This is a genomic window from Aeromonas sp. ANP5, assembly GCF_963870295.1.
Taxonomy (GTDB): Bacteria; Pseudomonadota; Gammaproteobacteria; order Enterobacterales; family Aeromonadaceae; genus Aeromonas; species Aeromonas veronii.
On sequence record NZ_CAWMRY010000002.1, the window covers coordinates 1 to 56,877 of the forward strand.

A 56,877-nucleotide genomic window follows, 5' to 3' on the forward strand; every position below is an offset into this window, starting at 1 on the left:
TTTAGTTGACCACTACACACCGCATTCACTTGCCCATAGCCAACCCCGCCACGATTAAGGTGATAGGGAAGCACACTGGGTTTGATGGTGAGTGATGTCCCTTCGTGATCGGCCATCTCCAGTTGCAAGGCGCCACTTTGCAAGGCTGGCACCGAGACCAGATGGCGACCGGGTCCCAGAGTCTGTAGGCTGCCGTGATCATCGCTGACCTGGATACGTGCCGCCTCATCGTCGGCGTCGATATCGAGGATCATCGCAGCCTCATTGCCCATACCGCCCATCTCTCGAGAACCGAGCGCCAGCTCCCCCTCCCGCCCCAGTGCCACTAAGCTCTCCAGATTGATACCGCCAGTCACCTGTTCGTTATAGGAGGAGTGCTGGGCAAACAGGTCTCCCCCCAGCCAGGGCGATGCAAAACGGCCATAGCCTGACAGACCGGTGCCATAGCTGTCGTAGGTGCTGCCGACGCTGACCTGGCGAAGCGGCCCCCAGTCTACCTCCTGCTGATAATTGAGATAGGCGCTGCGCTGGGCACCGCCCGAGCGGGAGGTATTGCTGCCCAGCCCCAACGACAACTGGCGATCCTGTCCGCCCAGGTTGATGGTCAGACTGAGGGTGCTGCCGCGATCCCGCTGCTGCGCCGTGCTCTCACTGCCGGGACGATCGAACAGGGTCACCCCCCAGGTCACCCAGCGCCCCCACAGCCGATCGCTATAGTGCCACCCCACATCAGCGCCATTACCACGACCAGACTGGTGAGAAACATAGAGACCGAGGGAGCCCCACTTTTCCAGCGACTGCTGCAGTGACAGGCTGGACACCGCACTTGCTTCCCCCTGCTTGCGCAGATTGCGCGAATGGCTGGCCACCAGACTGCTGTTACCATGCCAGTAGATCCCCTGCAAATCGTAACCCCACCCGATGCCAACACTCTGGTTGAGGGAGGCAAAGCCGTGGAGCTGACTGGTCGCCTCCCAATCAAGCGAGAGGGCGTGCTGGGGCCGTCTGTCCACATATTGGCTACCTGCGCCCACTACCAACGAGGGAAGCAGCAGGTGGTTCACCGCTACGCCGCCACTGGCCCCTTCCAGCTCACTGTCTCCTTGCCGCACCAGCCAGCGGGTCTGGCGTCCGGCAAACAGGTTGAAGCGCCACGGCTCCTCCGGCGTCTGCCAGTTGGAGGGTTTGTAGATCATCTCGCGCCAACGGCGGGTCTCCTGACCATCCTCCAGCAACCGCAGCTCTACCTCGTAGATACCGCCGGGCAGCGATCGAGTATCAAGTGCCTGCAAACCGGATACGACCGGCTGGGACTGGATCAGGTTGCCATCACGATAGATCTCCACCATGCCCGGCCGGGCCGGTGCCACCTGGATCGGCGCCAGACTGGGCACCCCGCGCTCCCGGCGCAGCAGATCCGAACTGCCCCACATCATCCCGAGCACTGTGGGGGTAGCGCCACTGTAGTAGTTCGGCTGACGCACCAACCCCTGCGCCGAGGGAAAGAAGAAACCAAGGCGATAAAAATTGGCCTCATGGAGCCGCTCGCCATAAAGCTGAGCCAGGCCGACTTCACTCGATTGCCCCTCCTGCCAGGTGGCATCCCCCTCCATAAAGGGGGTCCACTGCCCCCAGCTGCCCTCCAGCTGCAGGTTGTAGTGACCGTTGCGCTGGGTGCCCTGCACCAGGTTCAGCTGGTTCTGGATCAGCAACCCCTTGCTCTCTTGAGGCAATGTCATAAAGCGCTGCTCCCGCGCCTCCTGCTCTACCTCACCGGTCAGTACCGAGAGCTGGGACTCCTCCAGACTATATTGCAATCCCACGATGCCTTCGGGACAGGCACGGCTGCACTCGCCGAGCGGCAGGTGCGATCCCAACCTGGTCAGCCAGCGTTCACGCGCCCCCTTGTCAAACTCGCTCTCCTGCACATCCACCAGTGAAAGCAGCTGTACCGAGTTATCCCGCCCGAGCAGCACTTCCCCATCCCCCAGCAGGCGATCGTCGACGGTCACCCGCACCATCAGGGGGACGCCAAAAAAGTGTTCTTCAAACCCTTCTGGCAACTGCCTTGCCTGTTGCAGCAGTTCCGGATCTGCTGCTGCCTGCGGTGCTGAGAGCAACAGCCCGAGCAATAGAAGAAGAGAGCGAACCATGGTGTGCAACCTACATAACAAGGGGCTTGATAGCCCCTTGCAATATTAAGAATCAGAGAGGAGATGGGGCTTCGGACTCAAACATCATGCTGACAATCCCCTGATAGTTACCAGGCTTGTAGCCATCTACTGGCGCCGCAGCGGCAGTAATCTCCAGGTCGACCTGTTTACCTGCATTAGCGTCAGCAAGATTCACTAACTCGGCAGATGTGGTTGTCAACTCGGTCCCGGCGACCTTGACATTTAGGTCAATATTATCCTTACCACTCACTAATTTGGGGGGATAGACCAGATAACCCCTGATGGGACCAATGGTGCTCTTCACCTCCAACTGCTTGACCAGTGGCTCCAACCTCTGGCTAAAAGAGTTGAATTCGAGCAGCTGCGGGGTATTCATCCAGAATCCCACAGGCTGCACATAGAAACGCTCGGTCGGGATCTGCGCCGTCACCGTCACCGTATGCTCGATGCGCTCGGCTGCCATCAGCGATCCGCTCGCCAGCAACAGGGCGGGAAAAAGCGATAACATCTTCATAGCCACTCCTTAAGGTGTGATTGTCGTTCTTGTGACATATCGGGATTCAGAGCTTGAACTCCCTGAATGCCGATTTTTTCCCTTCGATCAGTTCAAAACGAACCAATCGGGTTGCCTCTTGACTGACCCGCTTTTTAACGCCGGGCAGCAGATGCATCTTCTCCGGTTGACTGCATGACCTCTCTTTTTTGTCACACAGCTCCAGATAATCGAGAATAACGGTGGCATTGCCCCGGTTCTCCACATAGAGAACACCGTTTTCACGCTCAATCCGGGTGTCATAACGGGTCTCTTTAGGAGCCACAAACAGAATGGTGCCAAAACCGGTCATGATGTTGACCCCGGCGCTAATTTGCTGCTGTGGTGGCAATTCGGTTATTTCATCATCCTGTGGTTTGACCGGCACAAAACGCACCCGAAAATAACGCTCGCGCTCCCTCTCCCCCATATAAATAAAACGGGTTGCCTGGATGCCACCTGCTGGAATAATCAACCGTGATGGACTTGTCACCAGCTGGCGAACGCCCTCCTCCGGTAACTCCCGCTCCTTCGGCACGCCATCGGTACCATATATAATTTCAGCCAAGGTTATTTTGACAAATGCCGTCTCATCACCAAGATTTCTAACCCGCTTGAGCAGCGTAGTTTTTTCTGCCGACATATAATCATATAAGGTGCCAACGCTAATATCCGGCGACGCCAAGGCATTGCTGCTGAATATAATCAGCAACACAGCAAAAATCTTATCCATGAATAATAATCACGCTGTAAAAACGATAGAGAGTGGTGCCTTCATTGCAGGCTCCACAAAAATGTATGACTTCCATATATGTAAATCGCCCAGTGATAATATTTTCTCGGCGATTCGTCATTGAGGCCAGTCTAGATAATCCACACAGCGAACTTAATCGGAATAATCTGATACTGCCAAAGTATTTTTTCTGCAAACAATCAGACAATTCCTACAGCCAGCTTTCAACATCCCCCCCTATTATTCGAAATCATCTCAGTCAGCAGGGAAGTGACATGTTTGCGTTTAAAGAAGAGTTTCCGGTCGGTGACGTGGCATCCCTGACGACAGCGGACATTGCCGTGCCCTTTTATCAGCCAATCGTTGACCGGGATCGCCAGATCATCGGCTTTGAGGCGCTGGCCAGACGCTGGGAACCCCACCAGCAGCGCTATCAGGGAATAGACTTTCCCTCTCTCAGCGATGAGGAGTCCCTGCATGTGGATATCGTTATGCTCAGAGCCATTTGGCGTGATCTGACCGCGCTGGCACGCCATGCTCCTTGCTCCCTCTCGATAAACCTCAACCCCGCTTTTGAGAGCCCTACATATAAGAACCTGCTGTTGCTCACTCTCTTGCAGGCCCGCAAGCTGGATATCGCAATCTGGTTCGAGGTGGTGGAGTACGCCCCGCTAGAGCGCAAGGAGTTGGCCCTGATCGAGGTACTGCGCAGCCACGGTGCCCATATCGCCTGCGATGACTTTGGCACCCAGGAGTGCAATTTTCAGCGAGTGATGGCGCTCCCCTACGAGGTCATCAAGCTGGATCGCTCTCTGTTGCTGCAAGCGACCAGGAGTAGCCATGCCTTGCGCATGCTGACCGGACTGGTGGAGTACCTGCAGCGACTCGGCATGAAGGTGGTGTGCGAAGGGGTGGAAAACCAGACCCATATCGAGATTGCCGATCAGCTCGGCTGTGACTATCAACAGGGTTACGTCTACGCCATGCCCGCCCCCCTCTCCCGTTGGGCCTGAGCGGCGGTTTCATTTCGGCATCCTGTCGGCTCGCGCAGCCAACAATCTCCTGCCAAATTGCATGATGACGTGGGGGCGAGTACAATCTCGCACCCCGAATATCCGGCGCATCTTCTTTAGATAGCCCCGGATATGCCGTCATCGGGTCGCGCTGCATTGAGCCTCCTCTCGGAGGGCATCTTGCACCGCAGCTCAACCACTACGATGCCATCAGGTGGCATCGTCCTGATTTGCAATCAGATATAAAGAGTCCGCCATGTTTAAACCAGAATTGCTCTCCCCCGCAGGTTCCCTCAAGAACATGCGTTACGCCTATGCCTATGGCGCTGATGCCGTCTATGCCGGTCAGCCCCGCTACAGCCTGCGGGTGCGCAACAACGAATTCGATCACGAAAACCTGCAGCTGGGCATCAACGAAGCCCATGCGCTGGGCAAGCAGTTCTATGTGGTGGCCAACATCCAGCCCCACAACTCCAAGCTCAAGACCTTTATCCGCGACATGCGCCCCGTGGTGGAGATGAAGCCCGATGCGCTGATCATGTCCGACCCCGGTCTTATCATGATGATGCGTGAAGCCTTCCCGGATATGCCCATTCACCTCTCGGTGCAGGCCAACGCGGTCAACTGGGCCACGGTGAAGTTCTGGCATCAAATGGGCCTGACCCGCGCCATCCTCTCCCGCGAGCTGTCGCTGGACGAGATCGAAGAGATCCGCATGCAGGTACCGGAGATGGAGCTGGAAGTGTTCGTTCACGGCGCGCTGTGCATGGCCTACTCCGGCCGCTGCCTGCTCTCCGGCTATATCAACAAGCGTGACCCCAACCAGGGCACCTGCACCAACTCCTGCCGCTGGGAGTACAAGGTGCACGAAGGTAAAGAAGATGACGTGGGCCAGATCGTCCACCGTCAGGAGCCCATCGCAGTGCGTCCGGACAACACGCTAGGCCTTGGCAAACCGACCGATGCGCTGGTGCTGCTGGAAGAGTCCAACCGCCCGGGCGAGTACATGAGCGCGTTCGAAGACGAACACGGCACCTACATCATGAACTCCAAGGACTTGCGCGCGGTCGAGCACGTCGAGCGACTGACCAAGATGGGCGTTCACTCCCTGAAAATCGAAGGGCGCACCAAATCCTTCTACTACTGCGCCCGTACCGCTCAGGTTTACCGCAAGGCCATCGACGATGCGGTGGCGGGTCGTCCGTTCGATCGCAGTCTGATGGGCACCCTCGAAAATCTGGCCCACCGCGGCTACACCGAGGGCTTCCTGCGCCGTCACAACCACAGCGAATACCAGAACTACGACTACGGCTACTCCGTCTCCGACACCCAGCAGTTTGTCGGCGAGATCACCGGTCGCAAAGGTGACATGGTCGAGGTCGAGGTGAAGAACAAGTTCCTGGTGGGCAACAACCTGGAGCTGATGACCCCGCAGGGCAACGTCCGTTTCAATCTGGAGCAGATGGAGAACCGCAAAGGGGAGCTTATCGACACCGCGCCGGGCAACGGTCACGTGGTCTATGTGCCGGTCCCGAAAGATCTGGATGTGAACTACGGCATTTTGCTGCGCAATCTGGGCGACAGCCAGGATACCCGCAACCCGCACACGGCGGCCTGAAATGGCGCTGCTCATCACCGACAAGTGCATCAACTGTGACATGTGCGATCCCGAGTGCCCCAACCAGGCTATCAGCCTGGGTGAGGAGATCTACGAGATCGACCCCAGTCGCTGCACCGAGTGCGTCGGTCACTATGAGAAGCCGACCTGCATCAGTGTCTGCCCTATCGACTGCATCATCTGGGATCCCGCTCATGTGGAGACCGAAGATCAGCTGATGGAGAAGTTTGTACGGATGCACAGGCAATAAAACGAAAAAAGGCCGAGCAATCGGCCTTTTTTGATCCTGCGTGCAGCGGCTGGCCATCACTTGCCGACCAGCCGGATCAGTTTGTCCAGCTCACGCTGGGCCTCCAGCATCCGGGTCTGGGACTCCTCCAGCCTGGCCTGCCGCTTGGCAATCTTCTCCGGTTTGCCACTGACTCTCGCCTCCTGCAGCTCGAGCAGGCGCTCGTCCACCTCGCCGCGCAGTTTGTTAACCCGCTCTTTCTGCTCCTTAAGCAGACCTTCATCGGTACAGTTGGCCTTGATATTGCGCGCGGCCTGTTCCAGTCCGGCAATCTGTCCGGCGTTCTTGTGTTCTTTGGCAAACACCAGCTGGTCGTTGACGGCCTGCAGACGGGCCTTGCAGCCGACCGCCTCACTGCCAAAGGCCTGACCCGCCAACAGCAGCAAGCCGGCTCCCAATACTTTCCACATCTCGATTCATCCGGTCTTGTTTGCGAGCTGACCATAAAAACCTCGATCGGCAGCAGGGTCAAGCAAGCGGGAAAAAGGTGCGGCAGAAGTTGTGCAACATCACGCAATTGGCACCCTGTTGGTTCTACAATGGCGCTCTTTCCAATCGGGAGTCTGTTATGAATCAACAAATTGTGGTCATTGCCAACGGTGCCCCCTATGGCAGCGAATCCCTGTTCAACGCCTTGCGTCTCACTATCGCCCTCAAGGAGCAGGGTGGAGCCAGCCTCAAGCTGTTCCTGATGTCCGATGCGGTGAGTGCAGCACTGGCCGGTCAGGCTCCGGCCGAAGGGTACAACCTGCGCCAGATGCTGGAGATCCTGCTGGCACAGGGCGTCACCATTCGCCTGTGCAAGACCTGCACCGATGCCCGTGGCATTACCGCCCTGCCGCTGATCGAGGGCATTGAGGTCGGCAACCTGCCGATGCTGGCCCAATGGACCCTGGCTGCCGACAAGGTGCTGACCTTCTGATCACCCCCTCCGGATCTCTTGCCCCTTTAGCTCTCATCTGACCCTCAATGGCCCCCGCCATACGGGGGCATTGCGCACGCCGCCAGCCTCACTGACTACACTATCAGTTGCCACGCCAGCTTGTTTGTCCCACCTCACGGACAGCGTAACGCCCAGTAATAAACCGAGGACGACGATGAATCCGACCGAACAGACCCTGCTTGAGCAGATGAGGATCACCGACTTCGAGATTGCCCATCGCAAGGAGTTATTGCTGCTCAATGAGCAGGATGTGGCACGGCTGGCAAGTTATTGCAGCAAAATAGAACCACGGATCGACGCCCTGGTGGATCGCTTCTACCAGCAGCAGACAGCCATCACCGAAATCGCCCTGTTGATCGGGGATGCTGATACCCTCATACGGTTGCGCACCGCGCAACGGCGCTATGTGCTCGATCTCTTCAGCGGCCATTACGATCTGGAGTACGTCAACAACCGGCTGCGGATCGGGCTGGTTCACAAGCGGATCGGGGTCGAACCCAAGCTCTATCTGGCCGCCATCAACACCCTCAAAGCCCTGCTGATCGAGGATATGTTCGAGCAGATCCACGATGAACCGGAGCGCCTCGTCATGCTGGCCGCACTGGACAAACTCTTTCTGTTCGACATCACTCTGGTCTTCGAAACCTACATTCGCAGTCTGGTGTCGGAAATAGAGTCATCCAGAGAGAAGTCGGAGAACTATGCCAAGAGTCTGGAGCAGAAAGTACGCGAGCGTACCAAACAACTGGAGGAGCTGAACCGCACCGATGCCCTGACCGGATTGCTCAACGTTCGCCACCTCAACGAGCTGTTGCTGCTAAGCCTGCGCACCTGTCAGCGCCGTGCCGAACCCATGGCCATCGCCTATCTCGATATCGACAACTTCAAGCAAATCAACGATACCGAAGGTCACCAGCGCGGAGACGAGATCCTGCGCATCGTCGGCAACTGCATCCGTCAGGTATTTCGCGCCGAAGACTGCTGCTTTCGTTATGGCGGAGATGAGTTCTGCCTGATCCTGCCCAACTGCAACGAGAGTCAGGCGCGGGATATCTATCTCAAACGATTGATCAACACCGTCAAGGAGCAGCTGGGCGATCTCACTCTCAGTATCGGCATAGTGCAGACCGGGCCGGAGCACTACGACGACGGGCTAAACCTGATCCGCCTCGCCGACGAGAGGATGTACGCAGCCAAGAAGGCGCTCAAAGAGAAGACGCCGGGTAGCACTCACTGAACATTCAGCATCAAGGATCCCTGCGTTAACCGGGTCAGTTCCGCTCAACCACAGACGTGGCCGCAGCGGGACGCTGTACTCTGGCCCCCCACTCATAAAGCGCAAAAATCGCCACACAGAGCAGCGCCATCAGCACATAGAGCAACTGCCCGCTCCACTGCTCGAGGATCCAGCCTCCCAGCAGGGCACCGGCGGCCCCTCCCAACCCGGCCAGTGCGCTGGCACCAAAGTAGCTCCCCTTGAGGTGGGTGGGAGCCATCTGGTCGATCAGCACGTTGAGCAGGGGGAACAGGATGGTCTCGCCGATGCTGAGCAGCAGCACGGCGCCAAACCAGTGGCTGCGCACCATCGGGTCCCCCAGCGCGAAGAGCAGCTGGGCCGCCAGAAAGAGCGCCATGCCGATATGAAGCCGAACCCGCACCGGCCAGCGTGACAACAAGCGCAGCAGCGGAAACTGCAGCAGCACCACGGTCAGGGCGTTGGTCGCCACCAGCAGGGCAACCAGCTCGGCCACCTGCGGCATACCGGCCCGGGTCAGGTACTGCACCAGCGGCGAGTGAAACTGGGAGTAAACCAGCACCATCAGGAGATTGGCCATCACCAGCAGCAGGAATGCACGATCCGCAAGCAGCACCTTGATGGCATCCCGCAGTCCGGGGCCAGCAGCACCCGGCTTGCCTGTGTTGCCAGCCCGGCGAAATCCCCAGCCAAAGGCCAGCGCCAGCAGCAGATAGCTCACCACCAGAAACAGGAAGGTCTCCTGCTGGGCGTTGATCCCAAGGGTCACCCCGAGCAGAGGCCCCAACGCCGCCCCCAGGTTGAGCAGAAAATAGCGCAGGTGCAGTGCCAGCTCCCGCGCCTTGGCCGAGGCCAGACTGTCAGCCATCAGCGCCTTGCCGGGGGCATCGATGAGCCCCGACGAGAGGCCGCTGCCCATCACCCCGATCCCGAGCCAGAACACCTCATGGGAGAAGCCGAGCAGGCCGAAACAGAGCATCGCCACCAGACAACCGGCCAGCAGTATGCTGCGCCGCCCGAAGCGATCAGAGAGCCAGCCGCCGTAAAAACTGACCAGGGTAGAGAGGGCCATTGAGCCACCCAGCAACAGGCCAATGAAGGTGGCCGAAAGGTCATACTCCCGATAGAGCAGAATGGAGAGGAAGGGCCACACCATGTAGTAGCTGGTACGCACCATAAAGGTGCCCATAATGACGATCCAGACCAGTGGGGTAAATTGCCTGAAGGTGCTCCATGACATCGCTATGCTCCATGCCCCGCAGCTCTTACCACAAGATCCTGTCATAAACGGGGAAAGCATTCAGTTGTAACAGAGGGCCTCAATAGAAACAACCCTCGCTCACCGACAAGGTGCAACCGGATGCAAAAAGGCCAGCCGATGGGCATCGGCTGGCCTTTTTATCGCGGGATTTCCCTCGGGCTAGCGCCAGGGGCTTTGCTGCCACAGCCGCCCCAGTCCCGCCTCGAGCGCCTGCGCGCCCTGCTGTCCCAGCTTCTGGGTCAGGCTTTTTGGCTTGCGATAGCTGATGCCGATCACCTTGTGGTGGCTGGCCTGCGCCAGCAGGTAATCATCACTGGTGCAGAGGGTATCCACCAACCCCAGCCCCTTGGCCTGACTCGCCAGCCAGTGCTCACCGGTCGTGACCTGATCGATATCGAGTTGCGGGCGGTGTTCGACCACAAAGGCCTTGAAGCGCTCGTGGATCGCCGCCAGCTCCTCGCGAAACTTCTCGCGCCCCAGATCGTCGTTCTCGCCGAACATGGTGATGGTGCGCTTATACTGACCGGCGGTGTGCATCTCGAATTCGATGTCATGCTTTTTCAACAACTTGTTGAAGTTCGGCAGCTGGGCGATCACCCCGATGGAGCCGACGATGGCAAAGGGGGCCGCCAGGATTTTGTCCGCCACGCAAGCCATCATGTAGCCACCGCTTGCCGCCACCTTGTCGATAGCCACGGTGAGCTTGATGTCACGATCGCGCAACCGCTGCAACTGGGAAGCGGCCAAGCCGTAGCCATGCACCACGCCGCCACCGGATTCGAGCCGCAGCAGCACCTCGTCGCCGGGCTGGGCGACGCCAATCACCGCGCTCACCTCTTCGCGCAGGGAGGCCACCTCTTTGGCATCCATGCTGCCGTTGAAATCGAGCACAAACAGGCGACTGCGCTCATCCCCCGCCTTGGCACGCTTCTTCTGCTCCTCTTTTTGCTGCTTTTCCATCACCTTGCGCTCGGCCTTGCTGGCGAGCGCGCTCTTGAGTGCAAATTGCCCCTGCTCCAGCTCGCTCGAGAGATCGGTCACCACCAGCTCACCCTTGCGCGCTTTCGGCTGGCGAGTGCTCACGATCATCAGGATGATGGCGCCGATGGCCAGCAGGAAAGTCACTGTCTTGGCCAGAAACAGGCCATATTCGGTCAGAAATGTCACGATGGACTCCAGAATGGATCGGTTTTCGTCACATTCTAGGGAGTTTGATGGAGGCGCGCAAAAAATCGCAGCCAGTGCCCGGAAAAACCAACCCGAGCATCACAACCTCTCTATTTTCTTCACATTTTTCTTGCCGCTGGCTGGTCAAACAGGCGCGCGGATCAGTACACTTGGCGCCGATTGCCATGCACTTATGGCCGGAATTTGTTAACAGGAGTTGTCATGCTCGATTATCAGGCACCCCGCGATCTGCTCAAGGATAAAGTCATTCTGGTCACAGGTGCCGGCGACGGGATCGGCCGCGAAGCCGCCCTCACCTACGCCGCTCACGGTGCCACCGTGATCCTGCTCGGCCGCACCAGCGCCAAACTCGAAGCCGTGTATGACCAGATTGAAGCGGCCGGTTATCCGCTGCCCGCCATCGTGCCGGTGGATCTGAAAGGGGCCACCGCCGCCCACTACCGCGGCATGGCCGAAACCTTCGCCCAGCAGTTTGGCCGCCTCGATGGCGTACTGTTCAATGCCGGTCTGCTCGGCACCCTCTCTCCGTTTGAACATATTCAGGAGAAGGAGTGGGATGAGGTGATGCAGGTCAACGTCAAATCGGAATTCCTGCTGACCCAGGCGCTACTGCCGCTGCTGCGCCAGACCGCCAAGACGCAGGGCGATGCCTCCATCGTCTACACCTCCTCCAGCGTGGGGCGCAAGGGGCGCGCCTACTGGGGCACCTATGCCATCTCCAAGTTCGCCATCGAGGGGATGATGGAAGTGCTGGCCGACGAGCTTGAGAACACCGGTGTGCGGGTCAATACCCTAAACCCGGGCGGTACCCGTACCAAGATGCGCGCCAGCGCCTTCCCGGCGGAAGATCCCATGAACCTCAAGACTCCGGCCGACCTGATGCCGCTCTACCTCTACCTGATGGGGTCGGACAGCCGCGGCAAAACCGGCCAGACCTTTGTGGCTCAGCCAAAATAAACAAGTTGCGTGGCCCAGCCCAAATAAATCAATAAAATACCCAGAGTGTTGTGCGGCAGGGGTTAAATTGAATAGGGGGCACAGGCTCCCTGTTCGAACCACTGACCATCCTATCTCCAATCAGGTTGAACTATGTTTCGTCCCAAGAGCACGTTTGAGCAATGGCGGATCTTTCAGGCGGTGGTCGACTGCGGCGGCTACGCCCAGGCGGCCGAGGCGCTGAACAAGAGCCAGTCCTCCCTCAATCATGCGGTTGCAAAGTTGCAGCAAAGTCTGGGGGTGCCCTTGCTGGAGGTGCGCGGCCGCAAGGCGGTGCTTACCCCGGCGGGCGAGATCTTCCTCAAGCGGGCCCGTCAGCTGAGCCAGCAGGTGGAGGAGCTGGAGAATCTGGCCAACAACCTGGAGCGGCAGTGGGAGCCGCAGATCAACCTCTATGTTTCGGCGCTGCAGCCAAGGGATCGCCTCTATCGGGCGCTGGCCAGCTTCTATCCCCGCAGCCGGGGTTGCCGGGTCAACCTGCACGAACGCATTCACTGCCACTTCAACGCCCTGCAACCGGGGGATCTGATGCTCTCCGAACACCTGCCAGGCGATCGCACCGGTCTGCTGCTGGACGAGGTGTGCCTGCTGCCCCTCTGCGCCGCCATCCATCCGCTGGCACAGGAGGAGGGGGCCATCCGCAGCGATGTGCTGACCGGCCACAACCAGATCAGCCTGCATCCCCCCATTCACCGCTCGGTAGACTGGAACGATGCGGATGATACCGGCTGGAAGGCGACCCACTACCACGAAGTGCTCGCCATGCTGCGCCTCGGCCTCGGCTATGCCTGGCTGCCGCGCCATCTGGTAGAGCGGGAGCTGGCGGAAGGTTCACTCATACAGCTGGATCTGGAGAGCGGCAACGAGCGCCACCTCTACACCTATCTGCTGACCCTCTCCCCCGAATCTCTCGGCCCCGCGACCGAGCTGCTGCTGCGCTGCCTGCGCAACGAGTATCAGGGCGAATCATCGCAGCTCCCGCACGCCCAGTCCCAGCACGACAAATAACAGCCAGATCCCCCGTCAGACGTTGGGCACCCGCCAGCTGGCGGCCAGTGCCACCAGTGCCAATCCCAACGCCACCATAAAGACCCCGTGGAAACTCCACACCTCCGCCACCACACCGGCGATTGCCCCCGCCATGATGGAGCCGGTGCGGATGCTGTTGGCAAACAGGGTGGTCGCCACCCCGGCCCGCCCCGGCATCAGATCCTGAAAGTAGGACATGCCGATCCCCGCCACGATACCGATGAAGATGGCGTTGAACAGCTGCAAGGCAATCAGGGCGTATTGATCGGTGAGAGTCACCAGACCGGTGTAAAAGGCCGCACCGGCCAGCACCGCCAGCAACATCATGGGGCGCTTGCCAAAGCGGGCCGTGTAGTAACCCGCCAGCAACATGAAGGGGATCTCCAGCGCCGCTGCCGTGCCCATCAAGATACCTGCCAGTTTCTCCTCCAACCCCAGCTCGCGGGTGATGTAAAGCGGCATATTGATGAGGTACATGCTGTTACAGGTCCACATCAGGGTGGAGGCGATAAAGAGCGCCCGCACCGCCGGATCCCGCCAGCTGCTGACCCGCTCGCTCTCTTCAGCCAGTTTGGGTAGTGGCAGCGAGGGCAGCCAGCGCCACACCACCAGGGCGCAGAGCAAGTAGGCCAGTGCCGAAGCCAGATACATCAGCTCAAAACCGTAGCCGATGGCCAGCGCGAAGGCGATGGGCGGGCCGATGACCCAGGCCAGCGAAAATTGGGCTCGCATCACCGAGCTGAACATGTCCGCCCGCCGGTTGCGGCTGTCGGAGTACTCCCGCGCCAGCGCAAACAACTGGGGGCTGGCAGTGGCCGCCAGCGCCGCCAACATGACCCCCAGACTCGCCAACAGCCAGTAGTTGCGGTTCCAGGCAAACAACAAGGAGAGCGCCACCCCGGCAAAGCAGCAGCGCAGGATCAGTCGCTTGCGATCCCCCTTGTTGTCGGAGCGATGGCCCAGCCACTGGCTGACCAGAATGCCCACCACCGCATTGATGGTATAGAAGAGCCCGACCAGAAAGGGGCGCACCTGTACCTCTTCGGCCAGAAACAGACTTAAGGTAGGCACCTGCAGTGCCACCGCGACGCCGGTCATAAAGGTCACGGCAAGAAATGAAAGAGAGACGGGATCCGGGCGTTTGACCGCCGCTATCGACAAGCTCATAGGGTTACCACTGATTGGAGGGACGATACGGGCTAACGGGCGGCAGCCGTATGAAAATTCGGCGCCTATCTTATGTCACTATCAAGAGCGGGCTCAAGGATGGCATAAGCAGGTGTGCGCCTTGCGAGGGAGGCCGCGACCCCGTAGAGTGAAAGCCCATCCTGCCAGCACAAGGAGTTCGCATGTTTGATTTTGATCAGGAAGTAGACCGCAGTGGCACCATGAGCCTGAAATGGGACAAGTACAAGGGTCAGGATGTGCTGCCCATGTGGGTTGCCGATACCGACTTTGTCTCCCCCCCGTCCGTGATCGAGGCGTTGACCAAACGGGTCGCCCACGGCATTTTCGGCTATTCACGCCCCTCGCCGCGCCTGATCGAACTCATTATCGAACGGATGGCGACCCGCTATGGCTGGGCAATCGAGCCCGAATGGCTGGTATTCCTGCCCGGCGTGGTGCCGGGGCTCAACCTTGCCTGCAAGGCGTGGAGCCAGCATGGCCGCGGTATCATCACCCCCAAGCCGGTCTACTACCCCTTCCTGCAGGCGCCGGGCTTCAATGATCGTCCCCTGCTCACCGTGCCGATGATTGAAGACGCCGGTCGCTGGGTGCTGGATCTGGCAGAGCTTGAGCGTCAGGCCCCCGCCGCAGATCTTCTGCTGCTCTGCAACCCCCACAACCCGGGCGGCACCATCTTCACCCGTGACGAGCTGCTGGCCATCGATGCCATCGCCGCGCGCCACAATCTGGTGATCTGCTCCGATGAAATCCACTGCGATCTGCTGCTGGATAAAAACGCCCGCCACATTCCCTACGGCGCCATCAGTGCGCAAGCGGCCGAGCGCTGCGCGGTGATGATGGCCCCGAGCAAGACCTTCAATATCGCCGGTCTCTGCTGCTCCTTCGCCATTATCCCCAACGCCCGTCTGCGCTTCAGGCTGCAGCAGGCGATGCGCGGCATCAGCGCCGACGTCAACCTGCTGGGCTTTGTCGCCGCCGAAGCGGCCTATGAGGGTGGCGAACAGTGGCTGACCGAGCAACTCGACTATCTGACAGCCAATCTGGCCCTGATCCAGCAAGCGGTTGCCCGCTGGCCCGGCGTCAAGCTGGCCAGTCATCAGGCGACGTATCTGGCCTGGATCGATGTGAGCGCCCTTGGCCTTGCCGATCCCATCGCCTTCTTCGAGCAGGCAGGCGTTGGTCTCTCCCCCGGCGCCCAGTTTGGCGACGGTCAGTTCGTGCGGCTCAACTTCGGCTGCACCAGGGCACGGCTGACCGACGCGCTGGCGCGGATGGAGCGGGCAATCCTCAACCACAACAAGCCCTGATCAGCCAGCAACGGGATGGGCAAGCCCCATCCCTTTTACCCTGTGTCATCAGCCAGCGGTCAACTCAGTCAACGGTCAATTATGTCTCTACGGATCTTGCATCACCTTCTGCTCCCACTCTGTGCACTCTCTGCGCTGCTCCCCTTTGGCAGCCAGGCGCTGACTATCGGAACGGGCCCGCTCAACGGGGTCTACTACCCGACCGGTGGCGCCATCTGCCGGGTGCTCAATGCCGGCCATGCCCTGCATGGGGACAGCTGCACCGTGCAGAGCACCCGTGGCTCGATGGCCAACCTCAAGGCACTCGACAAGGGGGACGTACAGCTGGCGCTGGTACAATCCGATGTGTTGCACCACGCCCTGCACGGCACCGGCCCCTTCAGCGGGCAGGGGGCCAACAATGAGCTGCGCAGCCTGTTTCGCCTCTATCAGGAGTCGTTGACCCTGCTGGCCGCCCCCAATAGCGGCATCACCACCCTGGCAGATATCGAAGGGAAGCGGGTCTATCCGGGCAACAACGGCGCCGGTGAGCAGATCACCAGCCAGGCCCTGATGGCAGCCATGGGATGGCAACCCGGGCAGTTTGCTGCCTATCAGCTCAAGTCGGAGAGCGAACCGCTGGAAGGGCTGTGCGATGGCTCGCTGGATGCCGCTTTTGTGGTAGCCGGTCACCCCAGTCTGGCGGTCGGCGATCTGATCAGCCGCTGCAAGGTGCGCCTCATCCCCATCGAAGGGGAGCAGATCGACACGCTGCTCAAGCAACACCCCTACTACCAGCGCAGCCGCATCGCTGCCAACCTCTATCCGGGGCAGACCTCCGCCATCAACAATATCGGAATGAGTGCCGAACTGGTGGCGCTGGCCAGCCTGCCGGACCCCATCGTCCGAACCGTGCGCGATACCCTGCTGGCCCGGGTCAAACAGTTCAGTCGGCTGCATCCTGCCCTGAGCAAGGTGACCCCCGAGCAGTTGCAGGCGCAAACCGAGCTGCCCCTCCATGCGGGAATGTCGGATCAACCGCCAGCCCCCTTGCCAATGACCCCCGAGCAGTTAACCGCGGAACAGCTGATGCCGGAACCGTTAACACCAGCGCCATCAGCCTCGGAGGCGGCGCCCACGACAGAGCAGGTGAGTGCCGCCGACGGGACGACAACGCCCATTGAAGCGCCCTCCGACGCGACCGCCACCAGCAGTGCCGCAGTGGCGACAGAAGCCACAGAGGTTAATCCCTTGCCCGAAGAGGCGCTCGAGGTCACCTCTGAGCTCACTGCGCCAGCCACCGAGGGTGAGAGCGGGGCCCCTTCGGCCTCTTCTGCAGTGTCAACGGTTCCACCACCATCAGCTGCCATTTCGACTCAGTTGCCACAGAGCGTCTCTGTGGCCACTACGCCGCAAGAGCAGGCAATCCAGCCAGCCAGCAGCGCAGCCACACCGCCACAGCACTGAGTGGTCAGCACCCACAAACGCATCAGGGCAGCCTCGGCTGCCCTGATTATTGATATGCGCTCGACAGTGGCGAAGTCGATTGGCCTGCTCACCTTGCCGTATCGCTACGGCTCCATCACCCGGGTCAGATAGGGGTTGGGCTTCTGGATCTCCTCCTCCACCCAGTGCAGCAACTGCTTGATGGCCCGCGACAACACCTGATTCTGGCGCACCACATAACCCAGACTGGTCCCGGGAAAGTCGCCGAGGCTGGTGACTGGCGCGGTGAGGTTGAGGCGCGGATGCAGGGAGAAGTCCGGCACGATGGCGACACCAAAGCCCGCCTCGGCCCAATCGAGCTGGGCGTCCACGCTGCCCACCTCCATGATGCGGCAGGGGGGCAAGGCCAGCAGCGGCAGGGACGGGTCGATCAGCGCCCGGGTGCGGGTGTCGTGACCGAGCAGGATCAGGGTCGGCTCGTCGAGGGGATCGCTCTCTCCCGCCACCGCTCGCGCCTGCCAGCGGGCAAGGCCGTGCCCCAGCGCGCACCAGGTCACCTGTTGCAGCTCGGTATAGAAGAGCGGTTCGCTGCGCTTTTGTGCCATGACAAAACCCAGATCCGCCTTGCCCGCCTTGACCAGCTCGGCGGCCTGATCCGAAGTGGTGTTGAACAAAGTAAGGTCGATGCCGGGAAACTCTCGCTTGAAGCGCTGGAACGGCTGGATCAGCAGCAGGCGGGAGATGATGTCGCTGGCGGCGATGGCCAGCGTCCCCTGGCTCAGCTGGTTGAGGGCATTGAGATCGGACTGGCAGAGCTGCAACTCGGCAATGGTGCGCTCGGCGCTTTGCAGCAGCCGCTCCCCCGCCTGCGTCAGGCGAAACGGACTGCGTTCGATCAGCCGCACCCGGGTCGCCTGCTCCAGCCGTTTGATATGCAGGCTGACATTGGGTTGGGTCATGTGCAGCTCGGTGGCGGTCTGGCCAAAATGTTGCAATCGGGCCAGAGTGACAAAGGTTTGCAGCCAGTGAATATCCAGCATAAGAGTCCCTCAACCCGCGAGGTGCGGGGCTTGTCAGGCAAAATCGAGCAGTTTGCCGCTTAATTGGCCATAATTATATGGTTCTCTTATCGGAATTATAAAGATAATTAATTTTTCTAATCCGCATCAGGCTCCTAGGATGGACGCCTAACGTCTTAGGAGAAAGAGTCATGTCGTCTATCGTAGTCGTAGGTGCTAACTGGGGTGATGAAGGCAAAGGCCGCATCGTGGATTATCTGGCAGGTCAAGCTGGCGCCAGCATTCGCTTCCAGGGCGGCAACAACGCTGGCCACACCGTGGTCAACGACCTTGGCACCTTCAAGCTGCACCAGGTTCCGAGTGGCGTATTCAACCCGGATTGCCTGGTTGTCCTCGGCCCGGGCATGGTGATCAGCCCCGAGAAACTGACCGTCGAACTGGATGAAGTCAAAGCCTCCGGCGTGACTCCGAAGCTGGCCATCTCTGACCGCGCAACCCTGTGCCTGCCGCTGCACGCACTGGAAGATACCCTGGAAGAGCAACGTCTGGGTGACGGCGCCTATGGCTCCACCCGTCAGGGCATCGCTCCTGCCTACGGCGATCGCGTCATGAAGAAAGCGATCCTGGTCGGCTGGCTGAAACAGCCGGACGTGCTGGTCGAGCGCATCCAGTTCATGCTGGACTGGAAACTGCCGCAGATGAAGGCTATCTACCCCTCTTTCGAATTCACCCAGACTGCCCAAGAGATGGCCGACTGGCTGCTGGAAGTCTCTGCCCCGTGGATCGACGCCGTCTGCAACGTCAGCATGCCGCTCAAAGCGCTGCAGGCGGAAGGCAAGACCCTGCTGTTCGAAGCGCAGCTGGGCGCTGGCCGTGACCTGATCTACGGCGAATACCCCTGGGTGACCTCCTCCCACGTATCCGGCGCCTACGCCGGTATCGGTGGCGGTTTGCCGGGTCTGCGCCCGGAGCGCGTCATCGCTGTGGCCAAGGCATTCAGCTCCTCTGTCGGTACCGGCACCCTGCTGACCGCCATGGAGAACCAGGACGAGTTCCGCAAGATCACCAACGAGTTCGGCGCTACCACTGGCCGTCCCCGTGATGTCGGTTACTTCGACGCCGTCGCCACCAAGAACGGTGTCGAGCTGCAAGCCGCCACCGAAGTGGCCCTGACCAAGCTGGACTGCCTGACCGGTCTGCCGGATCTGAAGATCTGCGTGGCCTACGAAGGTGCCCACACCGAGAACCCGATTTGGCCGCAAACCGCTGCCCTGAAGCCGGTTTACGAGCAGATGGAAAGCTGGAGCGAAGACATCACCGGCTGCCGCACCTTCGAAGAGCTGCCGCGCGCTGCCCAGCAGTACGTGCTGCGTATCGAAGAGCTGCTCGGCGTACCGGTTCCGATGGTTTCCGTCGGCCCGGGCCGTGACGAGATGATCCTGCGCTAAGCCGCATTTCTCATCGTCAAACAAAAAACCGGCATCCCTGATGCCGGTTTTTTTATGGCTGCCGTTTACCTTCTTGCCATAAAACCACCCAGAGGCTCAATTAACTCACCAATCGACCTCACATTGAGCCGTTCTGCAATAACATTCTACCCTGCCTTCGTTAAAGTGAACCCGTTACCACACGAGGAGTCACCCGATGAAATTGCTCAAACAGAGTGCCCTGTTGCCACTGCTCTGCCTGACGGCCATGCCAGCCTTTGCCATGACCCTGAAGAGCACAGACATTCACGAAGGCCAGCTGATGGCCAAACAGTTCAGCTTCAACGGCTTTGGCTGCAGCGGCGACAACCACTCGCCCCAACTTAGCTGGCAGGATCTGCCGGCAGGCACCAAGAGTGTTGCCATCACCGCCTATGACCCCGATGCCCCTACCGGCAGCGGTTGGTGGCACTGGCTGGTGGTTAACCTGCCTGCCACCCAGAGCGAACTGGCCAGCAATGCCTCCGGCAAGCTCAAGCAGGGATTGGAGATCCGCACCGACTTTGGCAGCCAGGGTTACGGCGGCCCCTGCCCGCCCGCAGGTCACGGCATGCACCGCTATCAGTTCACCGCCTGGGCCCTGCCCCATGATCTCGAGGTGAAGGCCGATACCCCGCCCGCTATGGTAGGCTACATGCTCAACAGCATGGCGCTCGGCAAGGCCACCCTGACCGCCACCTTCGTCACCCCCTAGGAGCCAACCGGATGAGCACTCCCCTGCTGCAACAGAGCCACTATCTCGGGATCCGCCAGCAGCCCCTGCATCGGGTGCTCATCTATGCTCCGACCCTCATCTGGGTCACCCAGGGGAGCAAGCAACTGTGGTGGCGCGAGCGACGTCTGTCGTTTGACAGGGAGCGGTGGCTGCTGATCCCGGCAGGCCACCAGCTCACCTTCGTCAATCAGCCGGAGCAGGGCAAGTTTCGCTCCCACGCCATCACGCTGCTCACTCCGCCGCCACCAGAATGGCTGGCCGAGTCAGCCCCTTCCCACGCTGAACTGGAGGAACCCGCCGTCAAGGTCACCCCCGGGCTCGCCTTCTGCTTTGAGCTCATCAGCACCATGGCCGAACGGGGACTGAGCGAAGCAACACAGGCCGAACTGCTGCGCGGCTTCTATGCCGAGCTGCGGGCCGCCAACGCCCTTGGATTGCTCTTTCCCGCCAGCACCATGACCCTCGCAGAGCGGCTGGCCCGCTACCTGGCGGTGGAACCCGGCATCGACCACACCCTGGAGGCGGTGGCCCCCCACTTCTCCATGAGCCGCGCCTCCATGGTGCGCAAGCTGGCCGCCGAAGGTCGCAGCTTTCGCCAGTTGCTGGCTCAGGTACGCATGAGCCACGCCCTCAACCTGTTGCAACAGGGCCTGACCCCGCTGGAGGTCGCCCTCGCCTGCGGTTATGACTCCCCCAGCCGCTTTGCCGCCCGCTTCAAACAGGAGTTTGGCCTGACGCCCCACCAATACCTGCACACCTGCCCATCCACCCTGCTCAGTCACGCCAGATAGTCGATAAGTAACTTCTCTGAAGAGAGTGACTGCCAGCAGTTGTGTATCCTTGGGCTGCGCAATGGATGGCAACATCCATAATGCAAAAGGCCTCCGGATGGAGGCCTTTCTGTTTTCACTCAAGTTGCACTCATACAATACCTGCCACGCTGCGGGTACGGGCTCGTCTTAGCCGTTCGTGAGCGGCAGAGAGAGCCGTTTGGCCAGTGCCTGGAAGTGCTGGCTCACCTCAGCCCCGAACAGGGGGTCGCCAATGGCGCGGTTCTGCCAGTTTTGCTCCAGATGACGCCAGTCATCCTCGGTCAGGGAGTCACGCAGATGGGGGAAGATCACCCCCTCTTCATAGTTCATGTGTGCCTCTTGCAGCTCCACGAAGCGCTCCAGCTTGGTGGTGAACTGATCGAGGGGGATCACAGCATCCATCAGGATCATCTCCACCATCTCCTTGAGATCGGCCCCGGCCTCCAGCAGCTTGACGTGCTCCTCCTGCAGGCGGTTGGCAACCTCCCCCTCCACCACCCTATATTTCAGGTAGTAGTCATAGATGAGGTCTTCCTTGGGATGGTGGTACTTGTCAGAGACCTCCCGCAGGTAGTCGATGACATCGCGCACCAGAAAATAGCTGATGGGCTCTTCGGCACGAATGGCTGCCAGCTTGTGCTTGAGCAGCTCCAAAAGTCGGGCGATGTTTAGATGGTCCTTGTGCAGACTGGATAACATGGGCACTCCTTGGCTCTGAATTAATCTTATGTCCCTGAGTATACGGTCATTTGTCGCCCGAACTTTGCACTCAATCAAGTGGGATGCAGACAGATTTCCACTCTATTGGACTCTTGCCCTGTTGTTCCAGCAAGCGATTGGTCTCGCTAAAGTGACCGCAACCGATGAAACCGCGGTGGGCAGAGAGTGGGCTCGGGTGCGGCGCGGTCAGCACATAGTGGCGCTGGCGGTCGATGAAACGTCCCTTCTTCTGGGCGTGGGCGCCCCACAGCAGGAATACCACACCCTGACAGCTGGCATTGATCTGCTCGATGACCCGATCGGTAAAGGTCTCCCATCCCAGATGGGCGTGGGAATGGGCCTGACCGGCCTGCACCGTCAGCACAGTGTTGAGCAGCAAGACACCTTGTTTGGCCCAGGATTCGAGAAAGCCGTGATTGGGTGTGACGAAACCTGGCAGGTCACGCTGCATTTCTTTATAGATGTTGACCAGTGAGGGGGGCGTACGCACGCCGGGCAGAACGGAGAAACAGAGACCGTGCGCCTGATTGGGGCCGTGGTAGGGATCCTGCCCCAAGATCACCACCTTGACCTGATCCAGCTCGGTCAGCTTGAAGGCATTGAACACATCGGTAGCTGGCGGGTAGATCACCTTGCCCGCTTCCCGCTCGGCTCTGACAGTTGCCAGCGTACTCTTGAAATAGTCCTGCTCTTTCTCAGAGCCAATCACATCACTCCAGGTCAGCACCCCGGCCTCCTCACTTGATACGGCGAAGGGCTCAGGATAGGGGGCCAGCCCGCAAGACGCAACCGTGGCTCACGCTTTCCAAAGCCTGGCGAGGCGCCCCGAGCGCTCCAGCTTGCGCAGCCCGGTATTGAACAGCAACATCAGACGGCGCGCCTCGGGATCGGCCTCGCGCATCAGCAGGTATCCCGGTTGCGACCAGATGGGGTCGGCAGCACCGGTCAGTGACAGCGATTGGGGATGACGAACGAGCGCCAGCTGGAACAGGGTCTGTGCCACCTGCTCATCCATCACCAGATAGTGGATCCGCCCGTCAAGCAGCTTGCCCATGCTCTCTTCATCAGACTCTGACCACTCGAGGTTGAGCCCGGCTTGGCGAGCGGCAAAACCATCGCCATAAAAATAGCCACGGGTCCCCCCGACCGGCTCGTGTTTCAGCTCACCCAGATTGACCGCGGGCGTACCGGTCAGCGTCATCAGGCGAGTGGTGAAATGGCCGAGCGAGGCGGAGAGATAGAAAAGCTGCCCCCGCTCGCGGGAGCAAAACCAGGGCATGGTGACCACATAGCGCCCCTCCAGAGTCAGTCGGTAAGCCTCGGCCCAGGAATAGAAGTGAAAACTGACATCGAGCCCCTCTTCGGCAAAGGCCTGGCGCACCACCTCGCAGAGGAAGCCCTGATTGGGCAACGACTCACTGATATAGGGCGGCCACTCGCCCACAGCAATACGCACCGTCTCGGCCCGTACCGCAACACTGCTTGCCCAGCAACAGCACAGGGCGAGCCATGCCCACTTTCGCCACCCATTATTCACCCGGCACTCTCCTCGCTTTTTTTGCTGAGTGTCGCCAACCCCTCAATTAACCTCAGAAAAAGCCGAAAAGATGTAGTTAAATTACTAGATTAACGAGATAAAAGATGCATAATTTGGATATCTTAAAAAATCAGAAAAATGACCTATTTTTGATTCAACTCAAGAATTTAATCCCATTGAAATGGCGTTTTGTCGGGTTTTCTTGATCTAGATCAATTTTGGTAATATTACCACCGTGGTATATATGACCCCATCAAAGAAAAGGTGTAAGGCAAGGGCCCTTTAAGTCATCGCCATCGACGGTAGCTTAAATACATCAGGGTAATTTCCTTACAGTTGGATTCGCGTTCCCATTGAGGAGTCATACCATGATCAAAGGCATTCAAATCACCCAGGCCGCCAACACCGCTCTGCTGAACTCTTTCTGGTTGCTGGACGAAGAGAAGCAACAAGCTCGCTGCATCTGCGTCAAAGGCGATGCTTTCGCTGCCGATCAAGAAGTGCAACTGGCTGACTTGGGTCAGTTCGAATACCGCGAACTGCCGGTTCAGGCTGAACCTGCTGTTGAAGGTGGCCAGCACCTGAACGTCAACGTGCTGCGTCGCGAAACTCTGGAAGATGCTATCGAAAACCCGGAGAAATACCCGCAGCTGACTATCCGTGTATCTGGCTACGCTGTGCGTTTCAACGCCCTGACCCCGGAACAGCAGCGTGACGTGGTTACCCGTACTTTCACCCAGAGCCTGTAATCAGCGCCCTGCAGTGAAGAGCTGATACTTGCGGTATCAGCACAAAAAAACGGCCGACTGGCCGTTTTTTTATGCGTGCTTGTCACCGCATCCTTATCAAAAAATGCCCAGCATTGCGGGGCATTTTCATCAGGCATGACAGCGTCGGGATCAGGCCGAGGTATCGAGGGGTTCGAAGCCCTTGATCAGGTCATCGATGGCCTTCATCTGTTTGAGGAAGCCTTCCAGCTTCTCCAGCGGCAGAGCGCTAGGGCCATCGCAGCGGGCAATTTTCGGATCCGGGTGTGATTCGATAAAGAGACCGGCCAGACCGACCGCCATGCCGGCGCGCGCCAGCTCGGTCACTTGCTCGCGACGGCCACCGGAGGCGGCACCCAGCGGATCACGGCACTGCAGGGAGTGGGTCACGTCAAAGATCACCGGATAGCCACCAGTGCTCTTCTTCATCACGCCCAGGCCCAGCATATCCACCACCAGATTGTCGTAGCCGAAATTGGCACCGCGCTCGCAGAGGATCAGCTGATCGTTGCCGCACTCCTCGAACTTGTCGGTGATGTTCTTCATCTGACTTGGGCTGAGGAACTGCGGCTTCTTGATGTTGATAACGTTGCCGGTGCGGGCCATGGCTTCCACCAGATCAGTCTGGCGCGCCAGGAAGGCGGGCAGCTGGATAACGTCCACCACCTCGGCGACCGGCTTGGCCTGATGGGGCTCGTGCAGATCGGAGATGACCGGCATGCCGAAAGTCGCTTTCAGCTCCTGGAAAATCTTCATCCCCTCTTCCAGACCCGGACCGCGGTAGGAGTGGATGGAGGAGCGGTTGGCCTTGTCCCAGCTCGCCTTGAACACAAACGGGATGCCCAGCTTGCTGGTCACTTCCACGTACTTCTCGCACACCGCCATCGCCATGTCGCGGGATTCCAACACGTTCATGCCGCCAAACAGCACGAACGGTTTGTCATTGGCAACGTCGATCTGGTTGATCTTGATATTCTTCTGTTCCATCTAAGACATCCTTAATAAAAGGGCCTGAAGCCAAGTTACTCCGTTGCGACCGGACGCAGCGGCCTTGATATTCTTCTGTTTCAGTTTCAAGCCGCCCTTAATGGAGGGGCTTGGGACTCAGATCCAGCGCGGCCAGCTGCACTTTCAGCACATCGGCGACCGGATCGTCCGGGCATTGTTCAATAAAATATTCAAAATCGTCGGCGGCCTGACGCGGGCAATCGAGCTGCTCGTAGATAAAGCCGCGATCCCGCGTCTCCAGCGGATCGCCGGGCTTCATCCGCAACAACAGCTCGCTGCAACGCAGCGCCTCGGGCATGCGGTCTTCCCGCAGCAGGGCCCCCTTGCTGACGTTGAGCAGCCGTTCGATGATCTCCCACTGGCCGGAGGGCTGCAGGTAGTCGGGGGTCAGGGTCGCCAAGTCCCCCAACGCACCGCGCAGCAGCAGCTCGATGCGGGCCAGGCTCAGCTCGTCGCCGGTAAAGGGGTCGACATAGACCTCCCCCTCGCCACCGGCAAAGCTCACCAGGAAGTGGCCGGGGAAGCAGATCCCCTCCACATCGAGCCCAAGCTTGCGCCCCAGCTGGATGATGAGAATGCCGAGGCTGACCGGGATCCCTTTGCGCTGAACCAGCACCTGATTGAGATCGCAGTTGTTGGCAGAGAAATAATCCTGCCAGTCGCCATGAAAACCGAGGCTGTGGTAGAAGCCCTGCAGCAACTGCTGGCGCACCTCATCGCAGGTGCCCTCTTCGATCTGCTCGTCCAGCCACTCGTCCAGCAGGTTCAACTCGCGCATCCCCTCCTCGACCGAGCCATAAATTTCGTCACTGACTGACAACGCCAGCTCGGTGATGTCGTGGGCTTCGAAATCGGTCCATTCGTCTATGTGTAACATTCTCTTCATGCCTTAGCCGAACACACTCGTCTGTTTGAGCACTGCCAACTTGGCAATAAAGTAGATCCAGCCGAGCGCCCCCAGAAAGGAGCACCAGCGCACCAGATTGCTTTTGGCCAGCCGCAGCGCCATCGCCGCCAGAAATACCAGCACCAGAATGGCCATCAGCTTCTCGCTGAGCCAGGGCGTTCCGTTATTGAGCGGGTTGAGATCCAGCACCATGCAGAGCAATACGCCGGAGAGCACCACCAGACCGTTGAGCCAGCCGCTGACCTTCATCACCGGCGCGCTATAGGCTCGACCAGTGGCGGTCTGTACCCAGTAGAAGCGGAGCATAAACATCAGCACGGCCCCGGCAATCAGGGTGAGGTGCAGGTGTTTGAGCACAAAAACCATATTCAATCCTTGCATGGGGGCGCACAGGCAACCCGCCGTGTAACAGTGAGGAACCGTCAGCGCAGCGGGCAGAGGCCCAGCGTCACCCTGTCGTTATCCCCGTAATCACGCACCGTGGTTACGCTGCGATAGCCCAGATCCTGCAGCAGCTGGCGCACCGCCTCCCCCTGATCCCAGCCATGCTCCAGCAGCAACCAGCCGTCAGGCAACAGATAAGCGGGGGCATGGGCCACGATGTGGCGGATATCGGCCAGCCCGGCGTCATCGGCAACCAGCGCCGAGCGAGGTTCAAAGCGCACGTCACCCTGCTCGAGATGGGGATCGGCGCCATCAATATAGGGGGGATTGGAGACAATCACCGCAAAACGTGGCGTATTGTCGCGATCCGGCTCGCCAAGGGGCTCGAACCAGCTGCCATCGCGCACCTCGATGGGTAACCCCAGCGCGGCGCTGTTCTCGCGGGCCAGCGCCGCGGCATCGGCCATCCGATCCACCGCCCACACATCGATTTCGGGCCGCTCGGACTTGAGCGCCAGCGCGATGGCGCCAGTGCCGGTGCCGAGATCCAGCACGGCGCACGGCCCCTGCGGGATTCTGGTCAGCGCCTGCTCGACCAGCACCTCGGTATCGGGGCGCGGGATCAGGGTCGCCGGGCTCACTTTCAGCGGCAGCGACCAGAACTCCCGCTCGCCCACCAGATGGGCGATGGGTTCGCCGTTGAGACGACGAGCCAGCCACGTCTGCAGGGTGGCCTGCTGGGCGGCATCCAGCTCACGCTCAGGCCAGGTCATCAGATAGCTGCGACGACACCCGAGCAGATTACAGAGCAGTACATCGGCATCGGCGCGGGGGGACTCCCCCTCAGCCAACACAGTCATGATATGGGCGCGGGCCTGCTGGATCTGCATCAGTGCCACTCCACCTTATGGGCAGAACACTTAATGCGAGCTTGCCGGATCACCATTTGCATTAGTTGTTCTCGGCCAGCGAGGCGAGCTGATCGGCCTGATACTCCTGCACCAGCGGAGTGATAACGCAGTCCAGATCCCCTTCCAAAATTTCGGAGAGGCGATAGAGGGTCAGGTTGATGCGGTGCTCGGAGAGGCGGCCCTGCGGGTAGTTGTAGGTACGGATGCGCTCGGAGCGATCGCCGGAGCCCACCAGATTGCGGCGGGTGCTCTGCTCGGCGGCGCGGTGGCGCTCATCCTCGGCCGCTTGCAGGCGGGCTGAGAGCACCGACATCGCCTTGGCGCGGTTCTTGTGCTGGGAGCGCTCATCCTGACACTCCACCACCAGACCGGTCGGCAGGTGGGTGATGCGAATGGCCGAGTCGGTCTTGTTGACGTGCTGACCGCCGGCACCGGAGGCGCGGAAGGTGTCGATCTTCAGATCGGAAGGGTTGATCTCGATCTGCTCGGCTTCCGGCACTTCCGGCAGCACGGCGACGGTACAGGCGGAGGTGTGCACCCGGCCCTGAGACTCGGTCTCCGGCACCCGCTGTACCCGGTGACCACCGGATTCAAACTTGAGACGGCCATAGACGCGCTCGCCGTCGATCTTGGCGATCACCTCCTTGTAGCCACCGTATTCACCATCGTTGCAGCTGACGATGGAGACGCGCCAGCCCTGACGCTCGGCAAACCGTGAATACATGCGGAACAGGTCACCGGCAAAGATGGCCGCTTCGTCGCCACCGGCACCGGCGCGGATCTCCAGATAGCAATTGTTGTCATCCTTGGGATCCTTGGGCAGCAACATCAGTTGCAGCTCCTGCTCCAGCGCCTCCAGATTGGCCTTGGCGAGCGGCAGCTCCTCCTGCGCCATCTCGCGCAGGTCGGCATCCTCCTCCTCCAGCATCATCTGGGTGGTCTCAAGATCATCCTGAGCCTGACGGTAACGCTGGAAGGCGTGAACGATATCTTCCAGCTGGGCATATTCGCGGGTCAGGGCGCGGTAGCGATCCTGATCCGAGACCACGTCTGGCTCGCCGAGCATGGCCTGTACTTCTTCGTGGCGCTCGATGAGGCCTTCCAGCTTTCTGATCAGTGACGGATTCATAACTCTTGCATTCTCAATGGAGGACGGGACAACCGGCAGGTTGCCCGAAAATTATGGCTCTTGTGACAACCCCAGCGCCTGCCGCAAGCGGGAGAGCTCGCTCTGATCCCCCTGGGAGGCAGCCTGGCGCAACGCCTGGGTCGGCGCGTGGATCAATTTGTTGGTGAGGCGATGGGCCATCGCCTTGAGCGCCTGTTCGGCACTCTCGCCCTGCGCCAATGCCAGCAGGGCCCGTTGCAACTCTTCATCAGCCACTTGCTGTGACTGATGGCGGTAATCGCGAATGAGGTCGACCGAGCTCTGGCCGCGATACCAGCCCATAAACTCGTCGCGCTCTTCCTGCACGATCACTTCCGCCTGTGCGGCAGCCCGTTTACGGGTTTCGAGGTTCTGCTCGATGATCCCCTGCAAATCATCCACCGTGTAGAGATAGGCATCGGAGAGCTCATCGACTTCGGCTTCGATGTCGCGCGGCACGGCAATATCCACCAGAAACATGGGTTTGAAGCGGCGGGCCTTCAGCGCGCGCTCTACCATCCCCTTGCCGATGATGGGCAGTGGGCTGGCGGTCGAGCTGATGACAATATCCGCCTCGTGCAGATAGTCGGGGATCTCTTCGAGCGTCATCACCTGGGCACCGAATTCAGCTGCCAGGGTCTGGGCACGCTGCAGGGTGCGGTTAGCCACCATCATCTTGGTGACGTTCTGCTCGCGCAGATGACGGGCCACCAGTTCAATGGTCTCCCCCGCCCCGACCAGCAGCACCTTGGTCTGGGAGAGATCGGAGAAGATCCGCCGACCCAGACTGACGGCAGCAAACGCCACCGACACTGCACTGGCACCAATCTCGGTATCGGTACGCACTCTTTTCGCCACCGAGAAGGATTTCTGGAACAACCGCTCCAGCGCCCCCTTCACCGACTCCGCCTGCTGGGCGTGAGCGTAGGATTGCTTGATCTGCCCCAGGATCTGCGGCTCCCCCAGCACCAGCGAGTCGAGCCCGCACGCCACCCGCATCAGGTGGCGCACCGCCTCTTCATCGTGATGCTGATAGATGGCAGTGACCAGTTCGGCCGCGTCCAGCCCGTGGAACTGTTGCAGCCAGCGCAGCACTTGCTCCTGCCGCTCCTCCTCCAGATTGCAATAGAGTTCGGTCCGGTTGCAGGTGGAGACGATCACCGCCTCGCTGACACCGGGTTGGCTCACCAGCTCACGCAAGGCGCGATCGATGCAGTCCGGGCCAAAGGCGACCCGTTCCCGCAAGGCGACACTGGCGGTGTTGTGGTTGATTCCGAGGGCAAGCAAACTCATGAGTGGGCGACGATCATTTCATACGCTGGGTGCAAAGGCTGCCAATTGTACGAGAAAGGGTAAGTCTTTAAAAGCAATACGGCCGCCCCGTATACTGTGGCAAATTCCTCTCTCTGGAGCCGTCTCTTGCTGCTACGTATTTTTACCCTCACCTGCCTGCTGTTGCTGGCCGGTTGTGCCACCACCCAGCCCCAGCGTGACCAGGTGAACTGGAACCAGGAGCGGGCCCGTCTCGAGCAGCTGACCCACTGGCAGCTATCCGGCAAGATGGCCATCATCACCCCCCAGCAAAAGGGCAGTGCCCGCCTCAACTGGCAGCAGGATGGCGATGATTATCGCCTCAACCTCACCAGCCTGATTGGCACCAGCATTCTGGAGCTCTCCCGCAGCAAGGGAGAGATCACCCTGCTCGACAGCGACGGCAATCGCCACCAGAGCCAGGATGCCGAAGCGCTCATCTATCAACTGACCGGCTGGAATATTCCGGTTGCGGGATTGCCAGAGTGGATCAAGGGGCTGCCGGGTCAGGCGGAGTTTGAACTCAACCCCGACAGCAGTCTGGCCAGCGTGCGCGACGGCCAGTGGCAGATCGTCTATGGCGATTATCGGGATCAGGATGGCTACCGCCTGCCGCACCAGCTGACCATGACCGGCCAGAACAGCCGCCTCAAGCTTCAGATCAACCAATGGACTCTTGCACGTTAATGGCTTCCACACGCTGGCCGGCACCGGCCAAACTCAACCTGTTTCTACACGTCAATGGCCGTCGTCCCGATGGCTATCACGAGCTGCAGACCCTGTTTATCTTCCTCAACCACAGCGACTGGCTCGAGTTCGAGGTGATACCGAATAGCGACACACTCACCCTGAGCCCGGCCATTCCCGGGGTGCCGGATGAGCAGAATCTGATTATCCGGGCGGCGCGCCTGCTGCAAGCAACCCTGTCGAGCCCGCAAGGTGCCCATATCCGGCTGGAGAAAGTGCTACCCATGGGTGGCGGCATTGGCGGCGGTTCGTCCGATGCAGCGACCACACTGGTAGCGCTTAACCACCTCTGGCAAGCGGGTTTGAGTGAAGATGAACTGGCAGCGCTTGGCGTCCAGTTGGGGGCCGATGTGCCGGTGTTTGTCCGTGGCAAGGCGGCCTTTGCCGAAGGCGTGGGCGAGCGGCTGCAACCGGTCGAACTGCCCGCTGCCTGGTATCTGGTGCTCAAGCCCGATTGCCATGTAGCGACCGCAGCCGTATTCCAGGATCCGGACCTGCCGAGAGCCACGCCGAAAATGGCGCTGGACAACCTGCTGGAAGGCGAGTGGAAAAACGATTGCGAATCACTGGTGAAAAAGCGCCACCCCGAGGTTGCCAATGCGCTCGGCTGGTTGCTAGAATACGCGCCGTCAAGAATGACGGGCACAGGAGCCTGCGTCTTTGCTCAATTTGAAGACGAAGTGACTGCTCGGGAAGTGTTGGCCTGCGTGCCGAAGGGACTTGATGGGTTTGTCGCCAAGGGCGAGAACATATCACCTCTCTTCTCCACATTGCAACAGTTCAAATGATTGGGGTATCGCCAAGCGGTAAGGCAGCGGGTTTTGATCTCGCCATTCCTAGGTTCGAATCCTAGTACCCCAGCCAATTCCCAAGTATCAATGATGCGTTGTGATTAACGTGGCCGGTTTTGCACTCGGCCACGGATTCGGGTTACCGGTATCATCACAATCATTGGGCAGCAGACACCTTGTACGTTATCTTGATAAATCGTTTGCCCCAAAACGATAGGGTCTGATTTCAGACTCCCCCACATACTGGATGCAACCCCGAGGTTTCAAACCGTGCCTGACATGAAGCTGTTTGCTGGTAACGCAACGCCGGAACTAGCCCAGAAGATCGCAGATCGCCTGTTTATCAAACTCGGCAATGCTGCCGTAGGTCGCTTTAGCGACGGCGAGATCAGCGTACAGATCAATGAGAATGTACGTGGTGGCGATATCTTCATCATTCAATCCACCTGTGCCCCGACCAACGACAATTTGATGGAATTGATCGTCATGGTGGATGCTCTGCGTCGTGCTTCAGCTGGCCGTATCACTGCCGTTATCCCCTACTTTGGTTATGCCCGTCAGGACCGTCGCGTCCGCTCCGCCCGTGTACCCATCACCGCCAAGGTTGTCGCTGACTTCCTCTCCAGCGTCGGTGTGGATCGCGTGCTGACCGTTGATCTGCATGCCGAGCAAATTCAAGGTTTCTTCGACGTTCCGGTAGACAACGTGTTCGGTAGCCCGGTGCTGCTGGAAGACATGAAGTCCAAGAACCTCGAGTCTCCTGTCGTTGTCTCCCCGGACATCGGTGGCGTCGTGCGTGCCCGCGCCATCGCCAAGCTGCTGGATGACACCGACATCGCCATCATCGACAAGCGCCGTCCCCGCCCGAACGTCTCCCAGGTCATGCACCTGATCGGTGACGTTGCCGGCCGCGACTGCATCATCGTTGACGACATGATCGACACCGGCGGCACCCTGTGCAAAGCCGCAGAGGCCCTGAAAGAGCGCGGTGCCAAGCGTGTATTCGCTTACGCCACTCACCCGGTCTTCTCCGGCTCTGCCGTCGAGAACATCAAGAACTCCGTGATCGATGAACTGATCATCACCGACTCCATCCCGCTCACTGCGGAGATGAAAGCGGTAGGCAAGGTCAAGCAGCTTACTCTGTCAACTGTACTGGCCGAAGCCATTCGTCGCATCAGCAACGAAGAGTCCATCTCTGCCATGTTTGAGCATTGATAGATTCAGCAATAACGAAAACCGCCATCAGGCGGTTTTCGTCTTTCTGGACCATCTCTTTCCAACTTTCTGCTATCTGGTACGACCCTGCCCCCGGCAGGCTTAAGGATTTACCCATGAATTGCTTGCGTCCCCTCCTGCTCGCGACCCTCACCTCCGCCCTGTTCGCCTGTCAGCCCGTCAAAGAGAACCCGCCCTTTGTGCTGACCCTGGCGCACATGAACGACACCCACTCCCAGTTTGATCCGGTCAATGCTGAGATCAAAGGGCAGATCTTTGCCCAGCAGGGGGAGACAGACACCCTCTATACCCGCTTTGGCGGTTATCCACGCCTGCTGACCATGGCGAAAGCCTATCAGGCCGAGGCGCTGGCCAAGAACCAGCCCTTGCTGCTGCTGCACGGCGGCGATGCCTGGCAGGGCAGCGGCTACTTCAAACTCAACGAGGGGATGGCCAACGCCGAGTTGCTGAGCCAGTTCGGCCTCGATGCCATGGCGCTGGGCAACCACGAGTTCGATCTGGATAACCAGAAGCTGGCCCGCTTCATCAAGGGGGTCAACTTCCCGGTGCTGGCCGCTAACCTCGACACCAAGGCCGATCCGGCCCTCAGCAAGGCTGACAACCTCAAACCCTTCGTTGTCTACGCCTTTGACGGCAACCAGAAGAGCCCGGTCACCGATCTCGACAACCTGCCACAAGGCAAACAGCTGGTCGCCGTCATCGGTCTGGTGCTGGAAGACATGGGCAATATCGCCCCCAACGTCGGCAAGCTGCGCTTTGGCAAGGAGGTCGCCTCGGCTCAGGCCACGGTCGACATGCTGCAAGCCAAGGGGATCCACCAGATCGTGGCGCTGACCCACATCGGCAACGAGCGGGATCTGGCACTGGCGGCCAAGGTAAACGGCCTCGATGCCATCGTCGGCGGCCACTCCCACAGCCTGCTCGGCGATTTTCGCAATATCGGCTGGGGCAAGACCGGCGATTACGCCAAGCTGGTGACCAATCCGGATGGCATCGGCAAGACCTGCGTGGTGCAGGCGGGCTCCTACGCCCAGGCCATCGGTCTGGCACAGGTGACCTTTGACAGCCAGGGTCAGGTGACAGACTGCCAGGGCCACAACAGCCTGCTGGCCAGCCGCGACTTCTTCGCCGATGCGGCGCGCAAGCAAGCACTCGACGAGACCCGCAGCAAAGAGGCGAGCCAGTTTGTCGACAACCAGCCCAATCTGGTGACCGTGGATGAAGACCCGCGCCTGCGCGGCATCATCGACAGCCACTACAAACCGGCGCTGGAGAAAGCTTATGGCCCAGTGATCGGCACCATCCCCGAGCAACTGCAAAATGCCCGTCGTCCCGGTGACAACGGCAGCGACAGCCACGGCTCAGATGTAGCGCCGCTGGTTGCCGAAGGGGAGTTCTACTGGGCCAATACCCCAGCAGTGCAAGCCCTGACCGGCGGCCCGGTCGATTTTTCTCTGGTTGCGGTGGGCGGCGTGCGCGCCGACCTGCCTGCTGGCGAATGGCGTGAGGGGGATAGCGCCCTCACCCTGTTGCCATTCAAGAACCAGCTCGCGGTGCTGACCCTGACCGGCGCCGAGGTACGCGCCCTGCTGACCGAGACCATCACCGCCACCCTGCCCGCCAGCGCCCATGCCGGCAAGTTCCCCTATGGCGGCCACCTGCGTTACACCTTCCAGGAGACCGACGCAGGCAAAGCGGGCACCCTGACCCAATTGCAGCGCAAGACCGCAAGCGGCGAGTGGCAAGATCTGGTGGATAGTCAGCGCTATCGGGTGGTGATGAACGCCTACAGCGCCAACGGCAACGATGGCTGGCAGGCACTGGCCAATGCCCAGCGTCAGAAGAGCGAGCGGGTTGACATCGCCAGCGTCAATGGCAAGCTGACCGCCTTCCCGGTGCTGAAGGTGGCACAAAACGGTGAACTGCTGAGCGCCGTCTATGCCCCGGGCCAGGCCCTCGATTGCAAAGCCAGCGGCGTGGATTGCGGCACCGATGCAGCGTCTTTTGTGGAGTATGTGCGCGATGCCCGTCCCACCCTGACCGCTCTGGATGAAGAGACCGTCACCCTGCTGCGTACCAAATAACGACGGTAGTCAACCGGGCACAATCCATCGGTCAACTGAAACGGGCCTCTTGCAAGAGGCCCGTTTGCCCACCGTTAGCCACCCATTGGCCGCAATAATGCTGCAAATCCCGCCATAACATGCGCATTGGTTGAGTGATCGCCACTCGGCGGCTAGAATATTGCGTCCTATTGCCCTGGGTAGTGTGCCCACGGCAGCTGCGAGTGAAGACATCAAGCGTGACAAGCGAAATCAAACTGATCGTCGGACTGGGCAACCCCGGCCCGGAATATGCCAAGACCCGCCACAACGCGGGCGCCTGGTATGTGGAGCAACTGGCCCGCTGGCACAATGTCAGCCTGCGTGAAGAACCCAAGTTCTTCGGCCATACTGCCCGCATCCTGGTCGAGGGGCAGGATGTGCGGTTGCTCATCCCGAACACCTATATGAACCTCTCTGGCAAGGCGGTGGCCGCACTGGCGCGTTTGTATCAGATTGAGCCGGAAGCGATTCTGGTGGCCCATGACGAACTGGATCTGCCGCCGGGCATCGCCAAGTTCAAGCAAGGTGGTGGTCACGGTGGCCATAACGGCCTCAAGGACATCATCGCCAAGATGGGCAACAACAATAACTTCTTCCGGCTGCGTCTCGGGATCGGCCATCCCGGCAGCAAAGAGCAGGTGGCAGGCTTCGTCCTGACCAAGGCCCCCAGCAGTGAACAGAACCTGATCGACGCCGCGCTGGACGAGTCCCTGCGCGCCACCGACATCCTGTTCAAACAAGATATGACCAAGGCCATGAATCGCTTGCACAGCTTCAAGGCGGAAAAGGGTTAGGTCGGTTTGACCCTGTACGGGCATTGTGCCGGTACATGAGCAACGACCAGAACAAGCATGACATGGGCCGCCTGCGGGCGACCCCCAACAGCATCCATCAAGTAAGGTAACAATCCATGGGTTTTAAATGCGGTATCGTGGGCCTGCCCAATGTAGGCAAATCCACCCTGTTCAACGCGCTGACCAAGGCCGGTATCGAAGCCGCCAACTTCCCGTTCTGCACCATCGAGCCGAACACAGGTGTGGTGCCGATGCCGGATCCCCGCCTCGATCAGCTGGCTGCCATCATCAATCCGCAGCGCGTTGTGCCGACCACCATGGAATTCGTCGACATCGCCGGTCTGGTTGCCGGTGCCTCCAAGGGTGAAGGTCTGGGTAACCAGTTCCTGGCCAACATCCGTGAAACCGAAGCGATCGGCCACGTTGTGCGCTGCTTCGACGACGAGAACATCATTCATGTTGCCGGCAAGGTCTCCCCTGCTGACGACATCGAAGTGATCAACACCGAGCTGGCCCTGTCGGACCTGGACGCCTGTGAGCGCGCCATTCACCGTCAGTCCAAGCGCGCCAAAGGCGGCGACAAAGATGCCAAGCTGGAAGTGGAAGTGCTTGAGAAGATCAAGGTCGCGCTGGAAAACGGCCAGATGATCCGCGGCATGAAGCTGGATAAAGAAGAGCTGGCCGCCGTGAGCCACCTCAACTTCCTGACCCTGAAACCCACCATGTATATCGCCAACGTGGCGGAAGATGGTTTCGAGAACAATCCCTATCTGGACAAGGTGCGTGAAATCGCCGCCGCCGAGAACGCGGTCGTAGTCGTGGTCTGCTGCGCCATCGAAGCCGACATCGCCGAACTGGACGATGAAGATCGCGCCGAGTTCATGGCAGATCTGGGCATCGAAGAGCCGGGCCTGAATCGCGTTATCCGCTCCGGCTACCAGCTGCTCAACCTGCAGACCTACTTCACCGCCGGTGTGAAAGAGGTACGCGCCTGGACTATTCCGGTCGGTGCCACTGCCCCGCAAGCGGCTGGCAAGATCCACACTGACTTTGAAAAAGGCTTTATTCGCGCCCAAACCATCGCCTTTGAAGACTTTATCAACTACAAGGGTGAGCAAGGCGCCAAGGAAGCGGGCAAGATGCGCGCTGAAGGGAAAGATTACATCGTCAAAGATGGCGATATCATGAACTTCCTGTTCAACGTCTAATCCCATGACAGGCCAGCATTTGCTGGCCTGTTTTTTATCTGCCATTGCCCGGGCAATCATGGCAATGTCTTAAAAAAAAGCAGATTGTTGGGCTTTTGCGCAACAGAGACCAATAACTGGTCAAACGCACTCAAATTGCGTTTTTCTGGCAAAAAAAGGGTTGACGCCCCAGAGCCAGATACGCATAATTCGGCCCGCACGGTGACGAGGCAACGACTCACCGGAAGCAAGGTTGGCTATGTAGCTCAGTTGGTTAGAGCATCGCACTCATAATGCGGGGGTCACAGGTTCGAATCCCGTCATAGCCACCATCTCTAGTTGGGGTATCGCCAAGCGGTAAGGCAGCGGGTTTTGATCTCGCCATCCCTAGGTTCGAATCCTAGTACCCCAGCCATTTTTAAAAGTTCTTTGCCAGTCCCGTGACTGTTGAGGAGCGCTGTTGGGGTATCGCCAAGCGGTAAGGCAGCGGGTTTTGATCTCGCCATCCCTAGGTTCGAATCCTAGTACCCCAGCCATTTTTAAAAGTTCTTTGCCAGTCTCATGACTGTTGAGGAGCGCTGTTGGGGTATCGCCAAGCGGTAAGGCAGCGGGTTTTGATCTCGCCATCCCTAGGTTCGAATCCTAGTACCCCAGCCATTTTTCTGTTCTCTTCCACATCAGTGGTCGATAACAAACGGCTATGTAGCTCAGTTGGTTAGAGCATCGCACTCATAATGCGGGGGTCACAGGTTCGAATCCCGTCATAGCCACCATTATTTCTGTTGGGGTATCGCCAAGCGGTAAGGCAGCGGGTTTTGATCTCGCCATCCCTAGGTTCGAATCCTAGTACCCCAGCCATTTTTCTGTTCTCTTCCACATCAGTGGTCGATAACAAACGGCTATGTAGCTCAGTTGGTTAGAGCATCGCACTCATAATGCGGGGGTCACAGGTTCGAATCCCGTCATAGCCACCATTAATATTGCGGAAGTGGCGAAATTGGTAGACGCACCAGATTTAGGTTCTGGCGCCCTAGGCGTGAGAGTTCGAGTCTCTCCTTCCGCACCATTAATAGCAGTACCAAACAGACCAGCTCACGCTGGTTTTTTTGTATCTGAAATTTGCCTCTCCCAAGTTTTTCTCTCGCGCCTCTATTAACCCATCTCCACGTTAATTTCCGTTCACGTCACTCTTCGCTTATTCCGAGCACGCCTTGCCATCTTGTCTCCCGGCCATAAAAAAGCGGCCCGCAGGCCGCTGGTGCACACATTCATCATCCCGGTTATCAGAACGGGAAGAACCAGGGGATCGCTACCACGCTCACCGCCATCACCAACAGGGTGAATGGCACCCCGATACGGATAAAGTCGGCGAACTTGTAGTTGCCCGGCCCCAGTACCAGGGTATTCACCGGTGACGAGACCGGCGTCATAAAAGCGGCCGAGGCGGCGATGGCAATGGTCATGGCAAACGGATAGGGCGAGACTCCCATCTGTTGCGCCGTGCCCAGCGCAATGGGCGCCATCAGCACAGCTGTCGCGGTGTTGGAGATAAAGAGCCCAATCACGGCACAGAGGGCAAACAGGCTGGCCAGCATCACCCGCGGCCCCATCTCCCCCACCGCATTCATCAAGCCACCGACGATCAGATCCACCCCGCCGGTTTTTTGCAGCGCCAGCGCGAAGGGGAGCATGCCGACGATGAGGATCAGGGTCGGCCAGTGGATCGACTTGTAGGCGCTCTCCATGTCGATGCAGCGAAACTTGCCCATCAGCAGACAGGCGATCAGCGCGGCAATCACGTTGGGCACCGGATCGGTCACCATCAGCAGGATCATCACTCCAAGACAGAAGAGGGCATGGATCGCCTGGCTGCGGGCGGGGGCCATCTCGTCCACTTCAGCGGGCAACCCCATCAGCAGAAAGTCGCGGCTATGGGTCTGCAACTGTCTGATGTGGCTCCAATTCCCTACCACCAGCAGGGTGTCGCCCATCTGCAGCGGCTCATCCACCAGCTTGCCTGCCAGCGCTTCACCGTCGCGGCGCAGCCCCACCACGCTCAGACCATAGCTGGAGCGGAAGGTCACCTCACGCACGCTTTTACCCAGCAGCTTGGACTCAGGGATCAGCGACACCTCGGCCATCCCCACCTCCCGCGCCTGATCGGAGAAATACTCCCCGCGCAGGATCATCGGCTCGAGCCGCGCCTCGCTGCAAAACGCCCGCACATCCACCTCGGGGTCTGACATGTCGATTAGCAGCACATCCTTGGCCTGGAACTCACTGATCCCCGACACCGGCACCATCACCCGGCGGAACTTGCGCCAGCGTTCCACCCCGATAACGTGGGCACCATAACGGGCGCGCAGTTGCAGCTCGTCCAGGGTGTGACCAATCAGCGGGGAGTCCGGCCGCAGCGCCAGACGACGGGCCCGACCGGCCAGTCGGTAGTCTCGGATCAGATCGCGCAGAGTGCGGCGCCCGGTCGGCTTGCCTTTACCCTCTTCCCCTTCACCCACCAAGGAGCCGCGCACCAGCAGCATGTAGAGGATGCCCAGCCCCAGGATCAGCACGCCCATGGGGGTGAAATCGAAGAACCCGAAACCATGTATGCCGTGGCGCATCAGCTCGCTGTTGACCACCATGTTGGGGGGCGTGGCCACCAGCGTCATCATGCCGCTGATCAGCCCGGCAAAACCGAGGGGCATCATCAGGCGACCGGCCGGGATCCCCATCCGGTTCGCCACACTCAGCACCACCGGGATAAAGATGGCCACCACCCCGGTGCTGCTCATCACAGCCCCCAAACTCGCCACCGCGACCATCAGCAACACCAGCAGCTTGGTCTCGCTGCTGCCCGCCACCTTAACCAATGCATCCCCCACCTGATAGGCGATGCCGGTACGCACCAGCCCCTCACCCACCACAAACAGGGCGGCAATCAGGATAACGTTGGGATCGCTAAAGCCCGCCAGCGCCTCCGGCAGGGTGAGGGTGCCGCTCAGCACAAAGAGGATAATGATCAACAGGGCGACCACATCCATGCGCACCTTGTTGGTCATGAAGAGATAGATGGCGCCAGCCAGCAGACAGAGCACCCAGACAAGCTCGGAATTCAATACAACCTCCTTTTATCACGTGATTCTCCTCCCGGAGAGTGGACTCTATCAGACCACAGCCACGGCGCTATCATCTTGCTACATATCAATAAAGTCCGGCCCGCCGGGGCCCCATAACCCATCACTGCTGGAATAACCGGGCAGCAGCGGCGATTTCTTTGATATGGGCCAAGCCCGGGGCGGACAAAAGTCCTGCCCCTCCTCCCCCTCACCCCTTAGAATGGCCCCTCGCATACTTACCCTCATGCCCAAGGATCAGAAAATGAGCATATTCGAGCTGTTCAGCATCAATAACACGCTAGTGACCATACCGCTGGGTGGCGGCTATGCCATGTCATGGATTGAAGCCATCGGCACCCTGTTCGGGCTGGCCTGCATCTGGTTCGCCAGTCAGGAGAAGACCATCAACTACCTGTTTGGTCTGATCAACGTCAGCCTGTTTGCCATCATCTTCTTCCAGATCCAGCTCTACGGGCTGTTGATGCTGCAGCTGTTCTTCTTCTGCGCCAACGTCTACGGCTGGTACGCCTGGACCCGCCCCGCCAACGATCAGGGGGATACCCTGCAGATCCGCTGGCTCAGCAAATCCAAACTGATGGTGACCGCCGCCGTGAGCGTGCTGGCCATCGCCCTGCTGACCCGCTATATCGACCCGGTCTTCGCCACCCTGGCGCGCACCTCGGTCTCCCTGCTCAACCTGTTTGGTGCTAACCTTGCTACCCCCGAGCCCTCCCCCGATGCCTTCCCGTTCTGGGATGCCACCATGACGGTGCTCTCGGTGGTCGCCCAGATCCTGATGACCCGCAAATACGTGGAGAACTGGATCCTCTGGGTCGTCATCAACATCATCAGCATCGGTGTCTATGCGGCGCAGGGCGTCTACGCCATGTCGCTGGAGTATCTGATCCTGCTGTTTATCGCCGCCAACGGCACTCGCCTCTGGGTGATTGCCGCCAAGCGACAGCCACAAGGTCTGTAAGCCATGAGTCTGTTACCCCATATCCAGTGCCGCCCCGACCAGATTGCCGAGCGGGTGGTACTGTGCGGCGACCCGGCCCGGGTCGATCGCATCGCCAGCCAGCTCGAGCAGTGTGAAGTGCTGGGGCAAAACCGGGAGTTTCGCCTCATCAACGGCCGCTATCAGGGGCTGCCCATCACGGTTTGCAGCACCGGCATCGGCGGTGCCTCGGCCATCATCGCGCTGGAGGAGCTGGTGCAAGCCGGTGCCCGCTCGCTTATTCGGGTCGGCTCCGCCGGAGCCCTGCAGCACGACATCGGGCTCGGCGACCTTATCGTGGTGGAAGGGGCGGTACGCAATGAGGGCGCCTCGCAGGCCTATCTGCCCGCCGAGTACCCCGCCTGCGCCGATATCTGGCTGCAAGCGGCCCTGCTCAACCATGTGGCCACTGGCAGCCAGCCTCATTGGCACGGATTGGTACGCTCCCACGACAGCTTCTATCGGGATGATGAGCAGGAGGTGTGCCGCTACTGGCATGCCCGTGGTGTGCTGGGCGCCGATATGGAGACCGCCTCCCTGCTGACCGTGGGGCGCCTGCGCAAGGTGCGGGTTGCCGCCGTGCTCTGCAACGTGGTGCTGTTCGAGCAGGATGTGCAGGATGGGGTCAATGAGTACGTCAACGCCGAGCAGGCCATGATGAACGGCGAGCGAAACGCCATCGCCGCAGCCCTCCACGCCCTGGTGCAATAACCCGCAAATCGTTAATCACGGCACATTCGACAGGAGGCGGGCTGGTATCCGGCCCGCGCTCTTGCTAGCCTCATGGCCCTCGTCATCGGTGCGACAGGTACGTCATGCAGCAACAGCCCTATCCCCTCGGTCGTTTTCACGCCGAACTCGCCAAACTGGAACCCCGCTTTGCCGCGGCGCTGGAAGCGTGCACCCTGTTTCTGCGTCGCTACCTGCCGGGCGAATCCATCATGCGGCAGGGGGAGCTGAGCGAGCAGCTCTATCTGGTGGGCGCAGGGCGGGTCTCCCTCAATAGCGCCGTCCACTCGGGCCGCATCTTCCAGCTCGGCGAGATTGAGTGTCACAGCCAGATCTTCGGCGAAATGGAGTTCTTCAGCGCCACCCCGGTGCAGTGGAACGTGGTGGCCGAGACCGAGCTGGATGCCCGGGTCATCTGCGCCAACAAACTAGCCCTGCGCCTGCTGGCAGAACCGGAGTTGACCCTCTTTTTCGCCGCCGCACTTGCCAGCGACTATCTCGATACCCTGGAGATCACCACCAGCCGGCTGCTCCACCCCATCGCCTACAACATCGCCTACGAGTTGTGGCGAGAATGCCAGCGCACCCCCATGCTGGGGTCACGCAAGCGGGCCCATGAGGCGGCGCGCTTCGGCACCACAGAGCGGGTTTACCGCCGCGCCCTCAAGGAACTGGTCGAACAGGGCATAATTGCCGACGGCAGCAATGGCCCCGTTATCGCCGATCTGGCCAGGCTGCGCGCCTATCTCGATCTTTGATTTCCATTCACCTCATTTCGATTCACCCAGTCAGGTGTCACTATGTCTGTTCATTCCTATCCCGAATTCACCTTCTTCAGCCGCTTCGTTGCCGATATTCAGGCGGGCAGCAAGACCATCACCATCCGTGACAAAAGCGAGGCCAACTGGCAGCCCGGCCAGCGGCTGGCCCTGTTCACCAACCCGGAGCACCAGCCCTTTGGCACCATTGAGGTGCTCTCGGTCAAGGCGGTCGCCTTCGATGAACTGAATGACGAGCACGCCCGTCAGGAGAACATGACCCTCCCCGAGCTCAAACAGGTGATCCGCGACATCTACCCCTATCTGCCGCCGCTCTATGTGATTGAATTCGTGCTGATTGAAGCCTGATTTTGTGAGCTGCCTCAGCTAACGCCGGTTGCGCTTTCTGGCTAAAAGCGCAAAATAACTGTTTTTATATACAGTCATTAGTGCGTTATGGAAACACAACTTGAACCGGCCATTGCGGCCATGGTGGCAGAATTCATTGCCGCAGGCCGCCCCAAGGCGAGCAGCCTGAGCTGGCAGGAGCGGCGTGAAGGCTATCTTGCTTCAGCCATATTGGGTGGTGAACGGGAAAAGGTTGGCGCTGTCGAAGAGTGGCAAAATGGCCATTATTCCGTTCGCCTCTATCAACCAACACCAACCTCAAGTGCAAGCCATCCGGCCCTGATCTACTTTCATGGCGGCTGTTTTGTCAGCGGTGAGTTCGACACTCACGACCGCCAGATGCGCATGCTGTGCAATCGCGCCGAGGCACTGGTGTTCGCGGTACATACCCGCCTTGCCCCTGAACACACCTATCCTGCAGCACATGACGATGCACTGGCAGCCACGCTCGCCATCATGGCCGATGTGGAGAAATGGCATGGGGATCCGGCAAGGATTGCCCTTGCGGGCGATAGTGCCGGCGGCCACCTAGCCCTGATCACCACCTTACGACTCAAGGAGCGAGGCGCCCCCTTGCCTGCCGCCCAACTGCTCATCTATCCGATGCTCGATGCTGCGGGCGACAGTGACAGCTATCGGCAGCTAGGGGATGATTACCTCATCACCCGCGACATGCTGTTAAGCGGTTTTCACGCCTATCTGGGTGAGCAGCCCGCCACTCACCCCGAAGCAAGTCCGCTCCATCATCCAGCCCTGTCAGGATTACCGCCGACCCATATCGTAACGGCGGAATATGATCCGCTGCGCGATGAGGGGGAAGCCTTCTATCGCAAACTGCTGCAAGCCGGTGTCACGGCTACCTGTCAGCGGCAACTGGGTGTGATACACGGCTTCTTCCAACTGGCCGGAGTCAGCCCCGCGGCGCGTCAGCTCATTGAACAACTCTCCGACTGGTTGCGTAACCAGTAACAGAGGACCAATTGCATCCATTTTCGCACGCCTTTATAGTTGCCAGCTGACTCAAACGCACCCTTGGTGAGCCCCATGTTAGATAGTACCAATCTTGCCCCACACGAACGATGGTGGCTGACTTTAACCTCCCCACAGATCGCCTTCCAGACCGAGTGGCGCGAGTATCTCAAACCCACCTCCCTGCGAGATGGCCTGGAGGAGAGGAATGCACTCGCCGACGACTGGGGCATTGAGAATCGCCTCGACTTGCACCGGCAGGTTCGTCAGCTGGCCTTTGGCGACTGCCACGGGCATCTCATGCTCGAGGAATACGGCGCCTTTCACTGCCTGCAACCGAGCCAGTGGCAAACCATGCGAGAGCGCGCAACCTCGCCGCGTCACCGCGCCTCACTCGATTTCGTGGCTCGTACCGCCCCCTATATCGGCCCCCATGGTGTGCAGGCATGGGACTATGGGCGCGCCTCGTACCTCACCCGGGAGGGGCTGCGTTTTGGCTGGGTCAGCGAGGAGGAGTTCGGCTTTATCCACAACCATCTCGCCCACCAGGCTCGTCGGCGTTACCACTCCTGGGAACAGTACACCCAGGCCTGGTATGCCGGCCGCTGCCTATGGAAATTCAGTCATGAAGAGGGGGAGCCGGAGCAAGCCGCCCAGGCTCTGCTACACGGCTGGATTGCCAGGGAGATGAGGACAATGCTGGCAGATGCGCTCAGGGATAAGGAGAACCCGATCCACGGACAGAGCTGGTACGAGGTCTCCCTACCCGACATAGATCAGCCCCAAAGCCTCATTGACCTCTTCAACAGCGATCCGCAGGAATAAAACATGGATATCTGGCAACGTCTCGGTCTTCAAGAGACCAACGATCTGGCCGCTATCAAGCGCGCCTACCATATCAAATTGCGTGACTGCCACCCGGAAGACGATCCCGAAGGCTTCCGCCTGCTGCGCGAGGCTTATGAAGAGGCCAGCCGGCCGCGTCCAGCCATGAGTGACGCCTCGAAGCCACAGACCGAGCTGGTTCGTCCGGCCGACGCCGCTGAACTGACCGCCCTGCTTGAACTGCTTGGGGATGCCAGCCGGCGATTTGTAATGACCGAATGGGATAAGTGGCAGACATCACTGCAGTCACTTTCGCTGGTGCAGCAGAGCCGGCTGTCGGACGAGGTGCTGCAACACATCTTTCAATGGCAATGGTTGCCAGCACCGGTGATCGAGCGTCTCTGGCAAGCGCTCGACTGGGCGTCACTGCTTCGCCTTTCCGGGGACATGCAAAAGAAGGGGGAATTTCTCGACTGGTGGCGTCAGACGCCGCTGGCAGCCCCTCTGAAGTGGCTTGCCACCCTTGATCATGCCCGTCAGCGCGCAGTGTTGGCCTTCTATCAGCCACTGCTGCTATCGCTCGAGGCAGGTGATCGCAATAGCGTGTTAGGGCTCATCTATCACTCAGCCCTCCCCATCGTCGGTGACCACCCGGACCTGCTTCGGCTGCAGTTGCGCGCGCTCCATGCCGCCGGTACTCACGGTGATCCCACCCACCGTCTTGCGCTCACACTTGCTCTGCTGGAGCAGGATCACCTCAGTGAAGATGACTGGCACCTGCTCTCCGACGCCAGCCTGCGCTGCGGCAAGGAACAGCTGGTGATGCAGGTCGCCGAGGCACTGGAAGAGCGGGAATACGAGGCGCTGCTCGCCAATCACCTTATCCAATGGCATCTAGACAGCGATCAGGAGCTGTCCCGCTGGCTGCAGGCATTCGCCACCGCCCAGAAGTGGCCCGCCTCACGCAGCGCCTATTGGGAACCCCAGTGGCTAATGCTGCCCTGGCAGCAGCCGGACCCGGTGGAAGAGTGGCTGCACGACCAGATGCTGGGGTTTGACAATATGCCGCTCACCGCCCTGGCGCTGGACGCGCTACCCGGCACACGTGGTGCCCTGGCCAGCCTATGGTGGCACAGCGAATACGGCACCTGGCAGGCACTGGAAGCGGCACTGACACAGCCCGAGCTGGCCGAGGCCGAGGGCGGCTGGCGGTACCTCGCACATCTGCTGCAACGCCACGCTCGCCGCAAACTGGCCGAGCGGCCAGCACTGCCCCTGCTTGATACACTGCTTGCCCGCTATGGCAACGATGACTGGCTGAGTATCGCGCCCCCCAGTGCCGAGCAGATTGCCTGCGCCACGCCGGAGCAGTGGCTCGATTGCCTGCGCCGCTATCCGCTGCTGCCTGACTCCTGGTTCAAGGCCATCGCCCAGCGCGCAAGCAATGAAGGATGGGATGAGCGGATGATGCTGGGGATGCATCTGGGCGCTCGTCTCTCTCATCAACGCTACTACAGCGATATGGTGCTCAGCGATGCCTGGCATGGCGAGAGCTGGCCCGGTTGTTTCCGCTGGGCACAGTTCTATTACGCCTACGCCTGGACACCGACACAGCATCTCGCTGCCCTGCGCCACGCCATGGGCGTGCTGCCCCCCAGCCAGGATGACACCCCGCTCGCCACCGTACTGCGTCTCTCGGCACAGCCCACTGTCTATCAGGCAGCCATCACCACGGCGTGCGCCCGCTGGCCAGAGCAATACGTGCTGTCAGTGACCCTGAGCAATCAGACCGATCTGCTGCGTAACTCGGAGGTGAGCGATCAGTCACTGCTCGACAGAGCCAGGGCCCATGAGTTGCCCGCGCTCGCCGCCCTGATTGGCCGGCGCCTCGATAACGAACCGGATCTCGCCAGCAGCATAGTGCTGTGGAACCTGCTGCTCTGCCACCCGGAGAGCAACGCAGCCTATGCCTACCTGCTGAGCCCTCTACGCAGACGAATGGAGGCCATTAGAAAGGAGTGGAATCTGGATTTGGCAAACTATCCGTATCACAAGGAGTCCCTCATATACGGATATCTGATTCAGGACACCGACACGATCACCGCGCCCACGATTCTGGAGCAGCATCTTCCTTGTGAGAATGCAGCCACCTTTGTCCATCCCAGTTGCTATTGCCTCGGGCTACTGACCCATGACGTGAATCGAAGCGGTTTTAACAGCCGACTCATCCAGCCGCTACTAAGGGACCAGGAATCGCTCTCCCCACCCCAGCGAGAGGCGGCCAGCCTCACGCTCGGTTACCTCGAAGACAAGCTCAATCAACAGCTTGAACATGACAGAGCACATGACCGCTCACGCTTCAAACAGCTGGGTAAAGGCGCGCTCCTGTTCACCATGCTCATCGGCTTGCTGCAACTCTTCATGGTCTTCCCGTTGAGCGACCACCCCTTCTCCATACTGGGTGATCCCTACATGGCCTGGAAAACGGAGCGTGGCAGTCTGATCGCCCTCTATAGCGTCTTGTTCTTGAACGTCTATCTCATCTATCAGGTAACGCGAGGCACCAAACGGCGACCCGTGTTACAGCTCTATTGGCTATGGAGCGCAATGTGGTTTTCGATTCTATTTCTCTCCAATTCGGCGTTTTGGGGACTGCCCATCTGGTTGGGGCATCTACTCGCCATCTCAGGCGTCAAAGCGGGAGAGCTGCGCCACGGGTGGCCCAAGGCATTCTATGCCAAGGGCCGCATGTCGCTTGAGGAAATTATTGGCTAGTGCCACTGCTTGAGCAGGGCATTCATCTCTTCGCGAAATGAGCGGATAAGCTGTGGGTCCTGGCCAGCCAGGACCCGTTCAAATTGCAGCAGCCACTGCTCTATCTGACGCCGCTCGTCACCGATGCTCTCTTCATAGAGTTGCTGTAATCGCTCGCTCAGGGTCAGATTGGGCAACGCATCGCGCGGATGTTGCTTGAGACGGGCCAGACGCTCTCGACTCTCGTGCTTGCCCTCTTCGGTCACGCCAGCCGGACTTCTGTCTATTACCTTCTGGAACTGCTCACCCGAATTCACCAGGGTAACGTCAACCTCCAGCATGCCGTTGATGTCATAACTGAAACGCACATCCACTTCCTGAATGCCCTTGCCGGTCGGCAACGGGATCTCGAGATCGTCCACATGCAGGTTGTCGCGCACCCAGAAGCGCTCCCCCTGATAGATGCTGATGCACACAGCACTCTGTTGTTCGTGACCACTGCGGTAACGCTCCACTCGTGAAGCTGGTACAACTGTATTGCGCTCGAGGATGGGACTAAAGATGCCGTGCTGGTCACCCTGGCTGACAGCGATGCCCAGCGTGAAAGGACAAACGTCTGTCATGATGAGTTCTTCAACCGCACTGTCACGCAAACGGCAGGCAGCTTGGATAGCAGCTCCCATGGCGACCACCCGATCCGGATCCAGCTCGTGGCGGCCAAAGCGACCAAGCAGACGCACCGCCATTTGTTGTACCTCGCTCTGGCGGCTCGCTCCACCGACAAAGATCAGCTCATCAACCTCGTCGGGACGCAGGCGCGCATCGGAGAGCGCCTGACTCAAGGGTTTACGTAACCGGGTGAGGGTATCGCGCCAGGTCTCGGTCAGCTCGCTTTCGGAGAAACTGAATTTCCGGTTCCACTCTGCACCAAGCTCGACATCAAGGCCGCTACCACTGCGATGACGTTTAGCCCGCTCGCAGGACAAATAAACTTGCCCGAGTTGGGAGAGCGTCAGTTCACCGCGATCGGTGTTGAGCCTGCTAAGCACCGCATCGACCAAATCTTGGGTAAAGTCCTCGCCACCGAGCCGATTGTCTCCCGCCGAGGCTCGCACCTCCATGATGCCATCCTGATACTCCACCACGGTCACATCGAAGGTCCCCCCGCCCAAATCAAACACCAGAAAACGGCGGCTGTACTGCTCATGCAGGCTGTAAGCCATGGCGGCTGCCGTCGGCTCGTTGATAAGGCGCACCGCATCAAGCCCAGCCAACTCGGCCGCCAGTCGCACCTGCTTGCGCTGCTGATCGCCAAAGTAGGCTGGCACCGAGATAACCACCTCGCTCACAGGGTGGCCGAGCCACGCCTCGGCATCCGACTTCAGGCTCCCCAGAACCAATGCACAGAGCTCGGTCGGTGTGTACTGCTCCTTGCCCAGTCGATAACGCCGCTCACTGCCCAGAAAACGCTTGAAGTGAGACGCTGTATTGGTAGGGTCCGTTAGCAGGCGGGTAGCAGCAGCCTGACCCACCAGCAGGGTGTTGTCCTCACCAATGCTGACAATCGACGGCGTCAGATCCTCGCCATGGGCATTAGGTATGAGTTGAGCCTGGCCCTCACGCCATACTGCGATCGCGCTGTTGGTTGTCCCCAGATCAATGCCAATGGCTGGGTTCTGCATCTGCGTCATGAGAATGCCTCTTCACCTTTTGACTACATGAAAGAGCAAGGATTGTGCTGTGCATACAAAAAGTGGTCAAGTGAAGCCCAACGTTAGTTCATCGGCTCATTTCACTCACAAGCCTTAATTGGCTTCAATTTGGCCTTTGCCGATCGATGTGTTAATAGTGTCCTCTTTTGAATCAGGGAGGTGACCCGAGTGTTTGAGATAGCGAGCCTGCGAGAGGGCATGATGCACGGGGTCGAGCTGTTCCAGCTGCTGCTGGAGATCATCTCCATCGCCTGTGTGGTGATAGGGCTTGGCAAGACCCTCTGGCTGGCGGCACGGATGGAGGATCACGAACCTGGCTTTCCGCGCATTCGCCTCTGTTTTGGCAGCTGGCTTATTCTGGCGCTGGAGTTCCAGCTCGCCGCCGACATCCTGGCCACCACGGTCGCGCCGAGCAAGGAGGAGCTGATCCGCCTCGCCATCATCGCGGTGATCCGCACTTTCCTGAACTACTTCCTCGGCAAGGAGCTGGAAGCCCAGACCGAACGCCAGCAGGAGCAGCGCAGCGAGCAGGCCAAGGCTGCTCAATAACCTCTATTCCTGCAGAGTATCGGTGCTAAGTGCCGTGTCATCCCGACCACCGCCGTGGCCTGGGATGGCACCTTTGTGACCCTTCCCGCACTTTTGGCAATCAGCCAACTATGGAACCCTTTTCAAGGTTTCCCCTGCCCTGTCGAGTACCCGTTCATCTGCGTAAGATAGAAAATCTTCTCCCCTAACCGGCCAAGCTGATGAATACGCACTCCCTTCACACGCCCGATATCGACCTCGATAGCTGCGTCATCTACCAGATCTACCCCATGAGTTTTCAGGACAGCGATGGCGACGGTATGGGCGACATCAACGGCATCCGTCAGCGCCTAGGATATCTGGCCACCCTCGGGGTCGATATGCTCTGGCTCACCCCCATCTATCGCTCCCCCAAACGGGACAACGGCTACGATGTGGCGGACTACCGTGCCATCGACCCCGCCTTCGGCACCCTGACCGAGATGGAGCAGCTGATAGCCGAAGCAGCCGCTCACGGCATCGGCATCATGATGGATATCGTCGCCAACCACACCTCCACCGAGCACGAGTGGTTTATGAAGGCACTGGCCGGCGATCCCCGTTATCAGGGTTATTACGTATTCCGGGATCAAGCCTTTGTCGATGCTCACCCCATCACCTCGATTTTTGGCGGCAGCGGCTGGCAGTATGTGCCAGCGCTTGATCGCTACTACCTGCACAACTTCGATCCCAGTCAGGCCGATCTGGACTGGGACAACCCGGCAGTGCGGGCCGAAATGGCGGCGGTGATCAACTTCTGGCTGGGCAAAGGGATCAAGGGATTTCGCTTCGATGTGATAGACATGGTGAGCAAGGAGTGGGACCGGCTGGCCATGAGCAATGGCCCGCGCCTGCACGACTATATCCGCGAGCTCAATGCCGCGAGCTTCGGCAGAAAGGGGATCATCACGGTGGGGGAGACCTGGGGAGCCGATCTCGCCCATATGCAGAACTATTCGAACCACGATGGCAGCGAGTTCAGCATGGTGTTCAACTTCGAGCATCTGGGGCTCGGCAGTGACAAGTGGTCATCCCGCTTTGATCCCCTCGCCTTCAAGCGAGCCATGGCCCGCCACCAGCAAGGGCTGCACGGTCAGGGCTGGAACAGCCTGTTTCTCGGCAACCACGACCTGCCTCGCGCTGTCTCCCGCTTTGGCGATGACAGGCCAGAGTGGCGGGAAACCAGTGCCAGGCTGTGGGCCATGGTGTTGCACCTGATGCAGGGCACTCCCTTCATCTATCAGGGGGAGGAGCTGGCCATGACCAACCGCCACTGGCAGCCGGACGAGCTGCGCGATGTGGAGGCCATCAACTACCGCGCCAGCCAGTCAGGGCTGGATCCTGCCGAGCTGAGTCGGCGGCTCGATGCCATCAGCCGCGACAATGCCCGTACCCCGATGCAGTGGGATGCAGGTCCCCACGCCGGTTTCACCTCCACCACACCCTGGATTGCCCTCAACGCCAATCACATCGAGATTAATGCCGCCGAGCAACTGGCCCGCCCCGACTCGCCGTTTCACTGCTATCGCCAGCTTATCGCCCTGCGCAAGGCCCACCCTGTCGTTCGCCACGGCAATTTCGAGCTGCTGGATGGGGACGACCCCGAGCGCATCAGCTATCGCCGCCACTGGCAGGATCCGGCCAGCGGAGAGCGGCACACCCTGCTGCTGCTCGCCAATCTCACGGCGACCCCCTTGCCGATGCCCCACTTCGACAAGGTGACAGACAAGATGCGTTTGCTGCTGGCCAATTACCCAAGTGAACCACTGCCGCTCTTCGCCCCTTATCAGTGCACCATCTGGCTGCAAGTGGAGCAGGGTTAACCCCGTGTTGAGGGGCCATACCAATGGCCCGTCAGCCACCTCCCGTTGGTTACCAGCATAAAATCACGCCCCCACGCGGTGGGATTAAATTAACCACTATTACTGACTTATTAATTGATTATTTATCCCGTTTGATACGCTCTCATTGCCCCTCTTACTATGCCAGCGACCTATCCATTGCCGATGCAACTATCGGCCTTCAAACTGGCATAGCAAAGTGGAAAACACATGATCACCACAGACGGGAATAACGCAGTCGCCTCGGTGGCGTACCGCACCAGCGAAGTCATCGCCATCTACCCCATCACCCCCAGCTCGGCCATGGCTGAGCAGTCGTCGGCCTGGTCGAGCGAACGGGGCAAGAACCTCTGGGGGGATGTGCCCCGGGTTGTCGAGATGCAGTCGGAAGGGGGCGCCATCGCTGCCGTCCACGGTGCCCTGCAGACCGGCGCGCTGGCGACCTCGTTTACCTCGTCGCAGGGTTTGCTGCTGATGATCCCCAACCTCTACAAGCTGGCGGGTCAGCTCATCCCCTTCGTGCTGCATGTGGCGGCGCGTACCGTGGCGACCCATGCGCTATCGATCTTTGGCGATCACTCGGACGTGATGGCAGTGCGCCAGACCGGCTGCGCCATGCTCTGTGCCAGCAATGTGCAGGAGGCGCAGGATTTCGCCCTGATCTCCCAGATAGCGAGCCTCAACAGCCGCCTCCCCTTTATCCACTTCTTCGACGGCTTTCGTACCTCTCACGAGATCGCCAAGATAGCGCCACTCGCTGACGACACCCTGAGCGCCCTGCTGCCCGCAGATGCCATCCGTGCCCATCGTGACCGGGCGCTCACCCCCGACAAACCGGTCATTCGCGGCACCGCTGCCAACCCGGACACCTACTTCCAGTGCCGAGAGGCGAGCAATCCCTGGTATGACGCCGCCTATGGCCATGTGAGCGAAGCGATGCAGGCTTTTGGCGAGCAGACCGGCCGCCACTACCGGCCATTTGAATACGTCGGCCACCCGCAGGCGGAGCGAATTGTGGTGCTGATGGGTTCGGCCATCGGCACCTGTGAGGAGGTGATCGAGCGCCTGCTGGCCCAAGGGGAGAAGGTGGGGCTGGTGAAGGTGCGGCTGTTCCGTCCCTTCTCGGCCGGGCACCTGCTGGCCGCAATTCCGGAGAGTGCCCGCGCCATCGCCGTGCTGGATCGCACCAAGGAGCCGGGCGCACAGGCCGAGCCCCTCAATCTCGACGTGATGACAGCGCTGGCCGAAGCGGTCAGCCGGGGCGAGCGGGCAAACCTGCCGCGGGTTATCGGCGGTCGCTACGGCCTCTCCTCCAAAGAGTTCGGCCCCGCCTGCGCGCTGGCGGTGTTTGCCGAACTGGCGCAAGAGAACCCGCGCCCGCGCTTTACCGTCGGCATCTTTGACGACGTCACTGGGCTCTCGTTGCCACTGCCCGCCATCGACCATGGTCAACACCGGGGCGGTCAGAGCAAGCTGGAGGCCCTCTTCTACGGCCTTGGCAGCGATGGCACCGTCTCAGCGGCCAAGAACAGCATCAAGATCCTCGGCAACCACACCGACCTCTATCCGCAGGGCTATTTCGTCTACGACTCCAAGAAGGCGGGAGGCCTCACCGTCTCTCACCTGCGGGTGGGCGAGCGGCCGCTGCAATCGGCCTATCTGGTGGAAGAGGCGGACTTTATCGGCTGCCATCAGTGGCAGTTTGTCGACAAGTACCGGATGGCGGAGCGCTTGAAAACAGGCGGCATCTTCCTGCTTAACACCCCCTACAGCGAAGCGGAGATCTGGCAGCGCCTCCCCAGCGAGGTGCAGCACGCCCTGCGCGAAAAAGAGGCGCGCTTCTACATCATCAACGCCGCCAAAATTGCCCGCGACTGCCAGCTTGGTAACCGCATCAATACCGTGATGCAGATGGCCTTCTTCCAGCTCAGCGCCATCATTCCCCCCGCAGAGGCGACCAGCCTGCTGAAGCAGGCCATCGCCACCAGCTATGGCAGCAAGGGACAAGCGCTGGTCGAACGCAACTGGCAGGCACTGGGGGCGACCTGCGCCGCCCTGACCCGGGTGCCACTTGGCGAGCTGGATCCCGCCAGCCGCCCCCGCCAGCCGGTGGTTTCGGCCAAGGCCCCCGACTTTGTCCAGACCGTCACTGCCGCCATGCTGGCGGGGCTGGGTGACAGCCTGCCGGTTTCCGCCTTCCCGCCGGATGGCACCTGGCCGGTCGGCACCACCCGCTGGGAGAAGCGCAACATCGCCAAGGAGATCCCCATCTGGGAGGCGGAGCTCTGTACCCAATGCAACTACTGTGTCGCCGCCTGCCCCCACTCGGCCATTCGCGCCAAGGTGGTAGAGCCGGATGCGCTGGCCGCAGCTCCCGCCACTCTCGATGCGCTGGATGTGAAATCCCGTGACATGCGCGGCCAGCAGTACGTGCTGCAGGTGGCGCCGGAGGATTGCACCGGCTGCAACCTCTGCGTAGAGGTGTGCCCGGCCAAGGATCGCAGCAACCCGGATCGCAAGGCGATCAATATGGCTTCACGCCTCGATCACCTCGACGAGCAGAAGGCCAACTACGACTTCTTCCTCGACCTGCCAGAGCGTAGCGCCGAGCAGCTGGAGCGCATCGACATCCGCACCTCCCAGCTCATCTCGCCGCTATTTGAATACTCCGGCGCCTGCTCCGGCTGTGGCGAAACGCCCTACATCAAGCTGCTGACCCAGCTCTATGGCGATCGGCTGCTGATTGCCAACGCCACCGGCTGCTCGTCCATTTATGGCGGCAACCTGCCTACCACCCCCTACACCACCAACGCCGACGGGCGCGGGCCGGCCTGGGCCAACTCGTTGTTTGAAGACAACGCCGAGTTCGGACTGGGCTTCCGTCTTACCGTCGATCAGCACAGGGAACGGGTGCGCCGTCTGCTGGCGAGCCTGGGCGACACCATCCCGGCAGCGCTGCGCGAGGCGCTCGGCGATGCCACCCTGCCGATTTCCGAGCAGCGGGCCCATATCCAGCAGTTGCGAGTGTTGCTGCAGGAGAGCAAGGCCCCGGAGGCCCTTGAACTGGCCCGCGATGCGGACTATCTGGTGGAGAAATCGGTCTGGCTCATCGGCGGCGATGGCTGGGCCTACGACATCGGCTTTGGCGGGCTCGACCATGTGCTGAGTCTGGGGGAGAACATCAATGTGCTGGTGCTCGATACCCAGTGCTACTCCAACACCGGCGGCCAGCAGTCGAAGGCGACGCCACTCGGTGCCATCACCAAGTTTGGCGAGCAGGGCAAACGCAAGGCACGCAAGGATCTCGGTGCCAGCGTGATGATGTATGGTCACGTCTATGTGGCGCAGATCTCCCTCGGCGCCCAGATGAACCAGACAGTGAAGGCGATTCAGGAGGCGGAAGCCTACCCGGGCCCCTCGCTCATCATCGCCTACAGCCCCTGCGAGGAACATGGCTACGACATGGCCGAGAGCCACGAGCAGATGAAACAGCTGACCGCCACCGGCTTCTGGCCCCTCTACCGCTTCGATCCGCGCCGCGCTGACGAAGGCAAACTGCCGCTGGCACTCGACTCGCGGGCACCCAATGCCTCGCTGGCCGAGACCTTGCGCCATGAGCCCCGCTTCCAGCGGCTGGAGCGCCAGCTGCCGGAGGTGGCCAGCCAGCTCTATGAAGAGGCGGAGCAGGAGGCCAATCGCCGCTTCGCCTGGCTGAGCCAGCTGGCAGGCAAGGAGAGCCCGGCGCAGGAGTAAGCCACGTATGGCTTGATGGCAGCAGCCACTCTATTCACCAAATAACCATCAGGGCTCCCCGCGGGGAGCCCTGATGCTAGCTATGGTGAGCCAATGTCGGCACAGGCCGGCTCAGGCGCTGATGGAGGCCAGCTCATGGCGCTTCAACGCCAGCAATGTGATGAGCAGCGCCAGCGTGGCGATCAGTGCCATGCCGATATAGGTCGCGCTGAAGCCCGGGGCCAGCAGATCGGGGGCGAGCCGGCTCAGATCGCCACCGCTGCCGGCTGGCAGGCGGAAATGAAACAGCATGGAGCAGATAGCCACGCCGACGGCACCGCCAAGCTCCCGCCCGAAGTTGAACAGCGACATGCCGATGCCGCGATCTTCCCGTGGCAGGGCATTCTGTACCACCACCGAGAGGGCGGGCAGCACCAGACCCAGACCAATACCGGCAAACCCGAGCGCCAGCTTGACCCAGGCATCGAAGTGGATCTGCCACAGAGCCACCGCGGCCAGCGCAAACCCGACCGCAACAAAGCTTTTGTAGTGACCGGTACGGCCAATCAGCTTGCCGCCGACAAAGGCGCCGGCAGTGATGCAAATCATGAAGATGACCATGATGGCGCCGCTCTCGCTGGCGCTCATCCCCTTCTGCCACTGCATCTGCAACGGCAGATAGACCAGCACGGCAAACATCAGTAGCTGGGAGAGCATCACCAGCAGCACGCTCACCAGATAGCCGGGCAGCCGGGCCAGATGGGCAGGCAATATGGGGTCGTGGGCATGCCGCTCAATCAGAATGAGCAGCAGCAACGCGACGCCCAGCGCCGCCGAGAGCCAGACGGCGGGCAGCGCCGCCTCCGGCGAGAGCAGCAACAGGGTGAGCGTGGTGACGGTAATCAGCAGACCCGCGCCCTTCCAGTCGAAGCGACTGTGGCGACGCACGTTGAGTTGCTTGAGGTTGCGGTTGATGAGAAAGACTGCCAGCGCCCCGAGCGGCAGATTGATCCAGAAGATCCAGCGCCAGCTGAGTTGCTCGGTGAAGTAGCCGCCAAGCAAGGGGCCGGCGATGCTGGAGACCGCATAGACCGCCGAGATGTAGCCCTGATACTTGCCCACCTCCCGTGGCGGAATGGTGTCGGCAATCACGGTAAACGCGAGGGCAATCAGGCCGCCGCCCCCCAGCCCTTGCAGCACCCGTGCTGCCAGCAGGGTCTGCAGATCCTGGGAGAGGGCGCAGGCCACCGAGCCCGCCAGAAACAGGCCGATGCCGATATTGAGCATCCGCACCCGGCCAAAAAGATCGCTCAGCTTGCCATAGAGGGGCAGCACGGCGGTGGCCGCCAACAGGTAGGCGGTGACCACCCAGGTGAGGGCGGCCCCAGCGTGCAGCTCGGCGCCAATCATGGGCAGCGGGGTGGTGACTATGCTCTTTTCCAGTGAACCAAGCGCGATCACCAGCGCCACACTGGAGAAGATGGTTTTGGGGGATATTTTCGAGGTCATAAGCGGACTCGCAGATCTGATATGCCAAAGTATCCGGCAATGAACGGATTATTGTCTCACAAATCAGCAAGAGATAGAAAAAACGGCGGCCGCAATCTGCCCAACCATGAGGCCGATCCCACAAAATGCCGACCGTTTCTGTTAGCCTGCTCTATTTGATTCGAGGAGCCCCCATGAGCGAGCGTGAGCAGTATGGGTTTGATCACTACGATGCCCTGATTTTCGATATGGATGGCACTTTGGTAGATTCCATGCCCCTTCATCTGGATGCCTGGGAGCTTACCTGCGCCGAATTCGGCATCCCCTTCGAGCGGGATCAGCTCTATCAGTACGGCGGCATTCCCACCCGCAAGATCATCGCCATGCTGGCCGAGCAGCAGGGGCTGACGGTGGATGTTGAGGCCTTTACCCGTCGCAAGAT

49 protein-coding genes, 9 tRNA genes and 1 pseudogene (1 of these 59 only partly in view) are annotated in these 56,877 nt (G+C 60.0%); 39 read left to right on the plus strand and 20 right to left on the minus strand.

The genetic code is table 11. The features are described from left to right. The 3 genes from AACT07_RS01210 to AACT07_RS01220 form a co-directional block, all read right to left on the minus strand. The coding region (locus AACT07_RS01210) for a TcfC E-set like domain-containing protein (RefSeq protein ID WP_069526486.1) at positions 1-2,153 on the minus strand (2,153 nt) is incomplete at its 3' end. A 52-nt stretch (positions 2,154-2,205) separates the two neighbouring features. Further along, positions 2,206-2,688: a CS1 type fimbrial major subunit gene (locus tag AACT07_RS01215; protein ID WP_069526361.1), complete on the minus strand. Its 483-nt coding sequence runs from the start codon at positions 2,686-2,688 to the stop codon at positions 2,206-2,208. Positions 2,689-2,734: 46 nt separating this feature from the next. Next, entirely contained in the window at positions 2,735-3,439 is a 705-nt protein-coding gene (locus tag AACT07_RS01220; protein ID WP_069526362.1) for a hypothetical protein, read from the minus strand. Positions 3,440-3,714: 275 nt separating this feature from the next. Here AACT07_RS01220 and AACT07_RS01225 point away from each other — a divergent pair, with 275 nt between their 5' ends. The 3 genes from AACT07_RS01225 (at position 3,715) to AACT07_RS01235 (ending at position 6,320) form a co-directional block, all read left to right on the plus strand. After that, positions 3,715-4,452 carry an EAL domain-containing protein gene (locus AACT07_RS01225; RefSeq protein ID WP_069526363.1) on the plus strand — a complete coding sequence of 246 codons (738 nt, stop codon included), beginning with the start codon at positions 3,715-3,717 and terminating at the stop codon, positions 4,450-4,452. A gap of 256 nt (positions 4,453-4,708) precedes the next feature. Then, entirely contained in the window at positions 4,709-6,070 is a 1,362-nt protein-coding gene (gene trhP / locus AACT07_RS01230; protein WP_005334895.1) for a prephenate-dependent tRNA uridine(34) hydroxylase TrhP, read from the plus strand. Between the two features lies 1 nt (position 6,071). Next, positions 6,072-6,320: a YfhL family 4Fe-4S dicluster ferredoxin gene (locus AACT07_RS01235; protein ID WP_005334896.1), complete on the plus strand. Its 249-nt coding sequence runs from the start codon at positions 6,072-6,074 to the stop codon at positions 6,318-6,320. Between the two features lie 56 nt (positions 6,321-6,376). Here AACT07_RS01235 and AACT07_RS01240 read toward each other — a convergent pair whose 3' ends face one another. Further along, the gene (locus AACT07_RS01240; RefSeq protein WP_042054519.1) at positions 6,377-6,769 is read right to left on the minus strand and encodes a DUF1090 domain-containing protein; all 393 of its coding nucleotides are present in this window, start codon (positions 6,767-6,769) and stop codon (positions 6,377-6,379) included. Positions 6,770-6,927: 158 nt separating this feature from the next. Between AACT07_RS01240 and AACT07_RS01245 the strand changes: the two genes are divergently transcribed. After that, positions 6,928-7,281, plus strand: coding sequence for a DsrE/DsrF/TusD sulfur relay family protein (locus AACT07_RS01245; protein ID WP_042054520.1), 354 nt, complete (start codon positions 6,928-6,930; stop codon positions 7,279-7,281). A 175-nt stretch (positions 7,282-7,456) separates the two neighbouring features. Beyond that, on the plus strand, positions 7,457-8,539 hold the full coding sequence (locus AACT07_RS01250) for a diguanylate cyclase domain-containing protein (protein ID WP_069526364.1): 1,083 nt from the start codon (positions 7,457-7,459) through the stop codon (positions 8,537-8,539). Between the two features lie 34 nt (positions 8,540-8,573). Here AACT07_RS01250 and AACT07_RS01255 read toward each other — a convergent pair whose 3' ends face one another. After that, positions 8,574-9,797: an MFS transporter gene (locus tag AACT07_RS01255; RefSeq protein WP_069526365.1), complete on the minus strand. Its 1,224-nt coding sequence runs from the start codon at positions 9,795-9,797 to the stop codon at positions 8,574-8,576. 180 nt (positions 9,798-9,977) lie between these two features. Then, a complete protein-coding gene (gene sohB / locus AACT07_RS01260) occupies positions 9,978-10,985 on the minus strand; it encodes a protease SohB (RefSeq protein WP_069526366.1) in 1,008 nt (335 codons plus the stop codon). A gap of 222 nt (positions 10,986-11,207) precedes the next feature. Here sohB and AACT07_RS01265 point away from each other — a divergent pair, with 222 nt between their 5' ends. Next, positions 11,208-11,963 carry a YciK family oxidoreductase gene (locus AACT07_RS01265; RefSeq protein ID WP_040069067.1) on the plus strand — a complete coding sequence of 252 codons (756 nt, stop codon included), beginning with the start codon at positions 11,208-11,210 and terminating at the stop codon, positions 11,961-11,963. A gap of 132 nt (positions 11,964-12,095) precedes the next feature. Beyond that, entirely contained in the window at positions 12,096-13,010 is a 915-nt protein-coding gene (locus AACT07_RS01270) for a LysR family transcriptional regulator (RefSeq protein WP_069526367.1), read from the plus strand. Positions 13,011-13,025: 15 nt separating this feature from the next. Here the strand turns inward: AACT07_RS01270 and AACT07_RS01275 are convergent, their stop codons facing one another. Then, entirely contained in the window at positions 13,026-14,198 is a 1,173-nt protein-coding gene (locus AACT07_RS01275) for an MFS transporter (RefSeq protein ID WP_069526368.1), read from the minus strand. A 182-nt stretch (positions 14,199-14,380) separates the two neighbouring features. On the opposite strand from AACT07_RS01275, the gene AACT07_RS01280 reads away from it, so the two are divergent. Beyond that, positions 14,381-15,526: a MalY/PatB family protein gene (locus AACT07_RS01280; protein WP_069526369.1), complete on the plus strand. Its 1,146-nt coding sequence runs from the start codon at positions 14,381-14,383 to the stop codon at positions 15,524-15,526. A gap of 81 nt (positions 15,527-15,607) precedes the next feature. Next, a complete protein-coding gene (locus tag AACT07_RS01285) occupies positions 15,608-16,972 on the plus strand; it encodes a TAXI family TRAP transporter solute-binding subunit (RefSeq protein WP_069526370.1) in 1,365 nt (454 codons plus the stop codon). 104 nt (positions 16,973-17,076) lie between these two features. Here AACT07_RS01285 and AACT07_RS01290 read toward each other — a convergent pair whose 3' ends face one another. Continuing rightward, the gene (locus tag AACT07_RS01290) at positions 17,077-17,991 is read right to left on the minus strand and encodes a LysR family transcriptional regulator (RefSeq protein WP_005353868.1); all 915 of its coding nucleotides are present in this window, start codon (positions 17,989-17,991) and stop codon (positions 17,077-17,079) included. Between the two features lie 170 nt (positions 17,992-18,161). On the opposite strand from AACT07_RS01290, the gene AACT07_RS01295 reads away from it, so the two are divergent. From AACT07_RS01295 to AACT07_RS01305, 3 genes are all read left to right on the plus strand, one after another. After that, on the plus strand, positions 18,162-19,418 hold the full coding sequence (locus tag AACT07_RS01295) for an adenylosuccinate synthetase (protein ID WP_005353870.1): 1,257 nt from the start codon (positions 18,162-18,164) through the stop codon (positions 19,416-19,418). 196 nt (positions 19,419-19,614) lie between these two features. Further along, the gene (locus AACT07_RS01300) at positions 19,615-20,151 is read left to right on the plus strand and encodes a YbhB/YbcL family Raf kinase inhibitor-like protein (protein WP_069526371.1); all 537 of its coding nucleotides are present in this window, start codon (positions 19,615-19,617) and stop codon (positions 20,149-20,151) included. An 11-nt stretch (positions 20,152-20,162) separates the two neighbouring features. Further along, positions 20,163-20,963, plus strand: a complete 801-nt coding sequence (locus AACT07_RS01305; RefSeq protein WP_069526372.1) for a helix-turn-helix transcriptional regulator — start codon at positions 20,163-20,165, stop codon at positions 20,961-20,963. 168 nt (positions 20,964-21,131) lie between these two features. Here AACT07_RS01305 and AACT07_RS01310 read toward each other — a convergent pair whose 3' ends face one another. From AACT07_RS01310 to AACT07_RS01320, 3 genes are all read right to left on the minus strand, one after another. Beyond that, the gene (locus AACT07_RS01310; RefSeq protein WP_005362195.1) at positions 21,132-21,683 is read right to left on the minus strand and encodes a hemerythrin domain-containing protein; all 552 of its coding nucleotides are present in this window, start codon (positions 21,681-21,683) and stop codon (positions 21,132-21,134) included. A 70-nt stretch (positions 21,684-21,753) separates the two neighbouring features. Beyond that, a complete protein-coding gene (gene ung, locus AACT07_RS01315; RefSeq protein WP_005353881.1) occupies positions 21,754-22,431 on the minus strand; it encodes a uracil-DNA glycosylase in 678 nt (225 codons plus the stop codon). Between the two features lie 69 nt (positions 22,432-22,500). Beyond that, positions 22,501-23,241 (minus strand): substrate-binding periplasmic protein, encoded by a 741-nt coding sequence (locus AACT07_RS01320; RefSeq protein ID WP_069526373.1) that lies wholly within the window; start codon positions 23,239-23,241, stop codon positions 22,501-22,503. A 368-nt stretch (positions 23,242-23,609) separates the two neighbouring features. Between AACT07_RS01320 and grcA the strand changes: the two genes are divergently transcribed. Continuing rightward, positions 23,610-23,990, plus strand: a complete 381-nt coding sequence (gene grcA / locus AACT07_RS01325; protein ID WP_005334936.1) for an autonomous glycyl radical cofactor GrcA — start codon at positions 23,610-23,612, stop codon at positions 23,988-23,990. A 150-nt stretch (positions 23,991-24,140) separates the two neighbouring features. Here grcA and kdsA read toward each other — a convergent pair whose 3' ends face one another. From kdsA to hemA, 6 genes are all read right to left on the minus strand, one after another. Beyond that, positions 24,141-24,995 carry a 3-deoxy-8-phosphooctulonate synthase gene (gene kdsA, locus AACT07_RS01330; RefSeq protein ID WP_005334937.1) on the minus strand — a complete coding sequence of 285 codons (855 nt, stop codon included), beginning with the start codon at positions 24,993-24,995 and terminating at the stop codon, positions 24,141-24,143. A 97-nt stretch (positions 24,996-25,092) separates the two neighbouring features. Further along, a complete protein-coding gene (locus AACT07_RS01335; RefSeq protein WP_005334938.1) occupies positions 25,093-25,893 on the minus strand; it encodes a SirB1 family protein in 801 nt (266 codons plus the stop codon). Between the two features lie 12 nt (positions 25,894-25,905). Next, entirely contained in the window at positions 25,906-26,289 is a 384-nt protein-coding gene (locus tag AACT07_RS01340) for a SirB2 family protein (RefSeq protein WP_005334939.1), read from the minus strand. A 56-nt stretch (positions 26,290-26,345) separates the two neighbouring features. Then, complete coding sequence (prmC, locus tag AACT07_RS01345) at positions 26,346-27,197, minus strand: peptide chain release factor N(5)-glutamine methyltransferase (RefSeq protein ID WP_069526374.1); 852 nt, start codon at positions 27,195-27,197, stop codon at positions 26,346-26,348. Positions 27,198-27,258: 61 nt separating this feature from the next. Further along, positions 27,259-28,347, minus strand: coding sequence for a peptide chain release factor 1 (gene prfA / locus AACT07_RS01350; RefSeq protein ID WP_042061304.1), 1,089 nt, complete (start codon positions 28,345-28,347; stop codon positions 27,259-27,261). 51 nt (positions 28,348-28,398) lie between these two features. Then, entirely contained in the window at positions 28,399-29,658 is a 1,260-nt protein-coding gene (gene hemA, locus AACT07_RS01355) for a glutamyl-tRNA reductase (RefSeq protein ID WP_005362209.1), read from the minus strand. Between the two features lie 126 nt (positions 29,659-29,784). Here hemA and lolB point away from each other — a divergent pair, with 126 nt between their 5' ends. From lolB to AACT07_RS01430, 15 genes and pseudogenes are all read left to right on the plus strand, one after another. Next, on the plus strand, positions 29,785-30,363 hold the full coding sequence (gene lolB, locus AACT07_RS01360) for a lipoprotein insertase outer membrane protein LolB (RefSeq protein ID WP_069526375.1): 579 nt from the start codon (positions 29,785-29,787) through the stop codon (positions 30,361-30,363). Beyond that, positions 30,363-31,233, plus strand: a pseudogene (gene ispE / locus AACT07_RS01365) (4-(cytidine 5'-diphospho)-2-C-methyl-D-erythritol kinase). The gene lolB and the pseudogene ispE overlap by 1 nt, the downstream one beginning before the upstream one ends. Continuing rightward, a tRNA-Gln gene (locus tag AACT07_RS01370) sits at positions 31,213-31,287 on the plus strand. Before ispE ends, AACT07_RS01370 begins: the two are co-directional and overlap by 21 nt. A 197-nt stretch (positions 31,288-31,484) precedes the next feature. Then, positions 31,485-32,432, plus strand: a complete 948-nt coding sequence (locus AACT07_RS01375; RefSeq protein ID WP_005343846.1) for a ribose-phosphate pyrophosphokinase — start codon at positions 31,485-31,487, stop codon at positions 32,430-32,432. Positions 32,433-32,548: 116 nt separating this feature from the next. Further along, a complete protein-coding gene (locus AACT07_RS01380; RefSeq protein WP_069526377.1) occupies positions 32,549-34,537 on the plus strand; it encodes a bifunctional metallophosphatase/5'-nucleotidase in 1,989 nt (662 codons plus the stop codon). A gap of 218 nt (positions 34,538-34,755) precedes the next feature. After that, on the plus strand, positions 34,756-35,352 hold the full coding sequence (gene pth / locus AACT07_RS01385; RefSeq protein WP_069526378.1) for an aminoacyl-tRNA hydrolase: 597 nt from the start codon (positions 34,756-34,758) through the stop codon (positions 35,350-35,352). A gap of 116 nt (positions 35,353-35,468) precedes the next feature. Further along, positions 35,469-36,560, plus strand: coding sequence for a redox-regulated ATPase YchF (gene ychF / locus AACT07_RS01390; RefSeq protein WP_005353921.1), 1,092 nt, complete (start codon positions 35,469-35,471; stop codon positions 36,558-36,560). Positions 36,561-36,794: 234 nt separating this feature from the next. Then, positions 36,795-36,871, plus strand: a tRNA-Met gene (locus AACT07_RS01395). Positions 36,872-36,879: 8 nt separating this feature from the next. Further along, positions 36,880-36,954, plus strand: a tRNA-Gln gene (locus tag AACT07_RS01400). A gap of 46 nt (positions 36,955-37,000) precedes the next feature. Next, positions 37,001-37,075: transfer RNA gene (locus AACT07_RS01405), tRNA-Gln, on the plus strand. A gap of 46 nt (positions 37,076-37,121) precedes the next feature. After that, positions 37,122-37,196, plus strand: a tRNA-Gln gene (locus AACT07_RS01410). Positions 37,197-37,235: 39 nt separating this feature from the next. Beyond that, positions 37,236-37,312 (plus strand) — tRNA-Met (locus AACT07_RS01415). Between the two features lie 10 nt (positions 37,313-37,322). Continuing rightward, positions 37,323-37,397: transfer RNA gene (locus tag AACT07_RS01420), tRNA-Gln, on the plus strand. 39 nt (positions 37,398-37,436) lie between these two features. Beyond that, positions 37,437-37,513, plus strand: a tRNA-Met gene (locus AACT07_RS01425). Between the two features lie 8 nt (positions 37,514-37,521). Next, positions 37,522-37,605 (plus strand) — tRNA-Leu (locus AACT07_RS01430). 217 nt (positions 37,606-37,822) lie between these two features. Here the strand turns inward: AACT07_RS01430 and AACT07_RS01435 are convergent. Further along, positions 37,823-39,655: an SLC13 family permease gene (locus AACT07_RS01435; RefSeq protein ID WP_069526379.1), complete on the minus strand. Its 1,833-nt coding sequence runs from the start codon at positions 39,653-39,655 to the stop codon at positions 37,823-37,825. Positions 39,656-39,917: 262 nt separating this feature from the next. Here AACT07_RS01435 and pnuC point away from each other — a divergent pair, with 262 nt between their 5' ends. The 7 genes from pnuC to AACT07_RS01470 all read left to right on the plus strand — a co-directional run bounded on the left by pnuC (position 39,918) and on the right by AACT07_RS01470 (position 47,116). Then, complete coding sequence (gene pnuC / locus AACT07_RS01440) at positions 39,918-40,634, plus strand: nicotinamide riboside transporter PnuC (protein WP_069526380.1); 717 nt, start codon at positions 39,918-39,920, stop codon at positions 40,632-40,634. 3 nt (positions 40,635-40,637) lie between these two features. Beyond that, entirely contained in the window at positions 40,638-41,363 is a 726-nt protein-coding gene (locus AACT07_RS01445) for a nucleoside phosphorylase (RefSeq protein WP_069526381.1), read from the plus strand. Positions 41,364-41,467: 104 nt separating this feature from the next. Next, positions 41,468-42,139 (plus strand): Crp/Fnr family transcriptional regulator, encoded by a 672-nt coding sequence (locus AACT07_RS01450; protein ID WP_069526382.1) that lies wholly within the window; start codon positions 41,468-41,470, stop codon positions 42,137-42,139. Between the two features lie 42 nt (positions 42,140-42,181). Next, positions 42,182-42,508, plus strand: a complete 327-nt coding sequence (yqfB, locus tag AACT07_RS01455; RefSeq protein WP_069526383.1) for a N(4)-acetylcytidine aminohydrolase — start codon at positions 42,182-42,184, stop codon at positions 42,506-42,508. An 87-nt stretch (positions 42,509-42,595) separates the two neighbouring features. Continuing rightward, positions 42,596-43,516: an alpha/beta hydrolase gene (locus AACT07_RS01460; protein ID WP_069526384.1), complete on the plus strand. Its 921-nt coding sequence runs from the start codon at positions 42,596-42,598 to the stop codon at positions 43,514-43,516. A 75-nt stretch (positions 43,517-43,591) separates the two neighbouring features. Beyond that, complete coding sequence (locus tag AACT07_RS01465) at positions 43,592-44,341, plus strand: DUF1266 domain-containing protein (protein WP_069526385.1); 750 nt, start codon at positions 43,592-43,594, stop codon at positions 44,339-44,341. Between the two features lie 3 nt (positions 44,342-44,344). Then, on the plus strand, positions 44,345-47,116 hold the full coding sequence (locus AACT07_RS01470) for a hypothetical protein (RefSeq protein WP_069526386.1): 2,772 nt from the start codon (positions 44,345-44,347) through the stop codon (positions 47,114-47,116). Here AACT07_RS01470 and AACT07_RS01475 read toward each other — a convergent pair. Continuing rightward, a complete protein-coding gene (locus AACT07_RS01475) occupies positions 47,113-48,786 on the minus strand; it encodes an Hsp70 family protein (RefSeq protein ID WP_069526387.1) in 1,674 nt (557 codons plus the stop codon). The two genes, AACT07_RS01470 and AACT07_RS01475, sit on opposite strands and share 4 nt — an antisense overlap. A gap of 189 nt (positions 48,787-48,975) precedes the next feature. Between AACT07_RS01475 and AACT07_RS01480 the strand changes: the two genes are divergently transcribed. The 3 genes from AACT07_RS01480 (at position 48,976) to nifJ (ending at position 54,968) form a co-directional block, all read left to right on the plus strand. Further along, positions 48,976-49,356 (plus strand): DUF1622 domain-containing protein, encoded by a 381-nt coding sequence (locus AACT07_RS01480; RefSeq protein WP_033115688.1) that lies wholly within the window; start codon positions 48,976-48,978, stop codon positions 49,354-49,356. Positions 49,357-49,556: 200 nt separating this feature from the next. Then, complete coding sequence (locus AACT07_RS01485; protein ID WP_069526388.1) at positions 49,557-51,197, plus strand: alpha-glucosidase; 1,641 nt, start codon at positions 49,557-49,559, stop codon at positions 51,195-51,197. Between the two features lie 228 nt (positions 51,198-51,425). Beyond that, positions 51,426-54,968, plus strand: coding sequence for a pyruvate:ferredoxin (flavodoxin) oxidoreductase (nifJ, locus tag AACT07_RS01490; protein ID WP_069526389.1), 3,543 nt, complete (start codon positions 51,426-51,428; stop codon positions 54,966-54,968). A gap of 111 nt (positions 54,969-55,079) precedes the next feature. Here the strand turns inward: nifJ and AACT07_RS01495 are convergent, their stop codons facing one another. Beyond that, entirely contained in the window at positions 55,080-56,456 is a 1,377-nt protein-coding gene (locus AACT07_RS01495) for an MDR family MFS transporter (RefSeq protein WP_171902752.1), read from the minus strand. Positions 56,457-56,629: 173 nt separating this feature from the next. Here AACT07_RS01495 and AACT07_RS01500 point away from each other — a divergent pair, with 173 nt between their 5' ends. After that, positions 56,630-56,877 carry the beginning of an HAD family hydrolase gene (locus AACT07_RS01500; protein ID WP_069526390.1) on the plus strand. 355 nt of this gene lie beyond the right edge of the window, so 248 of the gene's 603 nt are visible here — the first part of the coding sequence; it begins with the start codon at positions 56,630-56,632; its stop codon lies off the right edge, out of view.

What these genes read in the sequence shown, in the direction of transcription:
- AACT07_RS01215 (WP_069526361.1), bottom strand. Translation starts at nt 2,688, where the DNA reads ATGAAGATGTTATCGCTTTTTCCCGCCCTGTTGCTGGCGAGCGGATCG.
- AACT07_RS01220 (WP_069526362.1), bottom strand. Translation starts at nt 3,439, where the DNA reads ATGGATAAGATTTTTGCTGTGTTGCTGATTATATTCAGCAGCAATGCC.
- AACT07_RS01225 (WP_069526363.1), top strand. Translation starts at nt 3,715, where the DNA reads ATGTTTGCGTTTAAAGAAGAGTTTCCGGTCGGTGACGTGGCATCCCTG.
- trhP (WP_005334895.1), top strand. Translation starts at nt 4,709, where the DNA reads ATGTTTAAACCAGAATTGCTCTCCCCCGCAGGTTCCCTCAAGAACATG.
- AACT07_RS01235 (WP_005334896.1), top strand. Translation starts at nt 6,072, where the DNA reads ATGGCGCTGCTCATCACCGACAAGTGCATCAACTGTGACATGTGCGAT.
- AACT07_RS01240 (WP_042054519.1), bottom strand. Translation starts at nt 6,769, where the DNA reads ATGTGGAAAGTATTGGGAGCCGGCTTGCTGCTGTTGGCGGGTCAGGCC.
- AACT07_RS01245 (WP_042054520.1), top strand. Translation starts at nt 6,928, where the DNA reads ATGAATCAACAAATTGTGGTCATTGCCAACGGTGCCCCCTATGGCAGC.
- AACT07_RS01250 (WP_069526364.1), top strand. Translation starts at nt 7,457, where the DNA reads ATGAATCCGACCGAACAGACCCTGCTTGAGCAGATGAGGATCACCGAC.
- AACT07_RS01255 (WP_069526365.1), bottom strand. Translation starts at nt 9,797, where the DNA reads ATGTCATGGAGCACCTTCAGGCAATTTACCCCACTGGTCTGGATCGTC.
- AACT07_RS01265 (WP_040069067.1), top strand. Translation starts at nt 11,208, where the DNA reads ATGCTCGATTATCAGGCACCCCGCGATCTGCTCAAGGATAAAGTCATT.
- AACT07_RS01270 (WP_069526367.1), top strand. Translation starts at nt 12,096, where the DNA reads ATGTTTCGTCCCAAGAGCACGTTTGAGCAATGGCGGATCTTTCAGGCG.
- AACT07_RS01275 (WP_069526368.1), bottom strand. Translation starts at nt 14,198, where the DNA reads ATGAGCTTGTCGATAGCGGCGGTCAAACGCCCGGATCCCGTCTCTCTT.
- AACT07_RS01280 (WP_069526369.1), top strand. Translation starts at nt 14,381, where the DNA reads ATGTTTGATTTTGATCAGGAAGTAGACCGCAGTGGCACCATGAGCCTG.
- AACT07_RS01285 (WP_069526370.1), top strand. Translation starts at nt 15,608, where the DNA reads ATGTCTCTACGGATCTTGCATCACCTTCTGCTCCCACTCTGTGCACTC.
- AACT07_RS01290 (WP_005353868.1), bottom strand. Translation starts at nt 17,991, where the DNA reads ATGCTGGATATTCACTGGCTGCAAACCTTTGTCACTCTGGCCCGATTG.
- AACT07_RS01295 (WP_005353870.1), top strand. Translation starts at nt 18,162, where the DNA reads ATGTCGTCTATCGTAGTCGTAGGTGCTAACTGGGGTGATGAAGGCAAA.
- AACT07_RS01300 (WP_069526371.1), top strand. Translation starts at nt 19,615, where the DNA reads ATGAAATTGCTCAAACAGAGTGCCCTGTTGCCACTGCTCTGCCTGACG.
- AACT07_RS01305 (WP_069526372.1), top strand. Translation starts at nt 20,163, where the DNA reads ATGAGCACTCCCCTGCTGCAACAGAGCCACTATCTCGGGATCCGCCAG.
- AACT07_RS01310 (WP_005362195.1), bottom strand. Translation starts at nt 21,683, where the DNA reads ATGTTATCCAGTCTGCACAAGGACCATCTAAACATCGCCCGACTTTTG.
- grcA (WP_005334936.1), top strand. Translation starts at nt 23,610, where the DNA reads ATGATCAAAGGCATTCAAATCACCCAGGCCGCCAACACCGCTCTGCTG.
- kdsA (WP_005334937.1), bottom strand. Translation starts at nt 24,995, where the DNA reads ATGGAACAGAAGAATATCAAGATCAACCAGATCGACGTTGCCAATGAC.
- AACT07_RS01335 (WP_005334938.1), bottom strand. Translation starts at nt 25,893, where the DNA reads ATGTTACACATAGACGAATGGACCGATTTCGAAGCCCACGACATCACC.
- AACT07_RS01340 (WP_005334939.1), bottom strand. Translation starts at nt 26,289, where the DNA reads ATGGTTTTTGTGCTCAAACACCTGCACCTCACCCTGATTGCCGGGGCC.
- prmC (WP_069526374.1), bottom strand. Translation starts at nt 27,197, where the DNA reads ATGCAGATCCAGCAGGCCCGCGCCCATATCATGACTGTGTTGGCTGAG.
- prfA (WP_042061304.1), bottom strand. Translation starts at nt 28,347, where the DNA reads ATGAATCCGTCACTGATCAGAAAGCTGGAAGGCCTCATCGAGCGCCAC.
- hemA (WP_005362209.1), bottom strand. Translation starts at nt 29,658, where the DNA reads ATGAGTTTGCTTGCCCTCGGAATCAACCACAACACCGCCAGTGTCGCC.
- AACT07_RS01380 (WP_069526377.1), top strand. Translation starts at nt 32,549, where the DNA reads ATGAATTGCTTGCGTCCCCTCCTGCTCGCGACCCTCACCTCCGCCCTG.
- ychF (WP_005353921.1), top strand. Translation starts at nt 35,469, where the DNA reads ATGGGTTTTAAATGCGGTATCGTGGGCCTGCCCAATGTAGGCAAATCC.
- pnuC (WP_069526380.1), top strand. Translation starts at nt 39,918, where the DNA reads ATGAGCATATTCGAGCTGTTCAGCATCAATAACACGCTAGTGACCATA.
- AACT07_RS01445 (WP_069526381.1), top strand. Translation starts at nt 40,638, where the DNA reads ATGAGTCTGTTACCCCATATCCAGTGCCGCCCCGACCAGATTGCCGAG.
- AACT07_RS01450 (WP_069526382.1), top strand. Translation starts at nt 41,468, where the DNA reads ATGCAGCAACAGCCCTATCCCCTCGGTCGTTTTCACGCCGAACTCGCC.
- yqfB (WP_069526383.1), top strand. Translation starts at nt 42,182, where the DNA reads ATGTCTGTTCATTCCTATCCCGAATTCACCTTCTTCAGCCGCTTCGTT.
- AACT07_RS01460 (WP_069526384.1), top strand. Translation starts at nt 42,596, where the DNA reads ATGGAAACACAACTTGAACCGGCCATTGCGGCCATGGTGGCAGAATTC.
- AACT07_RS01465 (WP_069526385.1), top strand. Translation starts at nt 43,592, where the DNA reads ATGTTAGATAGTACCAATCTTGCCCCACACGAACGATGGTGGCTGACT.
- AACT07_RS01470 (WP_069526386.1), top strand. Translation starts at nt 44,345, where the DNA reads ATGGATATCTGGCAACGTCTCGGTCTTCAAGAGACCAACGATCTGGCC.
- AACT07_RS01475 (WP_069526387.1), bottom strand. Translation starts at nt 48,786, where the DNA reads ATGACGCAGATGCAGAACCCAGCCATTGGCATTGATCTGGGGACAACC.
- AACT07_RS01485 (WP_069526388.1), top strand. Translation starts at nt 49,557, where the DNA reads ATGAATACGCACTCCCTTCACACGCCCGATATCGACCTCGATAGCTGC.
- nifJ (WP_069526389.1), top strand. Translation starts at nt 51,426, where the DNA reads ATGATCACCACAGACGGGAATAACGCAGTCGCCTCGGTGGCGTACCGC.
- AACT07_RS01495 (WP_171902752.1), bottom strand. Translation starts at nt 56,456, where the DNA reads ATGACCTCGAAAATATCCCCCAAAACCATCTTCTCCAGTGTGGCGCTG.